General features: G+C 38.5%; 36 protein-coding genes and 1 pseudogene. 12 read left to right on the forward strand and 25 right to left on the reverse strand.

Annotation, left to right across the window (positions count from 1 at the left end; translation table 11 throughout):
- The coding region (locus HP439_RS03820) for a hypothetical protein (protein ID WP_172389026.1) at nucleotides 1-621 on the forward strand (621 nt) is incomplete at its 5' end.
- A gap of 5 nt (nucleotides 622-626) precedes the next feature.
- On the opposite strand, the gene mazG is transcribed toward HP439_RS03820, so the two are convergent.
- On the reverse strand, nucleotides 627-1,436 hold the full coding sequence (mazG, locus tag HP439_RS03825; RefSeq protein ID WP_172389057.1) for a nucleoside triphosphate pyrophosphohydrolase: 810 nt from the start codon (nucleotides 1,434-1,436) through the stop codon (nucleotides 627-629).
- 178 nt (nucleotides 1,437-1,614) lie between these two features.
- On the opposite strand from mazG, the gene HP439_RS03830 reads away from it, so the two are divergent.
- Together HP439_RS03830 and HP439_RS03835 are read left to right on the forward strand one after the other, a co-directional pair.
- Nucleotides 1,615-1,923, forward strand: a complete 309-nt coding sequence (locus HP439_RS03830) for a hypothetical protein (RefSeq protein ID WP_172389027.1) — start codon at nucleotides 1,615-1,617, stop codon at nucleotides 1,921-1,923.
- The gene (locus tag HP439_RS03835; protein ID WP_172389028.1) at nucleotides 1,916-2,458 is read left to right on the forward strand and encodes a DUF1543 domain-containing protein; all 543 of its coding nucleotides are present in this window, start codon (nucleotides 1,916-1,918) and stop codon (nucleotides 2,456-2,458) included. Before HP439_RS03830 ends, HP439_RS03835 begins: the two co-directional genes overlap by 8 nt.
- 130 nt (nucleotides 2,459-2,588) lie before the next feature.
- On the opposite strand, the gene HP439_RS03840 is transcribed toward HP439_RS03835, so the two are convergent.
- Complete coding sequence (locus HP439_RS03840) at nucleotides 2,589-4,760, reverse strand: S46 family peptidase (protein ID WP_172389029.1); 2,172 nt, start codon at nucleotides 4,758-4,760, stop codon at nucleotides 2,589-2,591.
- Nucleotides 4,761-4,931: 171 nt separating this feature from the next.
- Here HP439_RS03840 and HP439_RS03845 point away from each other — a divergent pair, with 171 nt between their 5' ends.
- Nucleotides 4,932-5,873 (forward strand): hydrogen peroxide-inducible genes activator, encoded by a 942-nt coding sequence (locus HP439_RS03845; RefSeq protein WP_172389030.1) that lies wholly within the window; start codon nucleotides 4,932-4,934, stop codon nucleotides 5,871-5,873.
- Between the two features lie 66 nt (nucleotides 5,874-5,939).
- On the forward strand, nucleotides 5,940-7,682 hold the full coding sequence (locus tag HP439_RS03850) for a chloride channel protein (protein WP_246229209.1): 1,743 nt from the start codon (nucleotides 5,940-5,942) through the stop codon (nucleotides 7,680-7,682).
- A 23-nt stretch (nucleotides 7,683-7,705) separates the two neighbouring features.
- Here HP439_RS03850 and HP439_RS03855 read toward each other — a convergent pair whose 3' ends face one another.
- A complete protein-coding gene (locus HP439_RS03855; RefSeq protein ID WP_172389032.1) occupies nucleotides 7,706-8,299 on the reverse strand; it encodes a riboflavin synthase in 594 nt (197 codons plus the stop codon).
- A 342-nt stretch (nucleotides 8,300-8,641) separates the two neighbouring features.
- Complete coding sequence (locus tag HP439_RS03860) at nucleotides 8,642-9,553, reverse strand: DUF3078 domain-containing protein (protein ID WP_172389033.1); 912 nt, start codon at nucleotides 9,551-9,553, stop codon at nucleotides 8,642-8,644.
- Between the two features lie 168 nt (nucleotides 9,554-9,721).
- Between HP439_RS03860 and rlmH the strand changes: the two genes are divergently transcribed.
- The gene (rlmH, locus tag HP439_RS03865; protein WP_172389034.1) at nucleotides 9,722-10,195 is read left to right on the forward strand and encodes a 23S rRNA (pseudouridine(1915)-N(3))-methyltransferase RlmH; all 474 of its coding nucleotides are present in this window, start codon (nucleotides 9,722-9,724) and stop codon (nucleotides 10,193-10,195) included.
- Between the two features lie 246 nt (nucleotides 10,196-10,441).
- Here rlmH and HP439_RS03870 read toward each other — a convergent pair whose 3' ends face one another.
- Genes HP439_RS03870 through HP439_RS03880 form a run of 3 tightly spaced genes read right to left on the reverse strand, consistent with a single transcriptional unit; the run spans nucleotide 10,442 to nucleotide 12,458 of the window.
- On the reverse strand, nucleotides 10,442-10,909 hold the full coding sequence (locus tag HP439_RS03870; protein ID WP_172389035.1) for an NUDIX domain-containing protein: 468 nt from the start codon (nucleotides 10,907-10,909) through the stop codon (nucleotides 10,442-10,444).
- Nucleotides 10,910-11,722: a 3-keto-disaccharide hydrolase gene (locus tag HP439_RS03875; RefSeq protein WP_172389036.1), complete on the reverse strand. Its 813-nt coding sequence runs from the start codon at nucleotides 11,720-11,722 to the stop codon at nucleotides 10,910-10,912. It abuts the gene before it with no gap.
- Nucleotide 11,723: 1 nt separating this feature from the next.
- The gene (locus HP439_RS03880) at nucleotides 11,724-12,458 is read right to left on the reverse strand and encodes a hypothetical protein (protein ID WP_172389037.1); all 735 of its coding nucleotides are present in this window, start codon (nucleotides 12,456-12,458) and stop codon (nucleotides 11,724-11,726) included.
- A 150-nt stretch (nucleotides 12,459-12,608) separates the two neighbouring features.
- On the opposite strand from HP439_RS03880, the gene HP439_RS03885 reads away from it, so the two are divergent.
- Nucleotides 12,609-15,026: an alpha-ketoacid dehydrogenase subunit alpha/beta gene (locus HP439_RS03885; RefSeq protein WP_172389038.1), complete on the forward strand. Its 2,418-nt coding sequence runs from the start codon at nucleotides 12,609-12,611 to the stop codon at nucleotides 15,024-15,026.
- A 10-nt stretch (nucleotides 15,027-15,036) separates the two neighbouring features.
- Here HP439_RS03885 and HP439_RS03890 read toward each other — a convergent pair whose 3' ends face one another.
- The 5 genes from HP439_RS03890 to HP439_RS03910 all read right to left on the reverse strand — a co-directional run bounded on the left by HP439_RS03890 (nucleotide 15,037) and on the right by HP439_RS03910 (nucleotide 20,259).
- Nucleotides 15,037-15,888, reverse strand: a complete 852-nt coding sequence (locus HP439_RS03890; RefSeq protein ID WP_172389039.1) for an ROK family protein — start codon at nucleotides 15,886-15,888, stop codon at nucleotides 15,037-15,039.
- Nucleotides 15,878-16,972, reverse strand: coding sequence for a chorismate synthase (aroC, locus tag HP439_RS03895; RefSeq protein WP_172389040.1), 1,095 nt, complete (start codon nucleotides 16,970-16,972; stop codon nucleotides 15,878-15,880). Before aroC ends, HP439_RS03890 begins: the two co-directional genes overlap by 11 nt.
- A 75-nt stretch (nucleotides 16,973-17,047) precedes the next feature.
- Nucleotides 17,048-18,295: a 3-phosphoshikimate 1-carboxyvinyltransferase gene (gene aroA / locus HP439_RS03900; protein WP_172389041.1), complete on the reverse strand. Its 1,248-nt coding sequence runs from the start codon at nucleotides 18,293-18,295 to the stop codon at nucleotides 17,048-17,050.
- Nucleotides 18,295-19,401, reverse strand: a complete 1,107-nt coding sequence (locus HP439_RS03905) for a chorismate mutase (protein WP_172389042.1) — start codon at nucleotides 19,399-19,401, stop codon at nucleotides 18,295-18,297. Before HP439_RS03905 ends, aroA begins: the two co-directional genes overlap by 1 nt.
- Before the next feature lie 33 nt (nucleotides 19,402-19,434).
- A complete protein-coding gene (locus tag HP439_RS03910; RefSeq protein WP_172389043.1) occupies nucleotides 19,435-20,259 on the reverse strand; it encodes a prephenate dehydratase in 825 nt (274 codons plus the stop codon).
- Between the two features lie 651 nt (nucleotides 20,260-20,910).
- Between HP439_RS03910 and HP439_RS03915 the strand changes: the two genes are divergently transcribed.
- The 3 genes from HP439_RS03915 to HP439_RS03925 are packed head-to-tail and all read left to right on the forward strand — an operon-like array spanning nucleotide 20,911 to nucleotide 23,233.
- Nucleotides 20,911-21,768, forward strand: a complete 858-nt coding sequence (locus tag HP439_RS03915) for a DMT family transporter (protein ID WP_172389044.1) — start codon at nucleotides 20,911-20,913, stop codon at nucleotides 21,766-21,768.
- Nucleotides 21,765-22,382 carry an IMPACT family protein gene (locus tag HP439_RS03920; RefSeq protein ID WP_343043506.1) on the forward strand — a complete coding sequence of 206 codons (618 nt, stop codon included), beginning with the start codon at nucleotides 21,765-21,767 and terminating at the stop codon, nucleotides 22,380-22,382. Before HP439_RS03915 ends, HP439_RS03920 begins: the two co-directional genes overlap by 4 nt.
- Nucleotides 22,379-23,233 carry a nucleoside phosphorylase gene (locus tag HP439_RS03925; protein ID WP_172389045.1) on the forward strand — a complete coding sequence of 285 codons (855 nt, stop codon included), beginning with the start codon at nucleotides 22,379-22,381 and terminating at the stop codon, nucleotides 23,231-23,233. Before HP439_RS03920 ends, HP439_RS03925 begins: the two co-directional genes overlap by 4 nt.
- An 8-nt stretch (nucleotides 23,234-23,241) precedes the next feature.
- Here HP439_RS03925 and rodA read toward each other — a convergent pair whose 3' ends face one another.
- The 6 genes from rodA to HP439_RS03955 form a co-directional block, all read right to left on the reverse strand.
- On the reverse strand, nucleotides 23,242-24,513 hold the full coding sequence (gene rodA, locus HP439_RS03930; protein ID WP_172389046.1) for a rod shape-determining protein RodA: 1,272 nt from the start codon (nucleotides 24,511-24,513) through the stop codon (nucleotides 23,242-23,244).
- Nucleotides 24,506-26,473: a penicillin-binding protein 2 gene (mrdA, locus tag HP439_RS03935; protein WP_172389047.1), complete on the reverse strand. Its 1,968-nt coding sequence runs from the start codon at nucleotides 26,471-26,473 to the stop codon at nucleotides 24,506-24,508. Before mrdA ends, rodA begins: the two co-directional genes overlap by 8 nt.
- A 17-nt stretch (nucleotides 26,474-26,490) precedes the next feature.
- Complete coding sequence (locus HP439_RS03940) at nucleotides 26,491-27,018, reverse strand: rod shape-determining protein MreD (protein ID WP_172389048.1); 528 nt, start codon at nucleotides 27,016-27,018, stop codon at nucleotides 26,491-26,493.
- On the reverse strand, nucleotides 27,011-27,847 hold the full coding sequence (gene mreC, locus HP439_RS03945; protein WP_172389049.1) for a rod shape-determining protein MreC: 837 nt from the start codon (nucleotides 27,845-27,847) through the stop codon (nucleotides 27,011-27,013). Before mreC ends, HP439_RS03940 begins: the two co-directional genes overlap by 8 nt.
- Nucleotides 27,848-27,926: 79 nt before the next feature.
- A complete protein-coding gene (locus HP439_RS03950) occupies nucleotides 27,927-28,949 on the reverse strand; it encodes a rod shape-determining protein (RefSeq protein WP_086948916.1) in 1,023 nt (340 codons plus the stop codon).
- A 150-nt stretch (nucleotides 28,950-29,099) separates the two neighbouring features.
- Entirely contained in the window at nucleotides 29,100-30,758 is a 1,659-nt protein-coding gene (locus tag HP439_RS03955; protein WP_172389050.1) for a M1 family metallopeptidase, read from the reverse strand.
- A 361-nt stretch (nucleotides 30,759-31,119) separates the two neighbouring features.
- Here HP439_RS03955 and HP439_RS03960 point away from each other — a divergent pair, with 361 nt between their 5' ends.
- Nucleotides 31,120-31,362, forward strand: a complete 243-nt coding sequence (locus HP439_RS03960) for a hypothetical protein (RefSeq protein WP_172389051.1) — start codon at nucleotides 31,120-31,122, stop codon at nucleotides 31,360-31,362.
- Between the two features lie 151 nt (nucleotides 31,363-31,513).
- On the forward strand, nucleotides 31,514-31,693 hold the full coding sequence (locus HP439_RS03965; RefSeq protein ID WP_172389052.1) for a hypothetical protein: 180 nt from the start codon (nucleotides 31,514-31,516) through the stop codon (nucleotides 31,691-31,693).
- Nucleotides 31,694-31,811: 118 nt separating this feature from the next.
- On the opposite strand, the gene HP439_RS03970 is transcribed toward HP439_RS03965, so the two are convergent.
- The 7 genes and pseudogenes from HP439_RS03970 to HP439_RS04000 all read right to left on the reverse strand — a co-directional run.
- Nucleotides 31,812-33,623: a glycoside hydrolase family 15 protein gene (locus HP439_RS03970; protein WP_246229211.1), complete on the reverse strand. Its 1,812-nt coding sequence runs from the start codon at nucleotides 33,621-33,623 to the stop codon at nucleotides 31,812-31,814.
- The gene (locus HP439_RS03975; protein ID WP_172389053.1) at nucleotides 33,604-35,865 is read right to left on the reverse strand and encodes a bifunctional alpha,alpha-trehalose-phosphate synthase (UDP-forming)/trehalose-phosphatase; all 2,262 of its coding nucleotides are present in this window, start codon (nucleotides 35,863-35,865) and stop codon (nucleotides 33,604-33,606) included. The genes HP439_RS03970 and HP439_RS03975 overlap by 20 nt, the downstream gene beginning before the upstream one ends.
- 430 nt (nucleotides 35,866-36,295) lie before the next feature.
- Nucleotides 36,296-36,487: a cold-shock protein gene (locus HP439_RS03980; protein WP_086948922.1), complete on the reverse strand. Its 192-nt coding sequence runs from the start codon at nucleotides 36,485-36,487 to the stop codon at nucleotides 36,296-36,298.
- A 48-nt stretch (nucleotides 36,488-36,535) separates the two neighbouring features.
- Nucleotides 36,536-37,672 carry a DEAD/DEAH box helicase gene (locus tag HP439_RS03985; protein ID WP_172389054.1) on the reverse strand — a complete coding sequence of 379 codons (1,137 nt, stop codon included), beginning with the start codon at nucleotides 37,670-37,672 and terminating at the stop codon, nucleotides 36,536-36,538.
- 327 nt (nucleotides 37,673-37,999) lie between these two features.
- Nucleotides 38,000-39,061 carry a fatty acid desaturase family protein gene (locus HP439_RS03990; RefSeq protein WP_172389055.1) on the reverse strand — a complete coding sequence of 354 codons (1,062 nt, stop codon included), beginning with the start codon at nucleotides 39,059-39,061 and terminating at the stop codon, nucleotides 38,000-38,002.
- A 463-nt stretch (nucleotides 39,062-39,524) separates the two neighbouring features.
- Nucleotides 39,525-39,869, reverse strand: a complete 345-nt coding sequence (nirD, locus tag HP439_RS03995) for a nitrite reductase small subunit NirD (RefSeq protein WP_172389056.1) — start codon at nucleotides 39,867-39,869, stop codon at nucleotides 39,525-39,527.
- A gap of 28 nt (nucleotides 39,870-39,897) precedes the next feature.
- A pseudogene (locus HP439_RS04000) lies at nucleotides 39,898-40,660 on the reverse strand (nitrite reductase (NAD(P)H)); the annotation flags it as partial.

The following is a 40,660-nucleotide window of genomic DNA, read 5'->3' on the forward strand; positions in this document are numbered from 1 at the left end:
TTTGAATTTGAGGATCTTGTGTGCTCCTACAAAGGGACCTATAATTCGAAAGTACACAGTAAACGGCAATTAGAAGATACATATAGGTTAGTCCAAGATAATTTTTATTTTTCCGATGAGGGGAATTTAGATACTTTAAACGCGCGGTATCAAGCGACAATGAAATATTTGGACTCTTTACAAATTGTAGATGATAGCTATTTTCAGTTAATGAAGGATTCAGTTCGGGTATATTTGAGACAGACATTCTCTTTAAAAAGAGCTCAGAAATTGGCGAAGGTAGACCCGTCGCTTTTGCTATCTACGGTCGAAAAGGGTTCAGCGGCGTTTAAGTATGGCACTGCTTTAATTCAAGGTGGAGATAGTTTGTTGGTGGCCTATAAAAAGCTTGTTAACGATCAGATGAAAAACAACGCCATACCTGGTTATTTGTTGGAAGAATATCAGGCAGTTATGAAGCGTATCGACCGGGAGGATATTGCGTTTGACAAGGTGTTGATATATGGCTGGTGGAACAGTGCGAACGATCAGGTTGATCACGTCTCAGACCGCCGTCTAATGTTCCAAAACTATCTTAAGCTCTTTTTGAAAGTTAATACCGTCGATTGCGATGAAGTATAGATAGCTTACGAGTCGTTCTTCTTTCCTTCATTCCAATATATATCCATCTGTTCAAGAGTCATATTTTGAAGATCTTGTCCGTTCTCTGCCGCACGCCTTTCCAAGTATTTGAAACGTTTAATAAACTTTTTGTTTGTGCGTTCAAGTGCGTTCTCTGGGTTTATGCCCACATGACGAGCATAGTTTATTAGAGAAAATAATAGATCTCCAAATTCTGCTTCAGCTCTCTCTCGATTTATCGCTTGATGGTTATTTATATCAAATTCTTCTTTAAATTCATTTAGTTCTTCTTCAACCTTTTCCCATACTTGATCCTTGTCTTCCCAGTCGAACCCCACTCCACGTACTTTGTCCTGTATACGATAGGCTTTAATTAGTGCAGGGAGCCCGTTAGGGACTCCGGAAAGGACCGATTTGTTGCCTTCTCTCAACTTTATTGTCTCCCAATTTGCTTTCACCTGGTTTTCATCGTCAGCAATGGTATCGCTATAAATGTGAGGATGACGGACGATTAATTTTTCACAAACTGAGTTAAGAACATCTGTGATGTCAAATTTTTCTTGCTCGGAAGCAATTTTGGCGTAAAAAAGTAGGTGCATCATCACATCGCCGAGCTCGTTTTTAATTTCATCATAATTTTTTTCCAAAATTGCGTCGGTGAGTTCGTACATTTCTTCAATTGTAAGATGCCGTAGCGACTCCATAGTTTGCTTGCGGTCCCAAGGACAATCAATACGTAAGGTGTTTAGGATTGTGATCAGACGTTCAAATGCCCCGCTAGGGGTATTCTGAGACAGTGGTGCGCGGTGGATCATACTTATAACGTGATAATAAGCTTCAAATATACATGAAAAAGGAACTGTATTACAAATTCGATGCAGTTCGGAATTAACGATTTGAAATGAGCGTTCCATTAACGAGCATAAAAGCCCATAATTTTTAAAACATAAGCCTAACCTCTGATGTTATTGATGTATATTAAATATAACAATTATGGAAACTAAACATAAATATGAGACCGTGGATGTCGCTCTCGCAAAACTGAAGGAGATGGGGTATGATGTTGATTATAACATAGCGTTTGATGAAATATCAGCAGATGCCGAAAACTATCAGGTTGATCATCTCTACCGTTATGAGGGAGATTCTAATCCCGATGACGAATCGACTGTGTACGGCATTTCTAATCCAACAACTGGAAAAAAGGGAGTATTTGTCGCTGGTAATTTATCATTAATTGAAGGAAAAAAAAGAGATATTATTCTTAATTTGGAGCTAAAATTTAAGAATAAACATGTCTAAAGACCTATTTATGGTATTGCTGGGATGCAAACCTGAAGGAAGATTTACTGAACAGCATGATATTTACTTTGGAATAGCAAACGAGCTGCCTGAACTAAAGAATGAAATGATCGAATTCTGGCCTGAAGCGAGAGGTAAACTACACGTCGATGCATGGAAACGAGTTACACACGTGGAAGGCTACCAAATAACAGTCGTGCCTAGAGACCATGTTTTAGAACAAACAAAAAAACTATTTTTTGTTAATTTGGGTGGGTATCGAGAACATGATTTTGAAGAGTATCACTTTAAACAGCTTATAGCGGCAGATACACTACAAGAGGCTAGCAAGTTGGCGAAACAAACGACTTTTTTTGCCAATCACATTTCTCCACATATTGATGACAAATATGGACTAGACGTTGATGATGTGTACGATGTTGAAGATATTTTAGATCCGTTATTTCGAACACAGTATAAGCTAAATGTTTTACCAGTCGAGCAGCAAATCGTTGATCATCCGATAATCGGTTATTTGAAGTTCTCGGACTTATAACGGTGTCGGATATATTTCAGAAGAAATTTGATTATTGTTGACGTATTAAACCGTGTTATTGGTTTAGCCAGCCCGGAGTAATCGAACGAGCAAAGTGCTTAAGATGCACCTTGCTCGTTGGCGTTTATTGTTAAATACCCATTTCCTGGATAATGAATTGGGCATTATCAATTTTTTCCGCGACCCATAGAACGTAGCGGATATCAACTCCTATTGAACGGCTATAATCCTCATTCCAAGCGAAATCGTTGATCGTAGCATCATACGCCCTATCAAAATTAACACCTATTAATTCGCCATGTGCATTCATAATTGGGGACCCAGAGTTACCACCAGTAGTATCCATATTATACAGAATATTTACAGGAACATCATTCAGTTCTCGCTTAGCATACGCGCCGAAGTTTTTTGCCAGCCATGCCGTTTTAATAGTTTCGGGGTAGGCATATTCGGTAAGGCCTGAGTTGCCTTTTTCGATCAATCCTTTTATCGTGGTGAAGGGGCCCATATACGTTGCATCTACTGGACTATATCCTTTAATATTACCAAAAGTAAGTCGGAGGGTCGAGTTCGCGTCAGGTATGAAACTTTTGGATTGGTATTTTTCCTTGACAGCGACATAATCGCCCATTAACCTATTTAACACACCTTCTCTGCGTTTTTGCTCGTCTTCAAAGATAAGAAGCTCTTTATCAATGTCTATTTGGATAGATAGAAGGTCGTCTGTATAGTTTTTCAACGATTGCACGTCTTTTAAAATCCATTCAAAGACCTGCTCCTTGTCGTTCAATTTTGAACTTTCTAACGCTGTAACAAGCTGTAAAGCGGCTTCCTGTTTTGTAGTGAGTTTATTTGAATCGAAATATGTCAATTTATTTTCACTTTGAAATGAATAAGCGTCTTCAAACATACGCGTCCCAATATTTTTATCTACTTGGAGGTTGAAGCTGTCGTAAATACCATCCAGAAAATCTTTGACTTGTGCTAAATTAAGTTGAAAAAACTCTTCTTGAGCTTTTGAACCATTTTGTTTTTGTACCGCTTCTTTGAAAGCATTGATTGTATTTGCTACGCGCATTAAGCTGGAACTGCTATACAGATTGTTAAACCATAACTCTTTTAGTGCCGTTTTTTCGACCGCCTGATAATAATCGTCGATATCCTCCATTAAGCGACCATATCGCTGACTGTATTTAGAGTTACTTTCGATGAATTTTCTAAGCGCTTCATCTTCCTGATATTTTTGTTCCACCAATGCTAGATTTTGTAGTCCCTTTAGTTTACCGCGATAATTCTTCATAACATTGGCATTTCGCTTCATTCGCGTTGCTAAAGCAAGCTCGACTGCAGGATCATCCTCTGAGACAAGAGACATTTGTTGATTTTGATAATCATAAAGATCAGAAGTGTATGGAAGTAGATATCGTTCTTGATAGTCCATGTATTGCGCTGGTCGATGTCTAAAAGTACGGCCGGGATACCCCAATATAAAAACGAAATCATTTTCATTTACTCCTTTTGGATTTACTTTGAGGTGCTTTTTAGGTCGGTAAGGAACGTTTTCTTTTGCAAATTTCGCTGATGAACCATCAGGGGCTACATAGGCGCGTAAGAAAGAAAAATCTCCGGTGTGGCGTGGCCAAACCCAGTTATCTGTTTCTCCTCCAAATTCACCAATATCCTGCCGAGGGACATATACCAATCGAACATCTTCAATTCTTTTATATTGAAAAAGCACGTAACTTTTGCCGATGAACATTTCGGATACTTCGGCTTTGATCGTTGGATCGCGTTTTTCCGCTTGTTGTGCTATTTCCGCACGCTTTTTATTGATTGCGTTAATTCGGTCTTTCGGATCGTCAATATTTTCTACTGTCTGGAGCACTTCGTTGGAAACGTCTTCGTAGGAATCTGTAATTCGAATCGTTAGACCTTGCGCCTGAATTTCATGCTCTAGTCCGTTTGCAACGAATCCGTTTTTTAAATAATTGAACTCAGGAGTGCTTGCCAGTTGTACTGCACTGAAAGCACAATGATGATTTGTGATAATCAATCCATTCGGAGAAACAAACGATCCTGTACATCCACTCACTTGAACAAGCGCGTCAACCAGAGCAACTTCTCCATTAGGATTATAGATGTCTTTCTCTGCTATTTTTAGGCCGGCTTTTTTCAGGCCTGCACGACTTAGTTCACTCATCGGGAACATGCCTTCGTCAGGAATTGATGCAGAGAAATTAAACATGCTTACTCCCAATAAGAGACTGCAAAGTAGATTTCCTTTCGATTTTAACTTGATCATAAACTTCTAATTTAGCGTGCTCCAAAGTTAAGAAAGATTTTGGTACTAATATTCGATAGATGAAGTCTGCTTGCGGCTTTATAGGTTATAATTATATTTGAAGAAAATGCGCGATCGGAGTGCCATAGATGATCCTTAAAGTTGTACCTTTGTATAGTTAAAATTTATCGAATGACACTTGTTCAATTAGAATATGTTATAGCGGTTGATACTTATCGCAGCTTCGTTGCTGCTGCTGAGCACTGTTTCGTGACCCAGCCAACCTTAAGTATGCAGATCCAAAAATTAGAGGAATCCTTAGGAGCTAAGCTTTTCGACAGAAGCAGGCAACCTGTGGTCCCGACGGAAGTTGGAGAAAAGGTTATTAAGCAGGCTCGATTGATTCTGATGGAAAGCAAAAAGATAACTGAAATACTCCAAGCGGAAAAAGGGGAGATCTCTGGTGAACTGAAAATTGGAGTGATACCAACGGTCGCGCCTTATTTACTTCCCGATATCTTAACATTGTTTCTGAAAAAATATCCTAAACTCCAGATGCAGGTCTGGGAGCATACAACGGAAAGAATCATACAAGAACTCAAAATGGGAAGGCTCGACTGCGGTATATTATCCACCCCACTTCAGGAATTTGGTATTGAGGAGACACCACTTTATTATGAATCTTTTGTGGCATATGTTTCAAAAAATAGTGCGCTTTATCAAAAGAAAATGCTGACTAACGAGGAAATCGCCGAGGAGAAGTTATGGCTTTTGAATGAGGGACATTGTATGCGTGGACAGGTATTGAATCTCTGTCAGTATAAACATAAATTAAGCAACGAGGGAACCTTTGAATATAACACGGGATCTGTTGAAACGCTTAAACGTATGGTCGACGTGAATTCCGGCATAACAATCCTGCCAGAAATGAGTATTTTAGGATATGAAGAAGAACAGCTTGATCATGTTCGATATTTTAAATCCCCCGAACCAGTTCGTGAAATTAGTTTAGTCACTACGAGTAATTTTGTTAAAAAACAGGCTGTAAATGCTCTGAAAAATGAAATTCTCAATATTGTTCCTGAGCGATTTAAAACTAAGAAACGTAAAGAAATAATGGGGTTTGAACTTTAAAAACTAGTATAGATATTCATGAAATCTAGGATTCATAAAAAATTAGAGCAGGTAAATAGGTGGAGAATGCAAAAAATTTCCAATCGAAATTTTTTGATTATTCTTTCGGTCGTCGTGGGAATTATTGGTGGACTAGCGGCAGCGTTACTTAAGGGGTTAACCCATTTTATTGCTTCGAGTCTTCAAAACGATATCGAGTGGCAATATAAATATTCATTTTATCTGATTTTACCTCTAATCGGAATATTGTTAAGTGTGCTATATGTTCGTAAATTTTTAAAAGGAAAGAATTTCGAACATGGTATAACACCAATTATCTATTCAATTTCCAGAAGGTCTTCTCGAATTGAGCCTCACAATATTCATTCTCAAATTATTACTAGTGCGATAACCGTTGGATTCGGAGGTTCCTGTGGGCTTGAAGCTCCCATCGCTTATAGTGGTTCGGCAATCGGTTCTAATATTGGAAGATTTTTCGGTTTACAATATAAGGAGATTACAATGCTATTGGCATGTGGTGCCGCAGCAGGAATAGCCGGTGCTTTTAATAGCCCCATTGCTGGGATGATTTTTGCGATAGAAATATTGCTGCCCGAATTTTCTATTCCAGCATTTATTCCGCTCTTAATGTCTGCTGCGCTTGCTTCTGTGATTTCACGTTTGCTATATGCGGAGCCTTTATTTCATACGGCCAGTACAGAATGGGAGGTATCAGCTCTGTTTTTCTATATACTTTTGGCGGTTATTGTTGGTTTATACACGGTCTATTTTGCAAAAATTAGTACAGTTGTCAAGAATATGTACGCGAAAGTCAAAAATCCATATGCAAAAGTATGGATGAGCGGGGGCTCGCTGGGAATAATGATTTTCCTATTTCCTGCTTTGTATGGTGAGGGGTACCTAGCGATTCAACAAATGCTTGATGGCAAATTTGACGCCATTGTAAAAAATAGTTTATTTTCAGATTTTAGTCATGTCGGCTGGGTAATTATTTGTTATACTGTTCTTACGTTATTTGCTAAATCATTTGCCTCATTATTTACGTTGAGTGGGGGGGGGAACGGAGGGATTTTTGGGCCCAGTTTAGTAATGGGTGGCTTGTTGGGATTCGCATTTGCATACGGAATGAACCAAACTGGTTTTGTGATGCTTAATGTGCCAAACTTTGTTGTGGCCGGGATGGCAGGTGCGATGGCAGGAATAATGCACGCGCCACTGACAGGACTGTTCCTCATAGCCGAGATAACGGGTGGATATACGTTGATTGTACCGCTGATGCTCGTGACATCTATATCTTACTTGATCAATCGATCGGTTTTGAAGCATTCTGTTTATACCAAAGGTCTTGCAGAATCCGGAGACTTACTTTCTTATGAGGATAAGGACAGGACAGTATTAAGTATGATGAGACTACGGTATGTTTTGGAAACTAATTTCGTGGTGTTAAAACCGGACGAAACTCCGGTTGATCGTCAATCTGAAATTATACACTCTAAGCGAAATATATTCCCAATTGTTGACAACAATGGTTTGTTGCTAGGTGTTATTTATAGCGAACGGTTGTTTGCAATCCTGTTAGGGGAGGAAGAAGGAGCAACTAAACCGTTCCATACTCTCGTTCAAAAACCAAACGATGTTATAAAGGAAAGTGAGAATATGGAAGTTGTGATGGCTAAAATGAATCGTGATGACGTTTGGATCTTACCGGTAGTCAATGATAGTAATCGTTATTTAGGCTTTATATCTAAATCAAGCGTGTTTAACAAGTATAGGGCACTGTTAATCCGTCAGGGGCATTATCTGGAATAACCGTGTCATTGTGGTAGTAAAGTTTACCCTCGCCCTGCCATTATTTTAGATATATATTTTCCTACGATATCGAATTCAATATTTATAGTGTCCCCCACTTTAATTTCTTGCAAATTGGTGTTTTCAATTGTGTACGGGATTATCGCGACAGAAAATTGATTGTCTTGTGAGTTTATGACAGTTAAGCTAATTCCGTTTACCGTGATCGAGCCTTTTTCGACAGTAATGTTTTGGTGGTGACTATTCTCGTAGCTAAAGGTAAAAAGCCAGCTTCCATTTTGATCTTCTATAGATATACATGTTGCTGTTTGATCAACGTGTCCTTGTACAATATGCCCATCGAAACGGCCGCCAGCAAGGGTACATCTTTCTAAGTTTATTAGATCGCCTTCTTTTAAATTTCCGAGATTTGATTTGATAAGAGTTTCCTGTATCGCTGTGACTTTGTGAATATTTCCCTTTATTTCAACCACCGTAAGGCACACTCCGTTATGCGAAACACTTTGATCGATCTTTAGTTGGTCAGAAATAGAGGATTCGATATATAAATTAACGTTTGTGTGTTCGGTTTCGATTTGTGTAACTTTTCCTAAGGTTTCTATGATGCCTGTAAACATATATTTTCGTGTTTGTACAAAGGTAAGTAACCTATTCTTAAAAAAATAAAATTAAATATTTTGAATAGTGTATAAAATACACTATCTTTGGAATATCATAATTTAGGTTTATAATTGGTTATAAAGGTTTTCATTCTCCCCGTTTGAAAACCTTTTTTTATGTCTGATTATCAAGTAATTAACCTATATTTGTAGAATTAAAGCGACATTTATTCATAAAACATTTGGGGTATATCCAAATAATATTTTACCTTTGTAATAGGTTTAGGTTGATTACCTCGTACAAGAGGTTATATTTTAAAGCCTGGAGAATCGCCCGATTCATCCAGGCTTTATATTTTGTTAAAATTTATAGGTTATTCCCGCCCCCAAAATTTGTCTGACTTGTAGTCCGGGCCCTTTTTCTTCTAAGCCATTCTTAATTTTCGGCACCATTGTATTATCGTCATATAGCAGTTGGACACCGGCGTTAACGGTTATATAGTCGTTCACTGTCATAAACAGATTTGCTGTGTAATCCACATCAATGTTTTGAGGGTCTTCTAAGTAATTCGAGTATAGTTTTAAAATGTTTTCAAATGAGATATTTTTCATAAGGTTAACCTTGTAATATGCATCCAATGATGCACCAAATTCGGTGCGAATATTTTTGTCAGCATCTAATCCATAGTCTGTTCGAAGGGAGTCAATTCCGACAAAAATAAATCGAGCAGAAGCAGGGGAAAGATTTACACGAAAGTTGTCTGAGCGTTTGTAGGCGAAGCCCGGTCCAAAGCTTAGGTAAGCCGGTGCGAATGAGCCCGATAGCAGGCGCTTAGGTTCAGTCGTATAGTCATACCCTTTTGCAAATTGAGTGTTGAAGTTTAGAAAGAAAGTATACATCCAATATTGTTTAGCCTCATACCCAAGCAAACTATTAATCATAAAGCGATCATCATTCTTACGCCAGTCTGTTTCTTTTTGAAAGGTTTGACCGTATGCAGCCAAGACTTTGTTATCCCAGTTCCATTTCCCTTTTTTATAGTTAAAATCATAATTAAAAATAAGATTTCCTGCAAAGGAGTTAACACCACCAGCAGCCCAATTGGAAAAAGTACTTTGATTGATCAAAAACGTGTTCTCTCCTTTAATTGTCCATAATTTTGTCGTGTCAGTCGCGGTACTACTTTCTGCAGGAGGAAGGTTACCTTGTGCAAATACAGAATTGCCTAAGAAAATGGCTGAGGCGTAAAATAGAGTTTTAAGTAGCTTCATTTTTGCTTGATTAAAGTGTAAAAAATGTAATTTTGAATTCATATAAAAAAGTGAAATAATGAATTATATTTCGGTGAGTTACCAATTTCTAGTCGGGTCGACTAATTATCTACAACATAAAGGTAAAGAAATATTTCATTTTTGCAATAAATAGAAATCGCCAAAGGTATGAGAATTACTTTAATATGCATCGGCAAGACCGATGAAAACTTTGTCATTACAGGAATTGAAAATTATCTTAAGCGGTTAAAGCATTATATTAATTTCAACATTTCTATTATTCCCGATATAAAAAATGCTAAAAACCTCAATCAAGATCAACAAAAGGGGAGGGAAGGAGAATTAATATTAAAGCAGCTTGGAAGTACAGATTTTTTAGTGCTCTTGGATGAGCGAGGTAAGGAATTTCACTCAATTGGTTTTTCGCGATATTTAGAACACAAAATGGTTAGTTCGGTGAATAATTTGGTTTTCGTGATTGGCGGCCCCTATGGGTTTTCATCTGAAGTTTATCGACGGGCAGATCAGCAAATATCGCTTTCCAAGATGACGTTTTCACATCAAATGATAAGACTATTCTTTGTCGAACAGGTCTACCGTGCATTTACCATAATGCGAGGAGAACCGTACCATCACGAATAGAATATTTTAATTTATTTTTATGTAATTTGGAACTATAAATCATCATAATAGAAAAAGGAGGAAGCCATGGATTTAAATAATTTAAAGAGAGATTATAAGTTCAAAAGTCAAGAGGCGTATAGGGATAAGAAACGAAATAGAAATCTGATCATCATTTGTATGATCTGTGTCGTGATACTCTTCTATTTATTTGATAGAATATTTTAATGAAAACAAGTGTAGATGCGCTTGCCTTTTTTTGACGCGCTAGTTGCTATCACGTTCTTGTTCTATAATGTTTTTGAAAGTTTTCCATGCCTGTTTATCGGTTTTAAATGTTAACGATCTTTCTTGTAAAGTATCGATTGGCACGAAGCGAAATACTTCCAATTTATCCGCTTGTTTTTCATTAGAAAAATCGAAGGGGCTGACTTTTATATCAAATGTAATGGCTCCTCTTGGTTTCACTTGGTAATAGATCGAGAGAATCTGACTCTCGTTAAAACTTGATTTCTCGTAGAAATCAGTCGTATATATATGTCTTACAATGTCAATTTCAAGTTGACATTCTTCCATAAACTCGCGCTTGAGCGCATCTACTAATCCTTCGCCGTATTCTAGACCTCCTCCGGGAAATTTAGTAAACGATACATTCATGGTCTTTTCGTCACTGACTAACACCTCATTTGATTCATTGAGTAATAGACCGTATACACGGACGTTAAATAGATACATTTACTGTTCTTTTTGGTATATATTAGACAGATCTTTTAGATAGATGTTGCGAAATTCAACCGGTTGACCCTCACTTTGTAAAGCAATATAACCCCGATCTAAAATCTTGCCATCTTTTTTTTCATTTTTGATATAATTATTCACTACAGGACCACCGATTTGGGGTTTACTGTACACGAGTACAGTGTCTCCTTCAATAATATGTGTAACAAGGGAGTCCCCCAAAACAATGAGTTCTGCTTGCACCCATTGATCTCCGTCATATGTTTTTGACAACGAATTGATACAATGCGTTTCTAGGAGTTTACCTTGATAAACAATGTGCGTTCCAGGTGAACACATATTGCCTGTTGTTCTTTCATTTCCATCGCTTAAGCCACCTAAAAACTGCATTTCTACAGATATAGGCCAATCTTGATTAACGGGCATGGTCTTGGGATCCTGAGAATGAAACATTACCCCGCTGTTGCGCAATGTGTAAGAGGGTGCGCCGGGATATAAGTCACCGATAAACCTGTATTCTAGTTTGAGGTGATAATACGAAAATGGCGTTTGATAATATAGATGACCGAATCGGTCGCCAAACTCTTTTCCATAGCCATCGTAATTTACTTGAATCACACTATCTTTCACTCGAAATGTATTCGCGAAATTTTGACCAGTGGGGTAAGAGTAAATCTTAGTTATCCAGTTGTCAAGGTTTTTACCATTAAATAAAGGGATCCATGGCTCGTCGAGCTTGTCGTTTGGAAGAGTAGTACAGGCGAATAATATGGTCGTTGAACTTAATGCGAAAAGAAGTCTTTTTATCATTTTAAAGAAATTGAAATCCGTTATCAATGGTCATCTCGTCCACTCCAAAGAAAGAGTAGTGTTTTGGAAGGAACCATTGAAGCGTATTCATAATGGTACTAAAATCTTTCTCGTTGGCAAACTGTGAAGGGGTTATGTTAAACACTATATCCTGACTAGCATTTTTCTCGTCTTTATAATTTCTCGCAATTAGCATCATTTTTGGGTTTTTTACACCTGAAAAATTTAAAAACTCTCGGATATGCTTTCTTAGGTAATTTGGAAATAATTCTTCTGAGGGCTGCCCCACAAGTATATCTTCATTTTCGCTAATTTCATTTTGCTCATCAAGTTTTGAAAATAAACTGGTGTCGGTGTAGAACCTACCCGAAAGCTTCAGGTTAACTAAATCTCCATAGGAGAAGACCCATTCGGGCTGTCCTTGTTGAGCATTAATTACAATACCAAAACCTTGATCCATGATAATATCCAACTGCTTTTCGATGACATAGGCTTGAAAACTTTCGTCTGTTGAAACAGTTTGCAACTGTATATAAGGGAAACCGTCATTGCTCATTATGATCTCTGGATCACCAAGCTTTAGATTTGCTTCACTAATGACCGCTAAAAATTCGTCTCGCCACTTCTCATTTCGAGTTTTGAAGGGGATTAGCATTAATTGGTTGAGAATGATCGTTTTCTCAAGGTCGCCCAAATACTGTTCCTGTTTAATTGTCTTGTTTTCGCTTTTACTCATCGTATATTTAACCGTAAAAAGAGCCTAAAAGTAAGTATAATTGCTTAAAACAAAAATTTCTTTTCTGTTTTAAGCTTCTCGTCAAGGTCGAAGCACTATTGGGAATAACAGGTATATTTTAGTACTTTTGCTAAAACCATAGTTTAGTATATGTCTGAAACTATCAATAATGTAAACAGTGATTTCGAAACATCCAAAATCAGTTTTAATGACTTTCGCGAGATCATATTGAATGATTATAAGATTGCCATTGAAAGTAGATTTGTGAGCTTGCTAGGAAGAAAAGAAGTCCTGACTGGAAAAGCTAAATTTGGAATTTTTGGCGATGGCAAAGAGATCGCTCAAATCGCGTTATCTAAGGTATTTAAAAATGGTGACTGGCGATCCGGATATTATCGTGATCAAACTTTTGCGTTTGCCTCAGGGATTTCCAATGTATATCATTTTTTCTCTCAATTATATGCGAATCCAGATTTAAACTCAGATATTTCTTCCGGGGGTAGGCAAATGAATTGCCATTTTTCAACACAGCTTCTTGATAATAAAGGTTTTTGGTTAGATCAGACTCAGCAGAAGAATTCAGTTTCTGATATTTCTACAACAGGAGGGCAGATGGCCCGCATAGTAGGTTTAGGACTAGCTTCTAAATTATATCGTGAAAACTCTAACCTCGACAATTTATCATATTTTTCGAATAACGGTGACGAAGTTGTTTTTGCGACAATTGGTAATGCGTCGACCTCTGAGGGTGTATTCTGGGAAACTTTGAATGCCGTAGCGGTAAAACAGATTCCGGTGGTTATTTCTATATGGGACGACGGATACGGTATCTCAGTTCCTAATGAGATACAAACTGCGAAGGGCGATATTTCTGCTGCTATACGTGGATTTCAGCGCGAAACAGGTACCAATGGTGTTGAGATTTTTCAAGTCAGAGGATGGGATTATCCTGCATTATGTGAAGTATATGAGAAAGCTGCTTTATACGCACGAGAACAGCATATTCCATGTGTTATTCATGTAACAGAGATCACACAACCTCAGGGACATTCCACATCGGGTTCTCATGAACGATATAAAACTTCCGAACGTTTAGAATGGGAGCGTAATAACGATTGTAACCTGAAAATGCGTGAATGGCTGCTAACCTCAGGTATTGCTCAGGAAGAAGAACTCTTGGAATTTGAGAAGGACGCGAAAGAGTTTGTTCGTCAAGAACAAAGGCGAGCTTGGGCGGATTATAATAAAACGATACGGAAAGATCTTGACGAAGCAATCGGCCTCCTTGCCGATATTGACTTACCGGCTGTGGAAATCCCTTTAAAGACATTAAAGTCTTTAAGTGAGCCATCATTAAAGGAGGTTTATTCGAATGTTCGTCGTGCTATTCGGGATTTGAGAGGGGTGGCTGCTGACGAAAAAATGCATCTGCTTAAATGGTATACTGCTAAAGTCGATGAGAATTATGATCGATATAATGATAAACTTTTTAGTGAGACAGCAGAATCCCCGCTAAATATTTCTCCTGTAAACATTGAGTATAATGAATCCGGTCTGCTAGTGGATGGGAGAGAGATTTTAAACGCCTGCTTCAAAGCGAATTTCGAACGTGATGAACGTATCGTCGCCTTTGGTGAAGATGTTGGTCTAATTGGTGATGTCAATCAAGGGTTCGCCGGTTTACAAGATATTTTCGGTGATCAAAGAATTTTTGATACAGGAATTCGTGAATCCGTCATAGTTGGTAAAGGAATTGGACTAGCGATTCGTGGATTACGCCCAATTGCAGAGATCCAATATTTGGATTACTTGTTATATGCATTACCCGTATTAAGTGATGACTTAGCAAGTTTAAGTTATCGTACTAAAGGAACGCAAAAGGCACCGGTTATTATTCGTACACGTGGACATCGTCTGGAGGGGGTTTGGCATTCAGGCTCTCCAATGAGTGTCTTGTTAGGGGCCTTGCGTGGAATACATCTTTGTGTTCCTCGTAATATGACTCAAGCGGCAGGAATGTACAATACATTGCTTCGTTCAGATGAACCTGCGGTCGTGGTCGAATGTTTGAATGGTTATCGTCTCAAAGAGAGAAAGCCAAATAATGTTGGAGAATTTACTGTGGCGATTGGGGAAGCGGAGCTGATGCGGGACGGTACTGATATTACAGTTATTTCGTATGGCGCTACCTTAAGGGTTGTTATGGATGCTTCGGTTGAATTGGAAAAGTTAGGAATCTCTATTGAAGTGATTGACGCGCAGTGCTTACAACCATTTGATCGCAAACATTTGTGCAGTAGTTCTTTATCGAAAACGAATAAAATTTTGGTCGTTGATGAAGATATGCCCGGTGGAGCATCTGCTTTTATTTTAAAAGAAGTGTTGGAAAACCAAAATGGATACTATCTACTGGACGGTCAACCACGAACACTTTCTGCAAAAGCGCATAGGCCACCTTATGGCTCTGATGGGGATTACTTTACTAAGCCCTCAGTCGATGATATCGTCGAGTTGGCTTATCAAATGATGAGTGACTATAACGGAAGCAAGTTTCCGCAACTAATTTAAGTGACTGCGGTTAAATATATAATGAGGCTGCACCTAGAATTGCAGCCTTTTCTGCGTATTGACCCACGATTATTTCAAAAGGAGCGAACTTTTCTTTGTTATAATTGGAAATTAGATCATAAGCTCGCGCAATATTTCCACCAAGAATAAAAGTTTTACATTGATGGAGATTAGCAAAATGCGTTAGGAAGTCACTAAAAGATAGACTGTATTCAGTCATAAGCATCTCGAAAGCCGGCGTACCTTTATGTTTTTCTAATATTTCTCTGAAGCCCTCCTCCCTAAATCCAGATAGCTCGTAAAAGCGTTTAGTGAACCATCGGGTCGCCAAATATTCTTCAAATATACCATCGCGATACTGGGTGTTCCATAAGTCTGCGTCGAAAGCCTTTTGATTTCTGTGCCAAACAGAAGATCCTAATCCTGTACCTAATGTGATACCTAAAATTGCGGGCCTATCCTCGAGTTTAGCTGCAAATACTTCTCCTTGTAAAAAAGCCGCCGCATCATTGATAAAACACATCTGTTTATGATCTGGGAAATAATCACCTAATTCTTTACCGACATTAATTTGGTATAATGAGTCGTATTTATCTTGACCATTCATTAGAGAAATACCATTTTCGTAATCAAATGGTCCTGGAACAGCAAATCCCAAGCGCGTAACTGTCGCCACACTTTTGTTGATAGACTGGTTAATTGTATTTGCCCAAATATGTAAAATCGATTTAGCAGATTGTCTAGAATTTACATGGCTCCTAGAGATTGTATGCTCAAGAATTTGCCATGTAGAAATATCGACTACTGCACATGTTATATGTGTCCCCCCAATATCCGAAGCCAGTACTAAATTATTCTCCATTGGTGTATGCTTTATATCGTAGGTAATGGTCTGCTAAAACTAGCGCAGTCATAGCCTCAACAATAATAACCGCGCGAGAAACAACGCATGGATCATGGCGACCTTTACCGGAAATTGTTGTGGTTTCTCCTGCGTTATTTAATGTGTCTTGATCCTGCATTATTGTAGCAACAGGCTTGAAGGCTGTGCGGAAGGTAATATCCATTCCGTTAGAAATTCCTCCTTGAATACCACCAGAAAAATTTGTGAGGGTGCGTATCTGATCATTTTCTTTCAAGAATATATCATTGTGATTTGACCCACGCATTTCAGAACCGTTAAATCCTGATCCATATTCAAATCCATGCACTGCGTTGATACTTAGCATCGCCTTTCCTAAATCAGCATGTAATTTGTCGAAAACCGGTTCACCTAAGCCCACTGGTACACCACGTACAATCGTCGAAATTTTCCCCCCAATGGTATCGCCACTTTTTCGAACCTGGTCAATAAGCGCAATCATTTCGTTTGCGGTTCCTGGGTCGGCACAACGGACGATATTGTTTTCTCTCATTTCAAGCAAATGAGATAGGTCTCCAGTATCTAGGTTTGGAGCTTGTAAGGGACCTACAGCGTCAACATGTGCAAATATTTCTATTCCTTTTTTTTCTAAAAATAATTTAGCGATCGCCCCGGCAGCTACCCGAGCCGCCGTTTCTCGAGCTGAGGATCGACCGCCGCCACGATAATCGCGAATACCATACTTCTGTTGGTATGTATAATCGGCATGCGAAGGGCGATATTTATCAGCAATATGCGAGTAATCTTTTGACCGTTGGTCTTCGTTTGGAATTAGAATAGCAATTGGTGTACCCGTTGTTTTTCCTTCAAAAACACCCGAAAGAATTTGTGCCTGATCACTTTCCTTACGCTGTGTAGTAATTTTGGATTGTCCAGGTTTACGTTTATCTAGTTCTGATTGGATAAAATCTTCGTCTATTTCTATTTGCGCAGGACAACCGTCGATAATTACACCGATAGCTTTTCCATGAGATTCACCAAACGTACTTATTCTAAAAAGGTTGCCAAACGAGTTTCCGGCCATAATTTTTTAATATTTCGTAAATATATGTGAAATCAGCAATAACAAAAAACTATTATTGCTGATTTCTTGAAATTATTATTTAGTTTGAAATCCTCGGTCTAAGAGATGTGTCCAAAATTCCGGATATGATTTTTCTACAACAAGGGGTTCGTTAATTACTACTTCATCAAAAATTAAAGCCAAAGGGGCGAAGGCCATTGCCATTCTGTGATCTTCATAAGTATCAAAAGCAATTTGTTTCGGATAATGAACGTCGCTTGTTTTTATGTGATAGGTTTCTCCATCTGCGATTATTGTCGCACCGAATTTTTCAATTTCTTTTTTCAAGGCGGCAATACGATCTGTCTCTTTTATTTTTAAAGTCTCGACACCAGTAATAGAAATATCTCGTTTAATCACCGCCGCTAAGGCCACAATCGTCTGAGCGAGATCTGGACATTCTTTGAAATCAAATAATGTTTGATCATTACCTGAATTGACTTTGGTGATGCGAAGGCCCTCCTCATGAAAAGAACTTGCTACACCAAAGTGTTTCATAATATTGACTATTGCGATATCGCCTTGTAAACTATGCGCTTTTAATCCTGGTAATAAGATTGAGCCTTCTTTCGAAAGGGCCACCATAGAATACCAATATGATGCTGCACTCCAATCTGGCTCAACGTAGATTGTTGACGGTTGGAATGGTTGGGAAGGAATTTGAATCAGATTTCCTGCCCACGTATGTTTAACCCCTGCCTCTTGAAGCATATTTAACGTCATGGTGACATAAGGGCGAGAAGTTAGCTCGCCTTGGATGTTTAATTTTAAACCATTTTGTAGTGATGCAGCAATCAACAATAGCGAAGAAATATATTGGCTACTAATGTTTCCTTGTATGCTAATATTATCCTCTTTCTGAATAAGTCCCCCTACAATATTGATGGGTGGGTAGTTTATATTATTTTCATATTGAATGTTTGCCCCAATTGTATGCAAAGCATCTACTAGAATTCCAATAGGCCGTTCCTGCATTCGTTTTGTTCCAGTTAATAGGAATTGCCCGCTAACTAAGTTAAGGTAAGACGTCAAAAAACGCATAGCAGTTCCGGCTGGTCCGATGTCGATTGTTATCTGTGCTTCCGATGGCGTCGATATTTGTTTTAACGCGTTTTTCAATATCACCGTATCGGCTGCATTTGAGAGATTCTCTACCTTGACGATGCCGTTGCTTAATGCTTGGATAATAAGAGCACGGTTGCTCTCTGATTTCGAACCAGTGAGCTGAACCGTACCATTTATTTCTTTATTTAGGTGGGAGAGAAGTAGTTTTTTCACGCTCATTATGCCTCCGCTACTGGCTTCACGTTCATTATTTCGTTTTGTTTGCGAATGGACTCGTTGTGCAACAGTTCAAGATATTTTGTTGCGAAATCTTCACCAATTGATAGCGCTTTAGCTAGTTGGAGACGTTTTTCAACAATCTCATCCCAACGATTAACTTGAAGAATTGTTACGTTGTTGTCGCGTTTATATTCACCGATTTTTTCAGCGATTTTCATGCGATCGCCGATTTGTTTTAATATCGCATCATCGAGTTTATCAATTTGCTGACGTAATTCAGCTAATTTGTCTTCGAATGCCGGGTTATCAGATTCCGGACGACGGACGGATAGATTATCTAGTAGTTCAGCTAATGCAGCCGGGGTTACTTGTTGTTTAGCATCAGTCCACGCAACTGACGGATCAATATGTGATTCGATAATTAATCCTTGTAAATCCATGTCCATTGCTTTTTGAGCAATATATGGAAGTAATTCACGATTACCACAAATATGGCTTGGATCATTGATGATCGGAAGTTCAGGGCAGGCTGATTTTAATTGGATTGCTAAATCCCACATAGGTTCGTTGCGGAATGCTGTTTTTTCGAAAGAAGAGAATCCGCGGTGAATAGCTCCTAATTTTTTTATTCCTGCGCCGTTAATACGTTCTAACGCACCGATCCATAATGAAAGGTCTGGGTTTACAGGATTCTTGACTAATACTGGAATGTCAACCCCTACTAGTGCGTCAGCAATTTCTTGTACAGTGAACGGGTTTGCAGTTGAGCGAGCTCCTACCCATAGGATGTCAACGCCCGCCGCTAATGCTTCTTCTACGTGTTTTGCTGTAGCTACTTCTGTGGCAGTTAACAGACCTGTTTCTTCTTTTGCGCGTTTCAACCAAGTTAGACCAATACTGCCTATTCCCTCGAATTCACCTGGACGCGTACGTGGTTTCCAAATACCAGCCCTTAAAACATTTACTTTGCCTGTATTTGCTAAAAGGTGAGCCGTAGAAACAAGTTGTTCTTCCGTTTCTGCACTACAAGGGCCTGAGATAATTAAAGGTTTGTCACCAGTATCTATCCAAGATTTTAAAGGTACGATGTCTAATGTATGTTTCATTTCTTTTGATTTTTCGTTTTTAAGATATGTTATTTAAGCCTTTTCGTTTTTGATATATTCACCCATGATGCTAAAGTTGACCGTGTGTTTTAGAACCTTACGGATTGCAGCGTCATAGTCTGATTGTTTTTTCCATTCCACGTCGACGTAGAAGTCATATTCGTTTCGTCTTCCTACTACAGGCATCGACTGAATCTTACTGAGATTCACATTTTGTTCGGCGAAGCAATGTAGAACGGTAGCCAAGGCTCCAACAGAATTTCCGGTTTGAAAGGAAAGCGATGCTTTGTTGGCATTTTTTTGTTCGACGACGTCATTTTTAAGAATTAGGAAGCGTGTTGCGTTTTTCTTATTTGTCTCGATGCGGTTTTCGAGTATGTTTAAGCCGTAAAGCTTGGCTGCTAAGCTGCTTGCAATTGCAGCTGTGTTTGTTAATTTGTTGTCTGATATAGATTTAGCGCAAGCCGCAGTATCCATACCTTCCTTAATTATCCAATCAGGATACTCTCCTAGGAATTCGTCACACTGACGTATCGCAATGGGATGTGATTCTACATATTTGATATCGGAAATCTTTACGCCCGGAAGCGCTATTAAATTTTGGTGAATATTTAGATGGACTTCACCAACAATATGAAATCGGTAATCACGCAATAGGTTGTAATTAGGAAGGATACTTCCAGCTATTGAATTCTCAATAGCCATAACAACATAATCTGCTTTGCCCTGTTTTAACATATCGCAGGTTTTTTTGAATGACTCGCATTCAATAGTTTCAATTTCGTTTCCGAAATATTTGAATGCGGCTTCCTCATGGAACGAGGCTTTAACCCCTTGTATTGCTATTCTTGTTTTCATCGTTAATGTTAACATAACAAAAAAGGCCCCGACTATAGTTTCAGGACCTTTTTTGTTTATTTCGTATACGCATACAGATCCCAGTTCTTACTCTTAAAATAAAAATAATAAAAGTGAAAGTATGTAGTGCGTTTAGTCATGTCTCAAATTCTACTTTCCAAAAATAGTCTTTTTTTTTATATAAACAAAATAATTTTTCTTTTTTTTATCGCTATAATTGGGCATAAATAATCGGTAATTTGTGTCGTTTTTTTAACAAATATTGACTGTTTTTTTGTTTGTTTAATTATTCTATTATACATCAAAAAATATTGTTTTTTGATGTATAATAGAGGTTTTGTGATTTACACGTGTATTTTTTTGGTGTATTTTATGTGTTTTTTTTACCAATTTTTGTGTTGTTTTCAGTGATAAAAATAGGTGTATATACGTGATTTTTTGTTTAAAATATGCTGTTTTTTTAACTAAAATATTTTTGCTTTTATCCGATTATATAAGAGAGTTTTCCAACGTGTTCAGGGGAGATTATGTGTATGTGTTTGATATTTAATAACTTATGTTTTAGGTAGCTTTTTTAGGTATTTATGGTAAAGATTCGTAACATTGATCCTGAAAAAACTGAGTCAGCGTGACATTTTTCAATTGTTAATTATGTTATACATCCTTTTTAGCGTTTTATGTAGTGTTACTGTTTCTGTTATCATCAAGGTCGCTAGAAAAAATGCCGCAAACTATTTGCATCTTATTGTTTGGAATTACCCCGTAGCTGTATTAGCAACAGTCGTATTTTTAAATCCAAGATTTGAGGGTGTCTCCATATCTTCACTTCCATGGGGACTTTATATATCCCTAGCAATACTTTTACCCGTAATTTTTCTTTGTATTGCTTATGCAATACAATATAGTGGAATTGTAAAAACAGAGATCGCTCAGCGATTGTCGCTTTTTTTGCCACTACTAGCGGCATTTTTTCTTTTTCAAGAAGTTATAAGCTCGATTAAACTACTTGGAATAGGGATTGGGGTGGTCGCGATTATTTTAACGATTGGGTGGAATAGAGACAAAGGTGCAATGGCGGGGGGGAAGTGGGGCTTCGCGTTGGCGGTATTTATTGGGATGGGAATCATTGATATCCTATTCAAGAAATTAGCAACATTTAATGGAGTTTCTTATTCTTACTCTATGTTAATTGTATTCATATTAGCAATGCTCGTTGCTTTTAGCTTACTTTTTTTTAATATGTCCGTCAGCAAACAGCGTATGGATTTCAAAGTTATTATTTTTGGAATCCTATTAGGATTGTTCAATTTCGGGAATATTATGTTTTATATGAAGGCTCACCGCGCTCTGTCCTCAAGTCCTTCGATTGTCTTCACCGGAATGAACATCGGTGTAATTTTGGTAGGCACACTTGTAGGTGTGTATGTTTTTAACGAACGATTGACCAAATTCAATAGAGCTGGTATATTATTAGCGATTATCTCTGTTTTAATTATAGCATTTTTGTGAGTTTATTTGAAGATACATACATCACGATTGAGCAACCGAGTGTGGGAATGTTCAGAGATAAAGGAAGTAAATTTATTGCCTATGCTTACCCATTTAAACAAGAAACCTCGCTTAAAGAGATCGTTGCGGAACTTAAAACCCTTCACCCAAAAGCTAGGCATCATTGCTGGGCATACCGCTTATCTCAAGATAGAAGCATATTTAGGGTTAATGATGATGGAGAGCCCTCAGGAACTGCTGGACGTCCTATATTGAACGTGTTGTTATCGAAAGATGTAACTAATATATTGGTTATCGTTGTACGTTACTTTGGCGGGACTTTACTCGGCGTTCCTGGTTTGATTAATGCCTACAAAATGGCGACGCTAGACGCTATGGAAAATGCGATGTTCGTTCAAAAAACCATAAATGATATTATTGTGATCCGATTCGGCTATTTACAAATGAACAGCGTGATGCGCTTGGTAAAGGAGGAAAATTTATCTATCTTAAAGCAAGAATTCGACAATACTTGCAGAATCGATATAGAAGTGCGCAAAATGCAGGTAAACGTTGTTGTTGATAAGCTAGAAAAAATGGAAGAAGTTACCTATTCTTTTGGAACCATATTATGATTGCAGACTCTGAATTAATTTTGAACGCGGACGGTAGTATTTATCATTTAAATCTTTTGCCAGAGGATTTGGCGCCAACGATCATTTTTGTTGGAGATCCTGATCGAGTAGCGAGCGTTTCAAAATATTTCGATAAGATTGACATCCGAAAAGGAAAGCGGGAGTTTATCACCCATACGGGGATATTACGTGAAAAACGTATTTCAGTTATTTCTACAGGAATTGGCACTGACAATATCGATATTGTATTTAATGAGATCGATGCTTTAGCAAATATTGATTTTAATACACGTACGTTGAAAAGCAATTTAACAAGTCTTGATATTATTAGAATAGGAACTTCAGGATCAATTCAAGGTGATATTAAAATGGGGACGATACTTGCGAGTGAATATGCTATTGGTTTTGATGCCCTGATGCAATTTTATAAAAAAAGTTATTCTCCTCAGGAATTAGAGATACAAACAGCGATTCAAGAAGAGTTCTCTAGTTTGTCATTTAAACCCTACGTCGGGCGAGCAAGTACAAAATTATTAGAGCAAATTGCAATCGAGCTGCCTAAAGGTATTACAATGACAGCGCCTGGTTTTTATGCTCCTCAAGGACGGTCCGTACGTTCGTCGAACGTATTTCCAGATCTAATCCAGCGTGTAAATGCCTTTAAAATAAACGGCCGATTAATAACCAACTTGGAAATGGAAACAGCGGGTATATATGCGCTTGCTAATATGTTTGGTCATCATGCACTTTCCATTAATGCAATTTTAGCAAGTAGGGTAAACGACGCTTTTTCAAGTAATCCCAAAGAAATTATTGATCAGGCTATCCGTTATGTTTTGGATAGGATATAGTTTGAGATCTATCCGTTCAGTCCTTTTCGTCCGGAATCAAATCGTAATAAAATAAATAGGAGTATTGTAAAACTCCATAACGAGGAACCTCCATAGCTAATAAAAGGCAAAGGGATACCGATTACCGGTACAATACCAATGGTCATTCCAATGTTTATGAAGAAATGGAAGAAAAGTATAGAAGCAACACCATAGGCGTAAATCCGTGCAAAAGCAGTTCGTTGCCGTTCAGCGATGTTTACAAGTCGTATTAGCAGCGTCACATAGATACTTATTAGAATCACGCAACCGACAAAGCCCCATTCTTCTCCAATTGTGCAAAATATAAAATCTGTACTTTGTTCAGGAACAAAGTTGTATTTCGTCTGAGTACCTTGCAAATATCCTTTTCCAAAAAGCTGACCAGATCCGATCGCTATCTTGGATTGATTAAGATTGTACCCCTGGCCGCGTGGATCATTCATCTTACCCAAGATTATGTCAATACGGTTACGTTGATGCGATTGTAAAATGTGTTCGTAGGCGAAATCTACACAGAGAACATACACCGAGCACGCGGCGAAAAGAATTCCCAAATTAATCAAGTATTTTCGTTTCTTACGTAAATTATACGCGAATAGCCCGCAAATAACAAGTAAAATTCCGATCAAAATCCATTGATTGATCAATAATGCCATCACGAACAAAAAAATTGCCAGACCTCCGAGAATTAACAATGCATTTCCTACATAACCTTCTCTATAGAAAACAAGAATAAGAGCGAAGAATGCTAGAGCTGATCCTGTGTCGGGTTGTAACATAACGAGGGCAACGGGAAAGAGGACAATTAAAGCGCCTATAATTAAAGTCTTTTTATTTGGATGTTTTTGTGTTTGACTGCTAAGGTACGATGCTAAAAGCAGGCATGTGGCCAGTTTACCAAATTCTGAAGGCTGGAGCCGAAAGCTTCCTATCGGGATCCACGCCTGATTTCCGCCAACATTTCGGCCTATCACAAGTACAGCGACCAAAAGAAGTACGACAATAACGTAAATTATTGGTGAAGCGGAGATAAAGAATTTTGAATCTATAATCAATATACTAAAACCGATTATTAGAGCTGTGAGGATATAAATCGACTGTTTTCCGTAATTGGTACCTAGATTGAATAAACCAGGTTGATCGGGGTCAAAGACCGCTGCATGAATGTTAAACCAACCTATCAAACATAATGAGAACCAAAGAAAGATTGTAAACCAATCTATTCTACCAAAGAAACTTTTTTCACCCAGCTTATTCATATCTGTTTCTTACTTGGCTATGGTGGACATAATATTCTTTTTTCGGCGCCGACGAGCCAGCACTCTTTATAGGAGTCTTTATGGTATCTTGTTTCTTTTGTAAGGTATCTTTGTTCGTTTCTTCTTTTGTTTGCTCGGGAAGAAAATTAGCATTGAAAATACGGTCTTGTACATGTTTTGGCATAGTGATCGTATCGTTGATGTATTTTTCGACGAGCATACTCGCAATGGGCCCAGCCCATACTCCTCCATATCCAGCGTTCTCTACGAAGACCGCAATAGCAATCTTTGGGTTAACCCTCGGTGCGAATGCAAAAAACACTGCATGGTGTTTCCCATGCGGATTTTGAGCGGTTCCAGTCTTTCCGCACATTTCAATACCTTTTATTCTGAGGCTATATCCGGTACCACCTGGCATATTCACCACCCGACTCATCCCTTCAATTACGGGTTCATAATATTTTGAATCGACGCCAGCACTTATTTTTTCGACGAATTCATCTTTAATTATTTTTTTCTCGCCGATTCCTTTTACCAGATGTGGGCGGTAGTAAAACCCACGATTGGCAACTATTGCCATAACATTAGCCATTTGAAGTGGTGTGATACCCAATTCACCTTGCCCGATAGATAAGGAAATGTTGTAACCGGAACGCCATTTCTCGCTTCCAAAACGTTTGGAATAAAAATCTGAGGTTGGTACCATTCCAGAACGTTCGCCTGGTAAATCTATGCCAAGTTTTACGCCTAATCCGAATTTTTGTAAAGCTTCTCTCCATAAATCATAAGCTTTTGGACCCGACATTCCTCGTGAATCAATCATCTTCGCGTAGGTATAGCCGTAATAGGTGTTGCAAGAGCGTTGAATCGATCGCACAAGGTCTGTTGGTCCACAAACATGTGTGCAACGCATGATTGCTCGCCCGCCGCGCCCGTAGCGATAGCCACCTGGGCAGTTGAAAATTGTATGCTCATCGATCAAACCTGCTTGTTGCGCAGTAAGAGCGGAAACGACCTTAAACACCGAGCCAGGCGGGTAGGATGCTTGAATCGGACGAATAAACAGTGGACGGTTTTCGTCATTTAATAGCTTCATATAGTTATTGCCACGTTCTCGACCTACCATAAGGTTAGGGTCGTAGGAAGGGCCACTTACGAAAGAAAGAATTTCTCCCGTTGAAGGTTCTATCGCGACGACTGATCCAGCTTTTCCCTTCATGAGTTTCTCGGCTAATACCTGTAGATCTTGGTCGATGGTTGATATCAAACCTTCTCCTGAGACTGCTAGAGTGTCGTATTTTCCTTCCATAAATATACCTTTTGGTCTGTTAAGGGCATCGACCATTTGGTTTTTAACCCCCCGTTGTCCCCGCAAAAGGTCTTCATAGGAACGTTCTATCCCACCACCACCAATATAATCGCCAGGACGGTAGAATCCTCCAGATCGCTCGATATCTTTATCGTTAACTTCCTGAATGAAACCTAAGAGTTGTGGTGCTATACTATCGGGATAACTTCTAACGGTTCTATTTTGTACATAGAAGCCCCTAAACTTATAAAGATGTTCCTGTAGTTGCGCGTATACAGTTGCAGAAAGCTGTTTTTCAAATATGGAAGCACGGTATGGTGAATGTGCCCGGGCTTTGTTCATTCTCGATTCAAATCCTTCTTTGTCAATATCTATTAGTTGACAAAGAAGTGCCGTATCAATTTCTACGGCTTCTCGAGGGGTAACCAGTAGATCATAGACAGGCTCATTTTGGACAAGGACCTTTCCGTTTCTGTCGTAAATTACTCCCCTGGCAGGATACACCACCACTTTCCGTAAAACGTTGTTGTTAGCTGAGAGCAAGTAGGAGTCGTCAATAATCTGAATGTAAAACAGCCGGATAGCAATAATTGCCGCAACCGCTATGAAAATTCCCTGAATTACAAATTTACGTGCAAAAAAACTATTCATTACCCAACCTATCCCTTTTAAAAACTGCTGATCCGTGATTTCCTCTTATAAGTCAATAAACCGATCAAGAGAAGAACACATACTGTAAATATACTACTTAATATTGTGCTTGCTAGTGTATGTAGAAAATTAGAAAAAGAAAATGTCTCTACCATAAAAAGACAAAAGTGGTGGAGCAAACTTCCAAAAAAGATATATGAAAGAAACCATTTTGTTCCCATTTCTCCGATCGAAGGCGTATTGAAGGAGTCTTTGATTTCGACTTCTAATGTTATTTTGTGAAAGAATATTCGGAATAATGCGAGCGCGGTACATGCGGCGGCGTGTACCCCGATAGAATCGTAAAACGCGTCAACTGTCAAGCCTGTTAAAAAAGCTAAAAAAAACAACAACAGGTTCGGAAGACCAATTGGCAGTAATAGGATGAATAATATGTAAGGAAACGCGGCCACAACATTGTAATATCCGATATTTTTGAAAAGCGCAATCTGCAATAGCATTAGCACAATAAATCGGGCGATATTTGAGATTAGTACCTTACTCATGATTTTCACTTGTTGCTTCTAAAGTTGATTTTTCTTCGAGCATTAAGTCTCGTACAATATACACATGGCTGAGGTTACTGAAGTTCGTTGATAGTTTAATCTTTAAATCAAGAAAACTCTCACCCGAGGTAAGACCTGTCTCTTCAATTACTCCTACTTGTATTCCTTCAGGGAATAGGGAATATCCTGAGGTGTACACCTTTTCTCCTTTTTTTACTTCAACATGATTCGGTACGTCTCGTACTGTACCGTACCGTGGGTCGATATTGTTTCCCCAAACAAGTGATCCGAATACCTCGGAACTATCTAAGGTTACCGAAATTCGAGTATCTGGATGAAGAAGTGATTGTACGGAGCTGAAATGTGCCGATGTTTGAAGGACGATCCCGACAACTCCGTTAGAGGTGATAACACCCATTCCTTTTTCAATACCGTCGATGGTTCCTTTATCAAGGGTTAGATAGTTGCTTTTCTGATGGACGCTATTGTTTGCAACTTGAGCTACGATAAACTCATAACGACCTTGTTGAATCGAATCTGCTAAATATACAGAGTCAGCCGTAGTGTCTGCTTGTAAAATATTCTGGATCTGCTGACGTAAAAGTACGTTTTCATCAGCGAGTTTTTTATTCGCTTCATCTAGAGCGAGGTAACCTTTCCAAGAGTTCACTCGTTGATAAAAGCTCCCTACTACAACGTTGGATGAATTGATGAAAGACGCTCGCTGAAAGTTGTTGTTACGAACAACCAATACGATCGAGAACGCAAAAAATAGAATGAACCAGAAAATAGCATTATATCTTACCAGAAATAGCCAAAGGTTTTTCATTCGTTTTCGCTGCTAACAAATACGCGATATAGATTAGTAAAACTTTCTATATCGCGTATAAGTGATTAAGTATTAATTTTTATTGCATTAAAAATTTGAATCTTCCTATATTTTTTAACGCGATTCCCGTTCCTCTTACTACTGCACGAAGAGGATCTTCGGCTACGTGAACGGGCAATTTTGTTTTTGCTTGGATTCTCCGATCCAATCCTCGAAGCAAAGCTCCACCGCCGGTAAGATAGATTCCCGTTTGATAAATATCTGCCGAAAGTTCAGGCGGAGTAATCTCTAACGCTTTTAGGATAGCTTCCTCTATTTTTGATATAGATTTATCTAAACAGTGTGCGATCTCGGTGTACGAAACTGTAATTTGCTTCGGGATACCTGTCATCAAGTCTCGCCCTTGGACAGCAAAGTCTGCTGGGGGATCTGAAAGCTCTGGTAATGCGGCGCCGACCTCAATTTTAATTTTTTCAGCGGTACGTTCTCCAATCATTATATTGTGTTGACGACGAATGTACTGAACAATGTCGGAATCAAAATTATCACCAGCAACTCTAATGGATTGATCGCAAACAATACCTGATAGAGCGATAACAGCGATTTCAGTAGTCCCCCCACCGATGTCGATGATCATATTTCCAACAGGTTCTTCGACATCAATTCCTATTCCAACAGCGGCAGCCATTGGTTCATGGATAAGATAGACTTCTTTCGCTCCGGCAATTTCAGCTGAATCGCGGACTGCGCGTTTCTCAACTTCAGTAATTCCCGATGGAATACAAACTACCATGCGTAATGAAGGGAAGAACCAAGATTTTCCATTGTTCACCAATTTGACCATCCCACGAATAAGGTGCTCTGCCGCGGTAAAGTCGGCAATTACTCCATCACGTAACGGCCTTACAGTTTTAATATTGTCATGCGTCTTACCCTCCATTTGCATCGCTTGTCGTCCTATAGCAATTACCTTGTTTGTAGTACGATCGAATGCGACAATAGAGGGCTCGTCCACTACTACTTTGTCATTGTGTATGATTAGGGTGTTAGCAGTCCCCAAATCGATTGCAACCTCTTGCGTAAACCAGTTAAATAACCCCATTGAGTTCGTGTTGTCTTGATTTCAAATTTTAATGCAAACCTAATTAAAAAAAATGGTTTTCTCCACCTGTTCTATAGGAAAAAATGACGCACATCGTAAATCATTAATTGATTGAATTTAGCGCTACTTGCTAACAGTAAATATAAGGTTTTATTGTTTTAGAACTCCGATATAGTAATTAAATGTGTCGATTTCCAGATTTTCAATATTGTCAATTTTTAATCCAATAGGTTGGAAGGTAGACCCAACTTGATATCGCTGTAATTTATTTCCTTTTATTCCTAGGTGGACGGGCATATTAAACTCGTTCACCTCACTTATCCACCGAGCAATGAGCTCCTTTTTTTCGTTCAATCTGATCTCAAGAGTGGGGATACTTTTATGTTGCAGATATTGTGCAAATACTTTTGTCAGATCAACGCCACTCTGTTCGTTAATGTAGTTAACGATGTCATTGTAGTTAACCGTTTGATGATAAAACGTTTTATTCAATCCCCGTAGTATGCTACGCCATTTTTCGTCGTTTTCGATGATTGTACGAATCATGTTTAATAAAACACCCCCTTTAACGTACATGTCGCCAGAACCTTCTTTATTTACACCGTAGGGCCCTTGAATTGCTGAATCATTTAAGATACCCTTCCGATTTCCATGTACGTACGCCTGACTGGCATGTTTTCCGAAATGGTAATCAATAAAAAGCGCTTCAGAATAATTGGTGAAACTCTCATGTATCCACATATCAGCTAAATCTTTTGAGGTAATATTGTTTCCGAACCACTCATGACCTGATTCATGGACAACAATGAAGTCCCATTTAAGCCCAAGCCCAGTTCCAGAATTGTCACGTCCGAGATATCCGTTTTGGTATTTATTTCCATAGGCAACAGCGCTTTGATGTTCCATGCCTAAGTGGGCTGTTTCGACAAGTTTATAGCCATCCTTATAGAAAGGATAGGGTCCAAACCAGTGTTCAAATGCTTGAAGTGTTTGAATCGCATTTTTTTTCAGGTGCGGTAATTTGTCTTTGTTTTCCTTTAAGACGTAATAATCAAAAGAAAGTGGACCATTTTCTCCCTGGTAAATGTCTTGGGCATGATGGTAATCGCCAATATTTAGCGCGACATTGTAATTGTTGATCGGGTTGGTTACCTTCCAATGATATTTTGTATGGTCTTTTCCGTCTTTTTCTGTTTTAACTAGTCGACCATTCGATACATTCATGACACCATTTGGCACGGAGACGGAGATCAGCATGCTATCTACTTCGTCGGATTGATGATCTTTATTGGGCCACCAAACACTAGCTCCTAATCCCTGACATGCCGTAGCAACCCAAGGCTTTCCATTGCTATCTTTTTTCCAATCGAAACCTCCGTCCCAAGGTGCACGGGTGGCGGCGATAGGCGAACCTGAATAATGAACTAAAAAGGAGTCAACCTTTCCTTTTTCAATTGTATTTGGAAACTCAATGAAAACCGCGTTATAGGAACGAGTGAACGGAATGTCTTTTCCATTATACGTTACGTGATCGACCGAGAGATTGTCAAAAAGGTCAAACTGCAATTCTTCAAAATCATCAGTCGCAATGAACTTAAAAAGGTTGCTTCCCGAGATCGATTTATTTTCGATGTCTACTTTTATGTCTAAATGGTAATACTGAATATCGTAACATGTACGAAAAGGGGTAAGTGTTCCTCGAAGAGTGTCTGCTTGGGTAAACAATTCACGCGCTTTCATTAATTGTGCATTTCCTTGGTATGTAAGTGCACATAAAATTAGAAAGAGAAGTCCTGTTGCTTTTTTCATCAATATTGTTGGGTATATAAGTCAAAATAGGTCCCAAATATAAATAGCGATTTGATAAAAACAGCTATATATATGGAAATTCGTTTAATATGGATTACGATTGGTTAAAAAATGGCTATAAAAACGAGTGTTGGAAAATTAAATCATCAGTATATATTGCGCATAGTTAGACTGTTAGGGAAGAGTGTTACGGTTTTGCTTATTTGTTTACAATAAATTTATTTTGCGGTTTTTGCGGTGTTAATTTGGGCTGTATTTTCAAGCATCTAAACATTTTAGTCGGTTTGGGTGTTCTAAAGAAAAGACATTAAACAGAATTAATCGGTATATTAAATATCTATATACCTAAAATCGAGACAACATGAAAGTATTGAATTTTATTTTTTTGCTAGGTATGCTCTTAACGCTGTCTTCCTGTGGAAATGGACGGCAAGAAAGCGAGACCACAGATAATCCCGGACCGGTAAATGAGATGGATCAATCGCGCTATAATTTGAATTCATCGGAAAAGTCTTTATACGGGACTACCGATACACTCAACCAAGATTCTTTAGCGCAGGACTCATTAGTTGATCAGGATTCATTATCTGAAATTCCCGAATAGGATAGTTTTGTTAAGTAAGTTTCCGTTAAAGCTCGTATTGCCAAACAATTGCATGTTTGATCTGTTTTTTCAATAAGATAGGGGAACTGCCGGCTTGAACAATCGGTGTTTCAAATATATATTAAACGTAGTCAACTAAAATTTTAATGTTATGGAAGAGCAAAACGATAAATATAGTGAAGATGCGAATAGAGATAACACACCCCGTACAGAAATCCCTCAGACGGCTAAAAATGAGCCCAATGACGAGCCTGCCGGTAGAACTATTCCTTGGACAATGATTATAGCAATTGCGATTCTATTGCTCGTCTACTTTTTGTTTATCCGATAAGTCTAATTGGAACTTACAAATATCTTTTTTGTTCAGGCAAAAATAGTCAAATACAAAAGCCGAAGTATTGTTATTTCGGCTTTTGTATTTGTGACCTGTGGTGTCATCGTTTGATGGATTATTCGTATAGACTTTCAAAAAATGCAGGACTATCGAGTTTGGTTGCAATTCTATACGCGGCATTGACCAGGCCGACATGACTATATGCTTGGGGGAAATTTCCCCATTGGCTTCCATCTTGGTCGTTAACATCTTCGCTGAATAACATGAGATGGTTTCCGTAGGAAAGTAGTTTTTTAAAAACTTCCTGTGCTTCATCAAGCCTTCCAACACAGGCCAATGCTTCGACATACCAAAATGCACAGACCAAAAACGTCGCCTTTGGCTTGCCAAAGTCATCTCGATGAAGATAGCGGTAAAATAGTCCATTTTCTCCCTTTAACTCTTTTTCCAGTTCACAAAGATGGTTTTTAGCTTTTTCGCTCATTGGGTCCAGATAGTTCATCATTATTAATTGCAAAGTAGAGGCGTCTAAATTACTTCCGCCTGCAGCATTTGTATAGGCTCCTCGCTTGGAATCGTAACAATCTTCAATATATGTTTTAGCCTTTTCCCGTAGTAGTGTCGCTCGGCTATGCAGCTCTGGAAAATCATATTGTTTCGCGATCTTGAGTGCAGCAGTGGCTCCGGCCCACTGGAATAAATTCGAATAACAGTGCCGATTTTCTAAGTTTCTAAACTCCCAAATACCAGCATCGTGTTCATCAATTGTCGATTCAATTTTATTTAAGATAAATGTTGTCCACTGTTCAGTAAACGAATGATTTTGATGTCTAAATCGATGATCTGTAAATAGGGGTAATAAAGCTATCATTGCTTGTCCATATACATCATTTTGAATATGTTCATATGCTTGATTTCCGATACGTATAGGTTTATTTCCTAAATAACCATTGAGATGGTCTACGGTTTCTTCAGTGAGATCGTGCTGCCCCATGATGCCGTAAAGAGGCTGAAGACGTCCGCGATCGGTTTGGGTAATATTTGCTATATAAGCGGCATATTTTTCCATTTCTTCAAAATGGCCAATATGACTCAACGCTGTTAGAACATAATAACTATCGCGTAACCAACAGTAGCGATAGTCCCAGTTTCGACCGGAACCTGGAAACTCGGGTAAGCTCGTCGTACTGGCTGCAATTATTGCTCCGGTATCTTCATATTGATGGAGCTTTAGCGCAAGTGCCGAACGTATTACTTCTTTTTGATAAAATGACGGTATTGAAGCATGTTTTACCCATACTTGCCAATAATTTTTAGTTCGTTTAAAGAAATCTTCTGCGGTTCTTTCTATCGGGACTTCAAAAGGACTCCCGTAAGTTAAAATAAGATAAATTGGTTTCCCAATTACGTAGGAAGTATCGTCAAAGATGTGACTAATAGGCATGTTGGTGGTTAGTCGCATTTTTACGTCTGCATATTCGTATTGGATGTGATTACTTCCTCTAAATTTCTCAAATTGCCCCTTGCCATAATTTAAAACAGGATTGCAAGTTACCAGGATTTTCGGATGTCCAGAAACGCGTTCAATTTTACGAATTAATACTAGGGGTTTGAAATATCGTTCGTATTGTTCAAATCGAGGAGCATAGTCCGTAACTTTATACCGCCCGTCATCACTATCGATCACCGTGGAAAGTATATTGGTATTCTCTACGTAGTACTGTTTACTTTCTTTTATTCCGGACTCGGGTTTAATCGAGAATTCTCCACCAGACTCTTTATCGAGCATTCCTCCAAAGACAAAAGAATCCTCGAATGTGGGCCAACATAACCAGCTTATATTCGTTGATTTTTCGACATGGGCAATATATGCGCAATTACCAATTATGCCACTCTCGTAGGTATGTCTATTCTGATTGTACATCATTTTCCTGGTTTTTTAATTGTTCTAAAAATGTAACATTTGTTGCTTTCTCATCTTGACCATTTGATGCGAAGAATTCAATGAGTGCGATAGCGTCTTTTTGGGTTTCTACGTAAAACTGTGCGTCCGTTTTTTTATTTCCTACTTTGACGCTAATTGTATATTCGGGAAGTGCGACAAACATGTCTTCGTCTGTTGCATCATCGCCTATGACAAAAATGAAATCTGGTTTGAATGGAGTAACTATTTCCATTGCTGCAGTACCCTTGTTTAACGCGCTGCTTTTTACTTCTATAACTTTATCTCCGAAAAGTATCTGTAGACCATGTTGTTTAAGAAGATACTGAAGACTTCCGTACAATTCTTGTGCGCGTTGCAAACCTAACCCTGCTTGTGCCTTTCTATAGTGCCACGCCAGAGAGTATGACTTCTCTTCTACGCTAGCACCGGCGGTACGATTCGCATATTTGTCCATAATTCGTTTAACAGGTATTTTCCATTGCGTGGATAAATTGGTTTTGGACGTCCATTTAAAATTGGGATAATTGGTCCAAGCACCATGTTCAGCCACGAGGAAGAGTCCCATATTGTTAAACCAGTTTTGGAGCGTCGCTTGTTTCCGACCACTTATAATCACAATTTGATTGGCAGGGTCATGTTGTAAACGTATTAAAATGTTGTATAAAATCTCGGTAGGGTTCGCTCGATGTGCGTCTTTTTCGAAACCAACTAAGGTGCCATCGTAATCCAAAAAGAAAAGTCTGCGTTTTGACTCCCTGTATCTGGCTAACATTGCATTCCTGACCACGGGACGGACTCGACGGTCCATTTCATGTTTCTGTTGGATTTTGGTCTCGCGTAGACGAGTGAAAAATATTTTAACCCAATGACGAATGTTGAATTTTTTTACGATCTCGATATTCTCATCCATACGATCTCGTTTCTCCTCGTCGGACATTTCAATTGCCTGCTTTAGTCCATCGCGAATCTGTTCAATTGAGTTGGGGTTTACCTGGATTGCCTCTAGTAAGTATTTTGCTGCTCCAGCTAATTCACTCAAAACCAAAACACCGTTGGTTTCAACTTTACTGGCAACGTATTCTTTACAGACTAGATTCATGCCATCCCGCGTCGACGTTACCAAGCAAATGTCTGCCGAGACATAAAGCGCGGATAGCTCCTCTACCGGGAAGGAGTTGTAAAAATATGCGATAGGAATCCATTCATTACTACCGTATACGGCGTTTATATGTCCCACCATACGGTCGATTTCGTCACGAAGGAGTTTGTATTGAGCGACCGTATCCCGGGACGGGACCACGAGCATATACAAAATAACTTGTTCTTGGAATTGTGGGTAAGACATCAATAAGCTTTCATATGCCTTTAAACGTTCAATGATTCCTTTACTGTAATCAAGACGGTCTATGGACAAAATCAGAGTTTTATCTTTGTAGTAGTCTCGGATTTCTTTGGCCCGTATGCGTATTTCTGGAGAATTTGCTAAGCTGTCAAATTTTTGAAAGTCAATCCCCATAGGATAAGCCTCAACGGATACGTTGCGCCCGTTAATATCCAGGGAGTTGTTGTTAATAGATTCTCCAAGAATGTGTGTGCAAGAGTTTAAAAAATGTTGTGTATCGTTATACGTGTGAAAGGCAATCAAATCGGCGCCAAGCAACCCTCGAAGCAACTCATCTCTCCAAGGGATACCCCTAAATACTTCATCTGGAGGAAAAGGTATATGCTGAAAATACCCTATTGCAATTTGTTCGTGATTCTTACGCACCAAGTTGGGAAGAAGCATTAGTTGGTAATCATGGATCCAAATTTCATCTCGTTCACTAATATTCTGTTCTTCTAACCTCGATGCGAATTTCTGATTCACCTGCTGATAACTGTGCCAGTTATCGATATTGTAGACAGCATAGGATAGTCGATAATGAAATACAGGCCAGAGTACTTCGTTGGAGAAACCTTCATAATAGCCTTGAATTTCTTCGTCGCTCAGGAAGATAGGTACTAAATTTTCTTCAGCAAGTTTCTCACGAATAATATCTTCTTCTTCCTGCGAGTCTGGGGTAAATCCCGGCCAGCCAATCCAAATATTATCTTTTTGCTTATAAACCGAACCTAGCCCCGTAGCAAGTCCGCCTTCGCTAGGTAGAAAGTGTAGTTTTTGGTCGCGTCGTTCAATTCTGATCGGTAATCTATTAGAAATAATTATTGTTCTTTTTTCACGCATATTCGTAAAATAATACAAGTAAAGGTATAAGAAGACTTGAAGCCTTTGATGAGGCAGGTATCTATTAAACAGGGAACTCCGTGAAAGGTTTCAAAAAATTGAGGTTGATATTTCTAAAATATTATATCCAAATCTATATTTTATTGAATAAAAGAGTTCGCCTTGTCTTTTGAGGTTTAGAGCGGCATTTTTTATGAACTCCCTAAAATATAGTTGTAGATATCTCGGTCAAAGGTATCAGGAATAGTACCACTTTTTAAAGTGGACGAAATATATTAACCACTCGTTATTTAATAGAAAAGCGATCAATTGAAGAAAATAAATAGTAAAAGTGTCGGTAACTGAGTTGTTTTATGCCGGGGAGGCACGGAGGTGATAAAAAGTATCCAAGGAATAGGAGACATGCACCTATTCCCTGGATAAGAATTGACTAAATAACTTTCACTTTAACAGCGTTAAGTCCTTTTTTGCCATTCTCTACTTCAAAAGATACGTTATCGTTCTCATAGATTTCGTCGATTAAACCTGATGTGTGAACAAAAATATCCTGACCTCCGTCTGCTGGAGTGATGAATCCGAATCCTTTTGTAGGGTTGAAAAATTTAACTTTTCCTTCTTGCATGGTATTGTAAATTAAAAATAAAAAAAATAATATTATAATGTGCTTTAGTTAGGCGCTATTTCTAGTTTGATTTAAGCGCGCTACCTTGATTTTATTGCCAATAAGTTTTTGAATACTGTCTAGGCTTTTTCGTTCTTCGCTACTACATAAAGATACAGCAAAACCTGTTTTCCCCGCTCTTCCTGTACGGCCTATACGGTGAACATATGTTTCTGAAACTTCAGGCAGCTCATAATTGACTACATGTGGAAGTTCTTCAATATCAATTCCGCGTGCTGCAATATCTGTCGCTACAAGAATTTGGATGTTACCATTACGAAAATCATTTAATGCTTTCTGTCTGGCATTTTGTGATTTATTCCCGTGAATAGCGAGAGCAGAGAATCCGTGTTTTTTTAACACTTTTACTAATCGGTCAGCGCCGTATTTCGTCCTTGTAAAAACCAAAGATTGTTCAGAGTTACGAGTTCTAAGTATTTTTACTAAAAACGCTGCTTTGTCACTTTTTTCCACCATATACACAGATTGGTCGATGGATACTGCGGTAGAAGAAACAGGATTGACATTTACTTCTTTCGGTTGCTTTAAAATAGACGTTGCAAACTTCCGAATTGAAGCGGGCATTGTTGCCGAAAAAAATAAAGTTTGTCTATTTGTAGGTAAAAATGCCAGTATTTTCTTTATATCATTTATAAAGCCCATGTCAAGCATAGTATCAGCTTCGTCAAGGACTAAAATTTCGATATTTTTTAAAGAAACTTGGTTCTGTCTAGCGAGATCTAACAATCTGCCAGGAGTAGCAATGATGACATCAACTCCTTTTTTAAGGGTTGCTACTTGATTTACGGCAGACACGCCACCATATATTAATGATTGACGAATAGAGAGGTGTTTGCTAAATAACGTAAAGTTCTCACTTATTTGTCCAGCAAGCTCCCGGGTTGGCGTTAAGACCAGTACTCGTGGAGCTTTATTGTCAGTTTGCTTACTTAAGCTGATTGTTTGTAATGCAGGGATTGCAAACGCTGCTGTTTTCCCTGTCCCTGTTTGTGCACAGCCAATAAGATCATTTCCTGATAAGACGATAGGAATTGCTTGTTGTTGTATTGGAGAGGGAGTGTTATATCCTATTTCCTGAACGGCCTTTAGGATAGGTTTTATAATTTTTAGATCTTCAAATGTCATGTGGATTGTTAAAAGTGGTGCATCTAGTTCGCAAAAATTAGAGATGCTAAAGCCGACGTAGAGATAGGTGTATCAATACTGCTTCTTTGAAAAAAGTGTTGAAATTCTACGACATTTATTTTGAGGTCGCTTGTGCCCAATTGTATGAAATTATTCATATAAAAAACTAAACGGGCAGCTGAAAAAGCGAATACTGAGAAAGAAAAGGCGAACCAACTTTTATCAGAAAATGCAGAGGCAGAGCCTTGTTCCCAGCAAAGGTACTTTAAATTATTTGTAATCAATCTATTTATTTTAAAATTAATCTAAAAAAATTAAAGTAACTTATTACTTGCTCATTAATTGAATTACCTGAAAATGAGATTGAAAGGCATGCCCGAACGATTTAAATTCGATGTATGGAATGTTAAACTCCTGACAGGTTTGTTTGACAATTTTATTAAGCGCAGGGTAGTGGACATGGCTGATTTTTGGAAAAAGATGATGCTCGACTTGAAAATTTAAACCACCTAATAACCATGTAAGTGTCTTGTTTGAGGTTGCGAAGTTCGCCGTTGAGGTTAATTGATGAATCATCCACTCGTTTTCAACATGACGCGATTCGTCTGCTTTAAATTCAGTTTCTGTCACTATATGAGCTAACTGAAAGACAGTTGCTAATGAGAAGCCACAAACGATTCCAGCAATAAGTAAGCCTACTAACACAGGTAACCATCCTAAGAAATATATTGGTATGATAACAAATAAAAATAAATGTAATATTTTACTAGTCCAGAATATAACTTTTTCTCGTAATGGAAAATGGAATTGTTCAGATGTCTTTCCAAGTCTTTGCCTGAAGAATTTTTCATAATCCTGGTAAAAGATCCATGCTAAGTATGATATTCCGTATAATAAAGGAAAGTAATAGCCCTGAAAGCGATGGTATTCTTTTCTTTGTTGACTTTCATGTAATCGCATAAATTTAACTTCGATGTCGAAATCTTCACCTTCGATATTTGTGAAAGTATGATGTGCTATGTTATGTTTTAACTTCCAAAAGTAAATATTTCCCCCAAGAAGGTTTAAACTATAAGAGAGGATGGTATTTGTGTTTTTGTCGGAAGAAAACGTGTTATGGCCTGCATCATGCATTACGTTAAATCCAATCGCCGAAAGGTTGAATCCTAAAATTAAACAAAGTAAAATGGATATAAGCCAGTGTGGCTGTAGAAATACGAGAATGATATAGATAAGCGCAAATGAACCGAATAAGATACCGGCTTTTAAAGCGATCGTACGATCTCCAGTTTTCTTTTTGTTCTTTTGCTGGAAATAGCTATTTATCTTGCCTTTGAGGGCTCGCGAGAATAATGTGTTTACATTATTGAATTTAATGGTTGATTTCATGTTGTCTTGCACCCTTGTTTAAATTCGAGGGTTTTTAATCGTCTAATCGAACAAGGCATATGTATAATTATAATATTGTTATCAAATATATGCAAAGCAGTTGGATTTATATCGACTTTGTATTTTATTTAATAATATTTAACATTTTGTTTGTTTGATTAAAAGTTAATTAACAGAAATTTAACGCATTTAGCACGATTCTTGGATTTACACGATTCTTGGATTTAAAGGTTAGTGTAATAAACATTTTTTAAACTAGGTAGATTCTTTCCGAGTAGCAAAAGGGGGTCGAGTTGTTATGGCACAATAGTATTTAGCAGTTTTCATAGGAGAATGGAATTGTGTCGCTTGTGTTTTTTGGTTCCAGTCGGAGATCAAACAAAAGTATAAAGCGTTACGATCAGGTAAGCTAAGCTGGTCTATGGGTAAGTTCCACCCGTCAGCAATGCTGCGGGTGGGTAACTCATGAAACCGCAATATATACTTGCCCATTTTCTATTTTTACCGGGTAGGTTGCGATTTTACATTCGTCTCCAGATAAGCACTCGCCGGTATCCAAGGCAAACGTTTTCTTGTGGAAGGGACAAGCAACTTTAGGTGTGTCTCCTAAAGAACCTAACATTCCTCGACTTAAGATCATTTGTCTTTTATGCGGGCATTCGTTTTGTGTTGCAAACCATTGATTTCGACGGGCGAAATAAAATAGCGCAATCTGTTGTTCATTCAGCTTTAGACAAATGCCGCCATTTTCGATAGCATCTTCAACGCGGCACGCGGATAACCACTGTTTTTCAATTTCTTGTTTCATCGGGATTTTTAAATAAGGAGGTTGATAATTAAACATTTGTCATATTCCAATCGGCTGCTATTTTTTGCCCTCGGAGTTCGCGGAATTGCACACTAAGATCTTTTTCCTCTGGGGCATTCACAAAATGTACGAAACGTTTTCGGAGCTCAGGGTCGTTTACTGCGGTTTTCCATTCGCACTGATAAGTGTTGACCAGATATTGCATTTCGGCCTCCCATTCTGTGGCAATTTTCAAACTATCTTTTACCACGACATTTCGTAGGTAATCTATTCCGCCCTCCATCTTATTTAGCCATGTTGCAGTGCGTGTGAGGGGGTCGGCTGTTTTGATATAAAACATTAGGAATCGGTCGATGTATTTAATGCAGGTTTCGCTATCGATATCGCTTGCGAGCAAAAGTGCATGCTGTGGTTTGCTGCCACCATTTCCACAGACGTATAGATTCCACCCTTTTTCGGTGGCAATTATACCGAAATCTTTGCTTTGAGCCTCTGCGCATTCGCGAATACATCCACTTACGGCTGATTTTAATTTATGTGGCGACCTTAGGCCTCTATATCGTTCCTCAATTTGAATGGCGAAGGATACGCTGTCGTGCAGACCGAAACGACACCAAGTGCTTCCCACGCAACTTTTAACGGTGCGTAAGGATTTTCCGTAGGCATGCCCGCTTTCGAATCCCGCAGCTATTAGTTCTTCCCAGATCTGAGGTAGATCATTAAGGTGAGCTCCGAATAGGTCAATCCGTTGCCCTCCGGTAATTTTTGTATAAAGACCGAATTTTTTTGCT

The organism is Sphingobacterium shayense (assembly GCF_013179575.1).
In the GTDB taxonomy this organism is placed as follows: domain Bacteria; phylum Bacteroidota; class Bacteroidia; order Sphingobacteriales; family Sphingobacteriaceae; genus Sphingobacterium; species Sphingobacterium shayense.

Coding starts and splice junctions, on each gene's coding strand:
- aroA (WP_172389041.1), bottom strand. CDS start 18,295: ATGAGCGTGAAAAAACTACTTCTCTCCCACCTAAATAAAGAAATAAAT.
- nirD (WP_172389056.1), bottom strand. CDS start 39,869: ATGAAACAAGAAATTGAAAAACAGTGGTTATCCGCGTGCCGCGTTGAA.
- HP439_RS03955 (WP_172389050.1), bottom strand. CDS start 30,758: ATGAAAAAAGCAACAGGACTTCTCTTTCTAATTTTATGTGCACTTACA.
- HP439_RS03830 (WP_172389027.1), top strand. CDS start 1,615: ATGGAAACTAAACATAAATATGAGACCGTGGATGTCGCTCTCGCAAAA.
- HP439_RS03845 (WP_172389030.1), top strand. CDS start 4,932: ATGACACTTGTTCAATTAGAATATGTTATAGCGGTTGATACTTATCGC.
- aroC (WP_172389040.1), bottom strand. CDS start 16,972: ATGGCCGGAAACTCGTTTGGCAACCTTTTTAGAATAAGTACGTTTGGT.
- HP439_RS03960 (WP_172389051.1), top strand. CDS start 31,120: ATGAAAGTATTGAATTTTATTTTTTTGCTAGGTATGCTCTTAACGCTG.
- HP439_RS03965 (WP_172389052.1), top strand. CDS start 31,514: ATGGAAGAGCAAAACGATAAATATAGTGAAGATGCGAATAGAGATAAC.
- HP439_RS03850 (WP_246229209.1), top strand. CDS start 5,940: ATGCAAAAAATTTCCAATCGAAATTTTTTGATTATTCTTTCGGTCGTC.
- HP439_RS03840 (WP_172389029.1), bottom strand. CDS start 4,760: ATGATCAAGTTAAAATCGAAAGGAAATCTACTTTGCAGTCTCTTATTG.
- rodA (WP_172389046.1), bottom strand. CDS start 24,513: ATGAATAAGCTGGGTGAAAAAAGTTTCTTTGGTAGAATAGATTGGTTT.
- HP439_RS03910 (WP_172389043.1), bottom strand. CDS start 20,259: ATGAAAACAAGAATAGCAATACAAGGGGTTAAAGCCTCGTTCCATGAG.
- HP439_RS03860 (WP_172389033.1), bottom strand. CDS start 9,553: ATGAAGCTACTTAAAACTCTATTTTACGCCTCAGCCATTTTCTTAGGC.
- mreC (WP_172389049.1), bottom strand. CDS start 27,847: ATGAAAAACCTTTGGCTATTTCTGGTAAGATATAATGCTATTTTCTGG.
- HP439_RS03880 (WP_172389037.1), bottom strand. CDS start 12,458: ATGAGTAAAAGCGAAAACAAGACAATTAAACAGGAACAGTATTTGGGC.
- HP439_RS03990 (WP_172389055.1), bottom strand. CDS start 39,061: ATGAAATCAACCATTAAATTCAATAATGTAAACACATTATTCTCGCGA.
- HP439_RS03890 (WP_172389039.1), bottom strand. CDS start 15,888: ATGGAGAATAATTTAGTACTGGCTTCGGATATTGGGGGGACACATATA.
- HP439_RS03855 (WP_172389032.1), bottom strand. CDS start 8,299: ATGTTTACAGGCATCATAGAAACCTTAGGAAAAGTTACACAAATCGAA.
- HP439_RS03985 (WP_172389054.1), bottom strand. CDS start 37,672: ATGACATTTGAAGATCTAAAAATTATAAAACCTATCCTAAAGGCCGTT.
- mrdA (WP_172389047.1), bottom strand. CDS start 26,473: ATGAATAGTTTTTTTGCACGTAAATTTGTAATTCAGGGAATTTTCATA.
- HP439_RS03875 (WP_172389036.1), bottom strand. CDS start 11,722: ATGATAAAAAGACTTCTTTTCGCATTAAGTTCAACGACCATATTATTC.
- mazG (WP_172389057.1), bottom strand. CDS start 1,436: ATGATCCACCGCGCACCACTGTCTCAGAATACCCCTAGCGGGGCATTT.
- HP439_RS03980 (WP_086948922.1), bottom strand. CDS start 36,487: ATGCAAGAAGGAAAAGTTAAATTTTTCAACCCTACAAAAGGATTCGGA.
- HP439_RS03835 (WP_172389028.1), top strand. CDS start 1,916: ATGTCTAAAGACCTATTTATGGTATTGCTGGGATGCAAACCTGAAGGA.
- HP439_RS03975 (WP_172389053.1), bottom strand. CDS start 35,865: ATGCGTGAAAAAAGAACAATAATTATTTCTAATAGATTACCGATCAGA.
- HP439_RS03870 (WP_172389035.1), bottom strand. CDS start 10,909: ATGTATCTATTTAACGTCCGTGTATACGGTCTATTACTCAATGAATCA.
- HP439_RS03885 (WP_172389038.1), top strand. CDS start 12,609: ATGTCTGAAACTATCAATAATGTAAACAGTGATTTCGAAACATCCAAA.
- rlmH (WP_172389034.1), top strand. CDS start 9,722: ATGAGAATTACTTTAATATGCATCGGCAAGACCGATGAAAACTTTGTC.
- HP439_RS03915 (WP_172389044.1), top strand. CDS start 20,911: ATGTTATACATCCTTTTTAGCGTTTTATGTAGTGTTACTGTTTCTGTT.
- HP439_RS03940 (WP_172389048.1), bottom strand. CDS start 27,018: ATGAGTAAGGTACTAATCTCAAATATCGCCCGATTTATTGTGCTAATG.
- HP439_RS03950 (WP_086948916.1), bottom strand. CDS start 28,949: ATGGGGTTATTTAACTGGTTTACGCAAGAGGTTGCAATCGATTTGGGG.
- HP439_RS03905 (WP_172389042.1), bottom strand. CDS start 19,401: ATGAAACATACATTAGACATCGTACCTTTAAAATCTTGGATAGATACT.
- HP439_RS03925 (WP_172389045.1), top strand. CDS start 22,379: ATGATTGCAGACTCTGAATTAATTTTGAACGCGGACGGTAGTATTTAT.
- HP439_RS03970 (WP_246229211.1), bottom strand. CDS start 33,623: ATGATGTACAATCAGAATAGACATACCTACGAGAGTGGCATAATTGGT.